Origin of the sequence: Enterococcus sp. 2STP, assembly GCF_032465635.1 — a bacterium.
In the GTDB taxonomy this organism is placed as follows: Bacteria; Bacillota; Bacilli; order Lactobacillales; family Enterococcaceae; genus Enterococcus_B; species Enterococcus_B lactis.
Genome location: NZ_JAWDJH010000026.1, coordinates 1 through 46,451, shown reverse-complemented (window position 1 = coordinate 46,451; position 46,451 = coordinate 1). Strand labels below are relative to the sequence as shown.

Annotated in this window: 45 protein-coding genes and 1 riboswitch; of the genes, 36 read left to right on the top strand and 9 right to left on the bottom strand. The window is 38.8% G+C overall.

Features of this window, described 5'->3' with window-relative positions; translation table 11 throughout:
* Positions 1-226, top strand: a 226-nt coding sequence (locus RWU19_RS12300; RefSeq protein ID WP_316032197.1) for a hypothetical protein, incomplete at its 5' end; no start/stop codon positions are given.
* A gap of 413 nt (positions 227-639) precedes the next feature.
* Here the strand turns inward: RWU19_RS12300 and RWU19_RS12295 are convergent.
* The gene (locus RWU19_RS12295; RefSeq protein WP_123837690.1) at positions 640-1,389 is read right to left on the bottom strand and encodes a MurR/RpiR family transcriptional regulator; all 750 of its coding nucleotides are present in this window, start codon (positions 1,387-1,389) and stop codon (positions 640-642) included.
* A 142-nt stretch (positions 1,390-1,531) separates the two neighbouring features.
* Between RWU19_RS12295 and pfkB the strand changes: the two genes are divergently transcribed.
* The 12 genes from pfkB to RWU19_RS12235 all read left to right on the top strand — a co-directional run bounded on the left by pfkB (position 1,532) and on the right by RWU19_RS12235 (position 12,431).
* On the top strand, positions 1,532-2,482 hold the full coding sequence (gene pfkB / locus RWU19_RS12290) for a 1-phosphofructokinase (RefSeq protein ID WP_123837691.1): 951 nt from the start codon (positions 1,532-1,534) through the stop codon (positions 2,480-2,482).
* Positions 2,464-3,927 carry a PTS fructose transporter subunit IIC gene (locus RWU19_RS12285; RefSeq protein ID WP_123837692.1) on the top strand — a complete coding sequence of 488 codons (1,464 nt, stop codon included), beginning with the start codon at positions 2,464-2,466 and terminating at the stop codon, positions 3,925-3,927. Before pfkB ends, RWU19_RS12285 begins: the two co-directional genes overlap by 19 nt.
* Positions 3,924-4,382, top strand: coding sequence for a fructose PTS transporter subunit IIA (locus RWU19_RS12280; protein ID WP_010732187.1), 459 nt, complete (start codon positions 3,924-3,926; stop codon positions 4,380-4,382). The genes RWU19_RS12285 and RWU19_RS12280 overlap by 4 nt, the downstream gene beginning before the upstream one ends.
* Entirely contained in the window at positions 4,379-5,353 is a 975-nt protein-coding gene (gene lacD / locus RWU19_RS12275; protein ID WP_123837693.1) for a tagatose-bisphosphate aldolase, read from the top strand. The genes RWU19_RS12280 and lacD (RWU19_RS12275) overlap by 4 nt, the downstream gene beginning before the upstream one ends.
* 441 nt (positions 5,354-5,794) lie before the next feature.
* A complete protein-coding gene (locus tag RWU19_RS12270) occupies positions 5,795-6,523 on the top strand; it encodes a GntR family transcriptional regulator (protein WP_002311311.1) in 729 nt (242 codons plus the stop codon).
* Positions 6,524-6,540: 17 nt separating this feature from the next.
* Complete coding sequence (locus RWU19_RS12265; RefSeq protein ID WP_123837694.1) at positions 6,541-7,737, top strand: SIS domain-containing protein; 1,197 nt, start codon at positions 6,541-6,543, stop codon at positions 7,735-7,737.
* The gene (lacD, locus tag RWU19_RS12260; RefSeq protein ID WP_123837695.1) at positions 7,730-8,725 is read left to right on the top strand and encodes a tagatose-bisphosphate aldolase; all 996 of its coding nucleotides are present in this window, start codon (positions 7,730-7,732) and stop codon (positions 8,723-8,725) included. The genes RWU19_RS12265 and lacD (RWU19_RS12260) overlap by 8 nt, the downstream gene beginning before the upstream one ends.
* Positions 8,722-9,663 (top strand): hexose kinase, encoded by a 942-nt coding sequence (locus tag RWU19_RS12255; RefSeq protein WP_123837696.1) that lies wholly within the window; start codon positions 8,722-8,724, stop codon positions 9,661-9,663. Before lacD (RWU19_RS12260) ends, RWU19_RS12255 begins: the two co-directional genes overlap by 4 nt.
* 174 nt (positions 9,664-9,837) lie before the next feature.
* The gene (locus RWU19_RS12250) at positions 9,838-10,317 is read left to right on the top strand and encodes a PTS system mannose/fructose/N-acetylgalactosamine-transporter subunit IIB (protein WP_123837697.1); all 480 of its coding nucleotides are present in this window, start codon (positions 9,838-9,840) and stop codon (positions 10,315-10,317) included.
* Positions 10,318-10,329: 12 nt separating this feature from the next.
* Positions 10,330-11,220 carry a PTS mannose/fructose/sorbose/N-acetylgalactosamine transporter subunit IIC gene (locus RWU19_RS12245; RefSeq protein ID WP_002311317.1) on the top strand — a complete coding sequence of 297 codons (891 nt, stop codon included), beginning with the start codon at positions 10,330-10,332 and terminating at the stop codon, positions 11,218-11,220.
* Positions 11,207-12,016, top strand: coding sequence for a PTS system mannose/fructose/sorbose family transporter subunit IID (locus RWU19_RS12240; RefSeq protein ID WP_002311319.1), 810 nt, complete (start codon positions 11,207-11,209; stop codon positions 12,014-12,016). Before RWU19_RS12245 ends, RWU19_RS12240 begins: the two co-directional genes overlap by 14 nt.
* 13 nt (positions 12,017-12,029) lie before the next feature.
* Positions 12,030-12,431 carry a PTS sugar transporter subunit IIA gene (locus tag RWU19_RS12235; protein WP_002311321.1) on the top strand — a complete coding sequence of 134 codons (402 nt, stop codon included), beginning with the start codon at positions 12,030-12,032 and terminating at the stop codon, positions 12,429-12,431.
* A gap of 45 nt (positions 12,432-12,476) precedes the next feature.
* Here RWU19_RS12235 and yidC read toward each other — a convergent pair whose 3' ends face one another.
* Together yidC and RWU19_RS12225 are read right to left on the bottom strand one after the other, a co-directional pair.
* The gene (yidC, locus tag RWU19_RS12230) at positions 12,477-13,427 is read right to left on the bottom strand and encodes a membrane protein insertase YidC (protein WP_002291748.1); all 951 of its coding nucleotides are present in this window, start codon (positions 13,425-13,427) and stop codon (positions 12,477-12,479) included.
* A gap of 678 nt (positions 13,428-14,105) precedes the next feature.
* Positions 14,106-14,381 (bottom strand): acylphosphatase, encoded by a 276-nt coding sequence (locus RWU19_RS12225; RefSeq protein ID WP_123837698.1) that lies wholly within the window; start codon positions 14,379-14,381, stop codon positions 14,106-14,108.
* Between the two features lie 107 nt (positions 14,382-14,488).
* On the opposite strand from RWU19_RS12225, the gene RWU19_RS12220 reads away from it, so the two are divergent.
* From RWU19_RS12220 to RWU19_RS12205, 4 genes are all read left to right on the top strand, one after another.
* Positions 14,489-15,253 carry a TrmH family RNA methyltransferase gene (locus RWU19_RS12220; RefSeq protein WP_098041488.1) on the top strand — a complete coding sequence of 255 codons (765 nt, stop codon included), beginning with the start codon at positions 14,489-14,491 and terminating at the stop codon, positions 15,251-15,253.
* Between the two features lie 122 nt (positions 15,254-15,375).
* Positions 15,376-15,879 carry an HD domain-containing protein gene (locus RWU19_RS12215; protein ID WP_002291751.1) on the top strand — a complete coding sequence of 168 codons (504 nt, stop codon included), beginning with the start codon at positions 15,376-15,378 and terminating at the stop codon, positions 15,877-15,879.
* A gap of 278 nt (positions 15,880-16,157) precedes the next feature.
* Complete coding sequence (locus RWU19_RS12210) at positions 16,158-16,805, top strand: FusB/FusC family EF-G-binding protein (protein WP_002313538.1); 648 nt, start codon at positions 16,158-16,160, stop codon at positions 16,803-16,805.
* A gap of 41 nt (positions 16,806-16,846) precedes the next feature.
* Positions 16,847-16,913: riboswitch (Fluoride riboswitch) on the top strand.
* A 55-nt stretch (positions 16,914-16,968) separates the two neighbouring features.
* Positions 16,969-18,237: a voltage-gated chloride channel family protein gene (locus RWU19_RS12205; RefSeq protein ID WP_123837699.1), complete on the top strand. Its 1,269-nt coding sequence runs from the start codon at positions 16,969-16,971 to the stop codon at positions 18,235-18,237.
* A 24-nt stretch (positions 18,238-18,261) separates the two neighbouring features.
* Here RWU19_RS12205 and RWU19_RS12200 read toward each other — a convergent pair whose 3' ends face one another.
* From RWU19_RS12200 to RWU19_RS12190, 3 genes are all read right to left on the bottom strand, one after another.
* Positions 18,262-19,461, bottom strand: coding sequence for a YdcF family protein (locus RWU19_RS12200; protein WP_002291754.1), 1,200 nt, complete (start codon positions 19,459-19,461; stop codon positions 18,262-18,264).
* 119 nt (positions 19,462-19,580) lie between these two features.
* Positions 19,581-20,888: a serine hydrolase gene (locus tag RWU19_RS12195; protein ID WP_087063990.1), complete on the bottom strand. Its 1,308-nt coding sequence runs from the start codon at positions 20,886-20,888 to the stop codon at positions 19,581-19,583.
* A gap of 117 nt (positions 20,889-21,005) precedes the next feature.
* Positions 21,006-21,128 (bottom strand): hypothetical protein, encoded by a 123-nt coding sequence (locus RWU19_RS12190; protein WP_260241626.1) that lies wholly within the window; start codon positions 21,126-21,128, stop codon positions 21,006-21,008.
* 232 nt (positions 21,129-21,360) lie between these two features.
* Between RWU19_RS12190 and RWU19_RS12185 the strand changes: the two genes are divergently transcribed.
* The 19 genes from RWU19_RS12185 to copB all read left to right on the top strand — a co-directional run bounded on the left by RWU19_RS12185 (position 21,361) and on the right by copB (position 41,988).
* A complete protein-coding gene (locus RWU19_RS12185; protein WP_002294874.1) occupies positions 21,361-22,479 on the top strand; it encodes a hypothetical protein in 1,119 nt (372 codons plus the stop codon).
* 291 nt (positions 22,480-22,770) lie between these two features.
* On the top strand, positions 22,771-23,091 hold the full coding sequence (locus RWU19_RS12180; RefSeq protein WP_002291761.1) for a hypothetical protein: 321 nt from the start codon (positions 22,771-22,773) through the stop codon (positions 23,089-23,091).
* A 2-nt stretch (positions 23,092-23,093) separates the two neighbouring features.
* Entirely contained in the window at positions 23,094-23,258 is a 165-nt protein-coding gene (locus tag RWU19_RS12175) for a hypothetical protein (protein WP_002291763.1), read from the top strand.
* A gap of 285 nt (positions 23,259-23,543) precedes the next feature.
* Positions 23,544-23,744 carry a cold-shock protein gene (locus RWU19_RS12170; RefSeq protein WP_002294871.1) on the top strand — a complete coding sequence of 67 codons (201 nt, stop codon included), beginning with the start codon at positions 23,544-23,546 and terminating at the stop codon, positions 23,742-23,744.
* Between the two features lie 146 nt (positions 23,745-23,890).
* The gene (locus RWU19_RS12165; protein WP_316002580.1) at positions 23,891-26,680 is read left to right on the top strand and encodes a helicase C-terminal domain-containing protein; all 2,790 of its coding nucleotides are present in this window, start codon (positions 23,891-23,893) and stop codon (positions 26,678-26,680) included.
* 46 nt (positions 26,681-26,726) lie between these two features.
* A complete protein-coding gene (locus RWU19_RS12160; RefSeq protein ID WP_002348809.1) occupies positions 26,727-27,254 on the top strand; it encodes a DUF5590 domain-containing protein in 528 nt (175 codons plus the stop codon).
* Positions 27,255-27,274: 20 nt separating this feature from the next.
* Positions 27,275-28,465, top strand: coding sequence for a pyridoxal phosphate-dependent aminotransferase (locus RWU19_RS12155; protein WP_123837701.1), 1,191 nt, complete (start codon positions 27,275-27,277; stop codon positions 28,463-28,465).
* Positions 28,466-28,504: 39 nt separating this feature from the next.
* Positions 28,505-29,803 carry an asparagine--tRNA ligase gene (asnS, locus tag RWU19_RS12150; RefSeq protein WP_002291771.1) on the top strand — a complete coding sequence of 433 codons (1,299 nt, stop codon included), beginning with the start codon at positions 28,505-28,507 and terminating at the stop codon, positions 29,801-29,803.
* A 404-nt stretch (positions 29,804-30,207) separates the two neighbouring features.
* Positions 30,208-30,594 (top strand): iron-sulfur cluster biosynthesis family protein, encoded by a 387-nt coding sequence (locus RWU19_RS12145; RefSeq protein ID WP_123837702.1) that lies wholly within the window; start codon positions 30,208-30,210, stop codon positions 30,592-30,594.
* 168 nt (positions 30,595-30,762) lie between these two features.
* Positions 30,763-31,437: an SGNH/GDSL hydrolase family protein gene (locus RWU19_RS12140; RefSeq protein WP_123837703.1), complete on the top strand. Its 675-nt coding sequence runs from the start codon at positions 30,763-30,765 to the stop codon at positions 31,435-31,437.
* Positions 31,434-31,775 carry a hypothetical protein gene (locus tag RWU19_RS12135; RefSeq protein WP_002316395.1) on the top strand — a complete coding sequence of 114 codons (342 nt, stop codon included), beginning with the start codon at positions 31,434-31,436 and terminating at the stop codon, positions 31,773-31,775. Before RWU19_RS12140 ends, RWU19_RS12135 begins: the two co-directional genes overlap by 4 nt.
* Positions 31,776-31,804: 29 nt before the next feature.
* Positions 31,805-32,164 (top strand): YccF domain-containing protein, encoded by a 360-nt coding sequence (locus RWU19_RS12130; RefSeq protein WP_002291778.1) that lies wholly within the window; start codon positions 31,805-31,807, stop codon positions 32,162-32,164.
* A gap of 203 nt (positions 32,165-32,367) precedes the next feature.
* Complete coding sequence (locus RWU19_RS12125; RefSeq protein ID WP_123837704.1) at positions 32,368-34,449, top strand: heavy metal translocating P-type ATPase; 2,082 nt, start codon at positions 32,368-32,370, stop codon at positions 34,447-34,449.
* Between the two features lie 310 nt (positions 34,450-34,759).
* Positions 34,760-36,226: an APC family permease gene (locus RWU19_RS12120; protein ID WP_002291780.1), complete on the top strand. Its 1,467-nt coding sequence runs from the start codon at positions 34,760-34,762 to the stop codon at positions 36,224-36,226.
* 109 nt (positions 36,227-36,335) lie between these two features.
* Positions 36,336-36,875: a topology modulation protein gene (locus RWU19_RS12115; RefSeq protein WP_123837706.1), complete on the top strand. Its 540-nt coding sequence runs from the start codon at positions 36,336-36,338 to the stop codon at positions 36,873-36,875.
* 73 nt (positions 36,876-36,948) lie between these two features.
* Entirely contained in the window at positions 36,949-37,389 is a 441-nt protein-coding gene (locus RWU19_RS12110) for a CopY/TcrY family copper transport repressor (RefSeq protein WP_002291784.1), read from the top strand.
* A 12-nt stretch (positions 37,390-37,401) separates the two neighbouring features.
* On the top strand, positions 37,402-37,611 hold the full coding sequence (gene copZ / locus RWU19_RS12105; protein WP_002291786.1) for a copper chaperone CopZ: 210 nt from the start codon (positions 37,402-37,404) through the stop codon (positions 37,609-37,611).
* Positions 37,611-39,797 carry a heavy metal translocating P-type ATPase gene (locus tag RWU19_RS12100; protein WP_010732212.1) on the top strand — a complete coding sequence of 729 codons (2,187 nt, stop codon included), beginning with the start codon at positions 37,611-37,613 and terminating at the stop codon, positions 39,795-39,797. The genes copZ and RWU19_RS12100 overlap by 1 nt, the downstream gene beginning before the upstream one ends.
* Positions 39,798-39,816: 19 nt before the next feature.
* Entirely contained in the window at positions 39,817-41,988 is a 2,172-nt protein-coding gene (copB, locus tag RWU19_RS12095) for a copper/silver-translocating P-type ATPase CopB (RefSeq protein WP_123837707.1), read from the top strand.
* Positions 41,989-42,100: 112 nt separating this feature from the next.
* Here copB and RWU19_RS12090 read toward each other — a convergent pair whose 3' ends face one another.
* Genes RWU19_RS12090 through RWU19_RS12080 form a run of 3 tightly spaced genes read right to left on the bottom strand, consistent with a single transcriptional unit; the run spans position 42,101 to position 46,283 of the window.
* Positions 42,101-44,272, bottom strand: coding sequence for a DUF4129 domain-containing transglutaminase family protein (locus RWU19_RS12090; RefSeq protein ID WP_123837708.1), 2,172 nt, complete (start codon positions 44,270-44,272; stop codon positions 42,101-42,103).
* Positions 44,262-45,335 (bottom strand): DUF58 domain-containing protein, encoded by a 1,074-nt coding sequence (locus RWU19_RS12085; protein ID WP_185022581.1) that lies wholly within the window; start codon positions 45,333-45,335, stop codon positions 44,262-44,264. Before RWU19_RS12085 ends, RWU19_RS12090 begins: the two co-directional genes overlap by 11 nt.
* A gap of 3 nt (positions 45,336-45,338) precedes the next feature.
* Positions 45,339-46,283 carry a MoxR family ATPase gene (locus RWU19_RS12080; RefSeq protein ID WP_316002581.1) on the bottom strand — a complete coding sequence of 315 codons (945 nt, stop codon included), beginning with the start codon at positions 46,281-46,283 and terminating at the stop codon, positions 45,339-45,341.
* Positions 46,284-46,451: the final 168 nt, after the last annotated feature.

The following is a 46,451-nucleotide window of genomic DNA, read 5'->3' as shown; positions in this document are numbered from 1 at the left end:
GGAATATCATGGTGGTAGTTTAATTGATTATAATTCAAATAATTTTTTATCAAAAGTTGTTTATACAGAAAAACAACTAATAAATGAATGTGTAAAGTTAGCAAAAGTTAATTTTGTTTTGGATGAGAAATATGAAAAAAATGCCAAAAAATATATAACTTATTTTGATGACAAAAATTGTTATAGATTATATAAAGAAATACTTTCTTTGTTGAATAAAGAATAAAATCTAAGTTTGCAACTAGCAATTTTTAATTTGTTATATAAAAAATTAAAAAAGTACCTTATTTAATATTCATGAATTTCCAAGCTTTTTTATCAAGTAGAATGAAAAGAGTATGCTGATTGTTAAAATAGCTTACTTTGTTTCTCAAAAATATTAAAAATATGTATATAGAAAATTATTTTTTATCTTTCTATCAGAACAACCCAAATCTGGAACAGAATGCGTAAGCTTCTGTTCCAGATTTTTTATTATCCCATTTGTTTATTTATTTTGTAGTATTTTTAGACATACTAAAGTACACGATAACTTTTATCTAAATTGGAAATTGAGACTAATAAATTATAGTACCGAAACACATAAAGCATTTTTAACTGTTTTTTTAGCAATGGTTATCAACCGCAAATCAAATCCCCTCAATTCTCCCCCATACGCAATACATAGGCATCGAGCAGAATTCTCGCGATAATCTGGAGAGGCAAGCGTGAACGTACTTCATAATCAGGGAAATACGAACCTTCTGATTTGAAACCTATGAGATTTATCTCGCAATAATCTTTGAGTGTAGAAGAATGATTGGCTGTAACTAAAATCGAACCAATCTCTGCATCATAGCAATTCTTTGCGGCGGTGACGAGTTCTTTTGTCTCGCCGTTCAAAGAAACAAAAATAACGCTGTCTTTCTTAGTTAGTTTCCGACTGATGCTTTTGATAAGCTCTGGATCAGTATGCATTTGACAATTTTTTCCTGTTAATTGAAGTTTTACCAGCATTTCTTGACCAATCATTTCTGAAAATCCTCGTGCAAAGACAAAAACCCGGTTAGCAAATTTGATTCTTTGTATTGCATCTTCAATGTTCCCGATTTCCAACATATTGATCGTACGTACCACTTCTTGTTCATTTTTTAGAATGGCTCGACGGATACCTTTGTCTACTTTATCTAAGAAAGAAAAATTGATGTTCTTGTTTTCTCCTTCTTTTAGATGGTGCTTAAACGAAGTAAATCCTTCATAGCCTTTCTTCTTCATTGTTCGCACAATGGTGGCTGTTGAGACATTTGCTTGTTCACTTAGTTTCACGATGGAGTAGTTAGGGATCTCTAGGATGTGGTGTTCGATAAAGTTCCAGAGGTACTGTTCTGTTTCACTTAATTTGTGATCCATATTCTTTCCTTCTTTCACTAAAAGTTAGTTAAAAAATAGCACGATGTGTTTATAAATGTAAAGGTTTTCTTTGTGTTGGAACGATTAAGAAAACATTTTCTCTTTCGCGTATTTCATAATAGAGTCAAGGAGGTCATTGGTTATGTCTATCTACACATGCACGATGAATTTGGCAATTGATCTATTTATTGAAACAGAGGAGATGCATCCTTTTATGGTAAACCGTACAAAGGAGGATGACATTCAGGCAAACGGAAAAGGGGTAAATGTGTCACTAGTATTAAAGATGCTAGATTTCCCAAGTACGGCATTAGGTTTTTCTGCTGGTTTCACAGGAAAATATATAGAAGACTATTTACAGAAGAAACAAATCCAAACAGAGTTTATTGAAGTGCCTGGTATGACGCGTATCAATGTATTTACACAAGTCAATCAAACGAGAGAAGAATACAAATTAGTGAATCAAGGACCTGAAATACCGCAGGCAGCTGTCCATAATTTTTTAAATCAAATAAGAGCATTACAAGCAGAGGATTATCTTTGTGTTTCTGGGAGTTTACCAAGAGGAATGTCTCCGAAGGTTTTAGTGGAAATCAGTCGGATTTGTCAGGAAAAGGAGATTCATTTGATTATTGATAGTAGTGATCAAGAGGTCATGGATTGTTTGCCCTATCGACCATTTTTGCTGAAACCGAATGAGGAAGAACTTTCTTCTTGGTTCGGACGAAAAATGGTTACAGATGAAGATTACTTTGTTTATGGACAACGACTGGTAGAGTCAGGTGCAGAAAATGTTTTGTTATCCCTTGGTGAGAAAGGAGCGATTCTTTTTACGAAAGACAGGGTGATTCGAGGAAACTCGCCAAAAGGAAAAGTCGTCAATACAGCATGTGCAGGTGATGCCATGTTAGGCACTTTTTTAGCAGGATACATGAATCGACGACCGCTTGATGAAACGTTACGTAAAAGCATAGCAGCAGGCAGCTCTACTGCTTTTCGTAAAGGACTGACTGATTTTTTGGATGTGGAGGAATTAAGTAAACAAATCAAAATCAAGGAAGAGAGGTTCGAAAGATGGGAAAATATCAACTAATTGCAGCAACTGGTTGTCCGACAGGAATTGCACACACCTACATGGCGCAAGAGGCATTAGAACAAGCAGCTAGGAAAAAAGGCATCACGATCAAAGTGGAGACCCATGGACAAATTGGGATCGAGAATGAATTAACGGCTGAAGAAATCAAACAGGCAGATGCTGTTATTATTGCTGCAGACAAAGATGTCCATTCAGAAAGATTTGCGGGAAAACGAGTCATTGATGTTTCTGTCAGTACAGGAATCAAAGATGCACAACGGCTGATTGACGAGGCATTGGCAGGAAAAGGGACCATCTTAGCAGATAATGAAGCTGTTGATACTTTAGAATCAGAAACGATAAGTGGTGCTAATTTGGGTCGCAGCATCTATAAAAATTTGATGAATGGTGTCTCTCATATGTTGCCTTTCGTGGTAGCTGGCGGAGTATTGATTGCTATTTCATTTGCCGTTTGGGGAATCTATTCTTTTGATCCAGACCATGCACAATACAATGCTACAGCGGCGATGTTAAAAACGGTTGGCGATGCAGCAATGGGGATGATGGTTCCAGTTTTAGCAGCTTATATTGCAGAAGGAATCGCGAAACGTCCAGGGTTAGTCGTTGGATTTGTTGGTGGAATCGTGGCCATGAATGGCGGTACTGGATTTTTAGGAGGTATTTTAGCTGGCTTCTTAGCAGGTTATTTTGTCTTATTTTTGCAAAAGCTACTGACAATTTTACCTAAACAACTAGATGGCTTGAAGGCAATCTTCTTATATCCAGTTATTGGTGTAGCGTTTATTGGCATCGTAATGTCTTTGTTGGCGGGTCCAATGAAGGCTATAAATGAAGGAATGATGAGCTTTTTAGCTGGATTTGAACATTCGAATCCACTTGTTCTTGGCGTGATTGTTGGTTGCATGTGTGCGTTTGATATGGGAGGACCGATTAATAAGGCGGCATATGTAACAGGTACAGCTCTTTTGGCACAAGGAAACACCACTTTTATGGCTGGCGTGTCAGCAGCTTGCATTGCACCACCGTTGATTACTGGTTTTGCAACTTTATTGTTTGGTAAATATTTTGATACCAATGATCGTAATGCAGGTTTGGTTAATTTTATTTTAGGATCAACTCATATTACGGAGGGAGCTATTCCGTTTGCTGCGAAAGACCCGATCCGAGTATTACCAACGATGATGTTAGGCTCATCAATTGCTGCTGTCTTGACCTATCTGTTTGGTGTCCAAGTACCAGCCCCACATGGCGGTTTTTTAGTGTTACCTGTAGTGACGGGAAAAATCCAATGGGTTACAGCGATTCTTATTGGTTCGATCGTTGGTGGAGTGATACTAGGTTTGATCCAAAAGAAAAGAGTAACTGATAAAGACAAGAAGATGGATAATAAAACAGCAAATCGTACAGTTATCGAAGAAGGAAGAGCAGGAGGCTTATCATGACAATCATTCATGAAGAGAACATTTTTTTACAACAGCCATTAGATAGTCAAGAAGAAGCATTTAAGTTTTTAGCAAAGCAAACATTCTGTTTAGGAATCGCTCATGACGAAAAAGAAGTATATCAAAAACTTCTAGAAAGAGAAAAAGAAGGTACTACAGGAATAATGTCAGGTTTTGCTATCCCTCATGCGAAGTCTCAAACAATCAACGAACCTAGTTTGATTATCATCACACTGAACAAAGGAATTGAATGGAACAGTTTAGATAGACAGTCAGTTGATTTTATTTTTGCGTTATTTATCCCAGATTCAGAAGCAGGAACGACTCATTTGAAATTATTATCTCTCGTTGCACGATCATTGATGCGAAAAGAGGTTACAGAACAGTTGAGAGCAGCAAAATCAAAAACAGAAATAGCCGCAATATTAACTAAAGAAATAGGTGAAGATATATGAAGAAAATGAGTATAGAAAAACAGGAACGTTTGAAGCGATTGACGGATGAAGCTGGAATTATTAGCGCGTTAGCTATCGACCAGCGTGGTGCTTTGAAGAAAATGATCAACCAATATAAAGAAGCTACATCAGAAGATATCATCCAATTTAAACAGATGGTTTCTCAGTACCTGACTCCGTATGCTTCCGCTATTTTACTCGATCCAGAATATGGTCTGCCTGCAGCAGCGCTTCGAGAGAAAGAATGTGGCTTGTTGCTAGCTTATGAAAAAACTGGCTATGATGCGAAAATGCCAGGCCGACTACCAGATTTACTGAATAGTTGGTCAGTGAAAAGGTTAAAAGAAGTGGGTGCGGATGCTTGTAAATTTTTATTGTACTATGACGTTGATGAATCAGTAGAGATTAATGTGCAAAAACAAATAGTTATAGAACGGATTGGTTCAGAATGCGAAGCAGAAGGTATACCTTTCTTTTTAGAGATCCTTTCTTATGATGCAACTATTAGCGATCCGTCTTCTCTTGCCTATGCAAAAGTAAAACCGCATAAAGTTATTGAAGCCATGCGAGAATTTTCAAAAGAACGTTATCAAGTGGATGTATTGAAAGTAGAAGTGCCAGTGAATATGAGATTTGTGGAAGGATATGGGCAAGAGACTTGTTATAGTCAAGCAGAGGCATCCACGTATTTCTATGAACAATCGAAAGTGACTGAACAACCGTTTATTTTTTTAAGTGCGGGAGTCAGCGCTGCACTATTTCAAGATACATTGCGTTTTGCAAAACAATCAGGTTCGACATTCAATGGTGTCTTATGTGGACGAGCAACATGGGCGAAGGGAGTAGCACCTTTTGTTACCGAAGGCGAAGAAAAAGCGAGTAGTTGGATGTTAGAAGAAGGAAAACAAAATATTAAAGAATTAAGTACACTATTAGAAGAAACAGCGACATCTATTTATGTTAAGAAGTAAGAAAAAGGATTGTCTGAGTGACAGATTCGAAAAAATAATTAGTTATTTAAAAAAATGTTTGTCAAATTTTATAGAAAAAAAGTATAAAACTGCAAAAGTTATCTAAAACTATTAATAACGTTTGTCATTAATAAGCTATTTTAGGTTGTTGTAAATGATATTGGAAGTAATAAAACGATAGTTGTAGGAATATCATAGGGATTAATGTGGATTACGCTGCTCGATAAGTTAGTCCATTTTGACGGATCGCTTATATGGTTCGTCTTTTTTTCTGTTCTTTTATTGGTAACTGGTATTTTTAAGGTATCTTTGTCTATTCAAACTATAAAACTTTAAATCGTTGTTATAATAGCCTTTTTGGTCTAAAAAACCTTTGACAAATGATTAATAATTCACTATTCTTGTGTTGTGGTTATAACCAGTAAAGAAGAGGTAATTTTTATGGAGAGCTCAAATAAAGGAAAATCATTGTATTATCAACTAGTTGATTTATTGAAGGATCGTATCGAAACACAGATGACTCCGCATGATAAGCTGTTATCTGAAAGAGAACTTTGTCAACACTATGGGGTGAGTCGTACCACCGTACGTCTGGCTTTACAGGAATTAGAAAATCAAGGTTATATTTACCGAAGACATGGAAAAGGTACCTATGTCTCTGATTTGTCTGATAAGTCATCGAACTTAGCTGGAGCATATAGCTTTACAGAAGAAATGCGCGAAATAGGGCGCGTCCCTAAGACGGTCATTTTAGAATTTAGACAAATGGAAGCTAATAAGAGAATTGCTAAGAATTTGAACATCCATTTAGGTGAAACTGTATTTAAACTTAAAAGATTGCGTTTGGCAGATGAAGAGCCATTGATGGTTGAGCGTTCTTATCTACCGGCGAAACTATTTATGGGACTTGATTTGCCGTTACTTGAAAGTAAACCGTTGTATGATGTGTTTTCACAGGATTATGAACAACAAGTTCAATTAGCTGATGAAGAGTTTTATGCAAGTATCGTGCAAAAAAAAGATGCTGTTGTGCTACGAATCGCTGATGGCGCTCCCGTCTTACATCTGACGAGGATAACCTATAACGTGAAAAATGAGATTATCGAATATACAGATAGTGTAGCAAGAGCGGACCAGTTTCATTATAAAATTCGGCATATCCGAAAATGATTGAGAGGGAGAACAACATGTTTGAGCTATCGAAGAACAAATTAAAACAAATAGGTGCAGCAATCACGACACAAGAAATAAAACAACAACCAGATCTCTGGAAAGAAACAATCGATAGATTGATGCAAAGCCAAGAAAATTTAGCTCTATTTTTTGATCAAATAAAAAAAGAAGCAAACGGAAGAAGAATACGTGTTATTTTTACGGGTGCAGGAACGTCTCAATATATTGGGGATACGCTCTTACCCTATCTAAATGAACATGGAGACAATCATTTTTTTATCTTCCACAGTTTTGGCACGACAGATATCGTAGCTTCACCAAAAGAATTTTTGTTTCCAAATGAACCGACTTTATTAGTTTCATTTGCTCGCAGTGGCAACAGTCCAGAAAGTGTAGCGGCTGTGCAAATTGCAAATGAACAAGTTGAAACATTGTTTCATTTGACGATTACTTGTGCTGAAGAGGGGATGTTGGCAAAAAACGCACAGGATGATAAACAGAATTATCTGTTATTGATGCCAGAGAGAGCAAACGATGCAGGTTTTGCTATGACAGGAAGTTTTACGTGTATGTTATTGAGTGCTTTATGGATCTTTGATCAAACAGCAATGGAGAAAAAAGAAAGATATCTTGAACAATTAGTTAAAATCGGTCAAGATCTTCTTTCAAGAGATCAAGAAATTCAAAAGTTATTACCTGATTTTTTTGAACGGATCGCTTATCTGGGTTCAGGAAGTTTGGCAGGTGCGACAAGAGAAGCACAATTAAAAATTTTAGAATTAACAGCAGGTAAAGTTGCTACAATTTTTGATTCTTCGATGGGGTTCCGTCATGGACCAAAGTCTTTTTTAAATAGCGAGACACTCGTTGTAGGTTTTGTGAGCAATCAACCATATACGCGAAATTATGACTTAGATATTTTAGAGGAAATAAAAGAAGATCGGGTCACTGCCAATGTCATTGCGATTGCGCAACCGGGTACTATTGATTTCTCAGGTATGACTGTGCTATTGGAAGACTCGGTGAGTAAATTGCCCGATGCCTATCTTGCATTAGCGATGATTATGACTGCACAAATCATTGCACTCTATACTTCAATCAAAGTAGCTAATAAACCAGATACCCCATCTCCAACAGGCACGGTCAATCGAGTAGTCAAGGGCGTCATCATTCATAAATATGAAAACGAAGGGGAAATGACAGATGAATGAAGAAAAAAATAGGGCAATGGAGAGACTATCAACAAAAGATGGAATTATTAGTGCATTAGCGATCGATCAGCGTGGTGCTCTAAAAAAAATGATCAAATCGTTGGGAAAAGAGCCAAGTGAAGACCAAATCAGTGAATTCAAAGAACTAATATCAGCTGAGCTGACACCCTATGCTTCTGCTATTTTATTGGATCCGGAATATGGATTGCCAGCAGCAAAAGTCAGAGCAAAAGAGACGGGGTTATTATTAGCTTATGAGAAAACCGGCTATGACGCAACTACGCCTGGTCGTCTACCTGATCTATTAGCGGATTGGTCTTCTCTCAGATTGAAAGAACAGCAAGCGGATGCAGTAAAATTCTTACTTTACTACGATGTTGATGAAGCACCCGAAATCAATCATTTGAAGCATGTGTTCATCGAACGTTTAGGTAGTGAGTGTGAAGGAGAAAATCGTCCCTTCTATTTGGAATTAGTTTCTTATGACGCACAAATAAGCGATAGTTCTTCTCCAGAGTATGCGAAAGTCAAGCCCCACAAAGTTATTGAGATGATGAAAGAATTTTCTGATCCAAAATATAAAGTTGATGTATTGAAAGTAGAAGTACCTGTCAATATGAATTATGTGAAGGGCTATTCCACAGGTGAATTTATTCACAGCAAAGAAGAGGCTGCCGCCTTCTTTAAGGAGCAAAGTGAAGCGACTCCATTACCTTTCATTTTTTTGAGCGGGGGTGTTTCAACAGAATTATTTCAACAAACACTGATTTTTGCTCATGAATCGGGTTCCACATTCAATGGTGTATTGTGTGGACGTGCGACATGGAAAGATGGGGTCAAAGCATATGTCGAAAATGGCAAAGACGGAGCTATTCATTGGTTAAGAACAAATGGGAGAGAAAACATCGAGACTTTAAATAAAGTAATAAATGAAACCGCTACCCCTTGGTTCAATAAAACAAAAAGCAAAAAGGTGAAGATGAAATGATTACGACAGTTACCTTGAATCCTTCCATCGATATCGCGTATACAATTGAAGAATTAAACCTCGACAAAGTCAATCGAGTTGAAACAGTCAATAAAACAGCGGGAGGAAAAGGAGTGAATGTGGCGAGGGTTCTAAATTTATTAGGAGAAGAGGTGATAGCTACTGGTTTAATAGGTGGCCAGCACGGTGAATATCTAAAGAACCAGCTAGATCAGTTAGGGATCATGCATCAGTTTGTTCCAATTAAAGGAGAGACAAGGGATTCTATTGCTATCCTGCATGGTTCGAGACAAACAGAGCTTTTGGAACGAGGCCCTTTCATAACAAAGAAAGAACAACAGGCATTTACCGAGCATTTCGAGCAGCTCCTCGAAATATCAGATATTATGACGATCTCAGGTAGTTTACCCCAAGGATGCCCTCTTGATTACTATAAGCAATTGGTTGCTTTAGCTGATAAAAAAGGGAAAGACATATTACTAGATACTTCTGGTAAATTTTTGCTTGAAGTATTGGAAGGTAAGGAGAAGCCACTACTTATCAAGCCCAATCTGGAAGAATTAGGAGAACTGATTGGCCAACGTATCTGTTCTTCGATTCAATTAGAAAAAATTCAGTCCTTATTAGCTCATCCAATATTTGAAGGAGTGCCATGGGTTGTTGTTTCTTTAGGAGAGAGAGGTGCTGTGGCAAAAGTTGCTCAGTGTTTTTACGAAGTCATTATTCCTAAAATATCAGTTGTTAATCCTGTTGGTTCAGGCGACGCGACCCTTGCAGGATTGGCCAATGCGTTATCAAAAAGGCAATCAATCGAAGAGATTCTCGCATTTTCTATGGCTTGCGGCATGGCAAACGCGCAACAAGAGAAAACTGGCTGGATCGACCCTATGAAAGTTACGATGTTGATGAAACACATTCAAGTTAAGAAAATCAAATGAACTTAAATATAAAAGAAAGCGTTTTCTTTAGCTGAGAGAGAATTTATTCTTGGCTTAAAAATGAAATATAAGAAAGAAAAATGGAAACGTTATCTTTAGAACAGAAGGGATATTTGATGATGTCACAGATTTAATTAAACAACCAATAGAAAAAATAGATGAGGAGAATGCATGATGGCAATTATTGGTGTAAGAATTGATGGACGTTTGATACATGGACAAGTAGCAAATCTTTGGACAACGAAGCTGAATATTAGTCGAATCATGGTCGTGGATGATGAGGTAGCCACAAACACAATTGAAAAAAGTGGATTGAAGTTAGCGACTCCAGCAGGGGTAAAATTAAGCATTTTGCCAATCGAAAAAGCAGCAGCAAATATTTTAGCTGGCAAATATGACTCTCAACGAGTATTGATCGTAGCAAAAAAGCCAGATCGAATTTTATCTTTAGTAGAAAAAGGAGTTCCTATCAAAGAAGTAAATGTGGGGAATATGTCACAAACGAATGAAACACGGTCCATTACAAAATCAATCAATGTGGTAGATGCAGATATCGAAGTATTTAAAAAATTAGATCAGCTTGGTATACATTTAATTGCTCAAATGGTACCAAACGATAAAGCAGAAGACTTTATGAATCTTTTAATCAAATAGGAGGAATGATCCATGGATATTCAATGGTGGCAGATCTTATTATTAACATTATATGCAGGTTATCAAATTTTAGATGAATTACAGATCTATTCTTCAATGAGTGCGCCAGTGTTTGCAGGGTTATATGCAGGTTTAGTAATGGGTGATTTAAACGCAGGTTTGATTATTGGTGGCAGCATGCAGTTGACAGTTTTAGGAGTGGGGACGTTTGGAGGTGCATCAAAAATAGATGCCAACTCTGGGACGATTTTAGCAACTGCCTTCTCGATTTCTCTTGGAATGAATCCAGAACAAGCGATTGCTGCTATTGCAGTGCCTGTAGCAAGCTTAATGATCCAATTGGATATTTTAGCTAGATTCGCTAACACATACTTTGCCCATCGTATTGACCGTCACGTAGAAGACATGAATTATCAAGCAATCGAACGCAATTTCTTAATGGGAGCTTTACCTTGGTCGCTCTCTCGTATGATACCTGTATTTTTAGCTTTAGCATTTGGTGGTGGATTAGTTGAAAATGTTGTTTCTGTTTTAAACGGGAATCTAAAATGGCTAGGCGATGGACTTTCAGTAGCAGGAGCTGTTTTACCAGCTGTTGGGTTTGCCATTCTTCTGCGCTATTTACCAGTAAAAAAACATCTATCTTATCTTATTTTAGGATTTACGATCACGGCATTATTAGCAACGTTATTCTCTAATGTTCAATTATTAGGAACAAGTGTGGCAAGCGTTGTTAAAGATCTTCCGGCAACTTTCAATTCGCTGCCGATGCTTGCTGTAGCATTGATTGGTCTAGCACTAGCAATGATCAGTTATAAGAATGATCAAAACAAAGACCATCAACCATTAGCTAGTGAGCCATCACATTCTGTTGAGGGGGAAATCGAAGATGACGAAATCTAATTACAAATTAACAAAAGAAGATTTTAAGCAAATCAATCGAAGAAGTTTGTTCACTTTTCAATTAGGTTGGAACTATGAGAGAATGCAGGGTTCTGGCTATTTATATACTATCTTGCCACAACTAAGAAAAATATATGGAGACAATACACCAGAATTAAAAGAGATGATGAAAACACATACGCAATTTTTTAATACTTCTAATTTTTTTAATACAATCATTACTGGGATTGATCTTGCAATGGAAGAAAAAGAGGGAATTGCTTCAAAGGAAACCGTATCGGGGCTGAAAGCTGGATTGATGGGTTCCTTTGCAGCGATTGGAGATTCCGTATTTGCTGCTTTGATTCCAACGATTTTTGGGGCTTTGGCGGCGAATATGGCAACTGATGGAAATCCGATAGGTGTGTTTATATGGATTTTTGCTCAGATCGTTGTCATGGTTTTTCGTTGGAAGCAACTTGAATTTGCATACAAAGAAGGAATTTCCTTAGTTACTACTATGCAATCTCGCTTAACTGCATTAACGGACGCAGCCACTTTATTAGGGGTATTCATGGTAGGGGCATTAGTTGCGACAATGATCAATGTTAAATTTTCATGGGCACCAACGATTGGCGATGTGACATTGAATATGCAAAACTATATCGATATGATCTTACCTAAAATTTTACCTGCTGGGATCGTCGGTGGTGTTTATTGGTTATTAGGAAAGAAAAACATGACTCCTACTCGAGCGATTTTTATCGTATTAATTGTGTGTGTTGCTTTATCTGCATTGGGTGTGATTTCGAAATAAGGGAGAGCGAAAAATGAGTAGACAATTGGTATTGATTAGTCACGGAAAATTTTGTGAGGAATTGAAAAAAAGTACAGAAATGATCATGGGGCCTCAAGAGGATATCTACACGTTACCTTTATTACCAGAAGATGGCACTGAAACATACAAACAAAAGTTTCTCACTGTCACAGATTCGTTAAATGATTTTGTGGTACTATGCGATCTTTTAGGCGGTACACCTGCAAATATCATTTCTAAACTAATAATGGAAGGACAACAGATTACTCTTTATGCTGGGATGAATCTTCCGATGGTCATTGAATTTATCAACTCACAAATGATTGGTTCAGAGCCCGAGTTTGTTCGTGCAGGATGTGAAAGCATTGTCTCTGTCAACGAATTAATTAATGGAATAGCAGAAGAGGAAGAGTAACAAAAAAGATGAGGGCTTAGCTCTCATCTTTTTTGTCCTATGTTTTTATTTCCGCTTCTGCTGCTTTCCTGCGTTGCGGCCTTTGTTGTTTGTACTGTTTTTGGGTTGCTTGATTTGTTTGGTTGCTTGTTTGCTGTCAGCTGGTTTAGCTGATTCTGTCACATCTTTTCTTGGAGTGACGACTTGTTTTGGCGGGTTTTGTTTCAACTCTTCTGCCACTTGTGCTTTCAATCGTGGTTTCATCATAACGTTTGTGATGAATGTTTGCAGACAGCTGAACACACCACCGACTACCCAGTAAAGTGTAACACCGGCTGGCGCACTGATCGACATGAAGACGATCATAGCAGGAGAGACGATCAGCATCGTACGCATCGTCTTTTTCTGTTCTTCAGGAATACCGATCGTTGAGATATATCCTTGAAGCAGATAAGCGACCCCTGCAATGGCAACAAGTACCATACTTGGTGAGCCTAGATCGATGCCGTAGAAAGATGATTCCCGAATACCTTCTGTGTAACGTGCCGTAAAGTACAAGGCAGAGAAGATCGGCATTTGGATCAATAGAGGCAGACAGCCGATTCCGCCGGTCATACTCAGTCCGTTTTCGCGGTATACTTGCTGCATTTCTGCTTGTGCTGCCATTTGTTCTTCACGTGTTGTTGCAGCTTTCAATTTTTGTTGGGCTGCTTCAACTTGTGGTTTTAACGCTTGCATTTTTTCAGATTGGATCATTGTTTTTTTCGATTGACTAATACCTAGTGGCAAGATGATGATACGGACGATCACAGTCATTGCAATAACTGCCCAGCCATAAGACCAATTGAAATTCTCAACTAGATATGTAATCGCTTGGCCCATAGGATGGACGAGTACTCGATAAACGATTCCCGAAGTGTCAGGGTTTCCGTTTGAATCCATCCGCACACAGCCAGATAAAAAGAGCAGGATACTGACAAGTCCGGATCCCAATAACCAGTTTTTCCATTTATTCATAGAATACTTCCTCTTCTATAATTTTTACACAAACTTAACTATACTAAAAAAGCGCATGGAATTCAATCAACTTCATAGAAAATTCATATAAATATTCGTTCTTTTACGTAGCGAAAAATTTTGAAAAAAAGACAAAAAATCAAGAAAGAAATACTAGGAAAAAGTAGAATGATTCCAAGTGTTTCTTTCTTATTCTAATAAACTAAAAACTTTTTTTATTCTGCCCGAAAAGCGGAGACAAATGAACTCACTGCAAGTGATAGATCAGCTTTTTCACTGCTGTCCTTAATACTCGAGGCAAAGCGCCTCAAAAACAACCTTATCGACGGTGTTCAAAAGTCAGTTTCTCGGTATTAAGTCAAATTTTATGCAAAAATGTGGAAAGCCATTTTCACAAAATTCTCCTTACTACTCAAAACTAAGCGACTTTTTCACAACCTTATGGACGGTGTTTTATCAGCTGCCTCTCGGTATTAAGTCATTACATTTCAAAATATGAGAAGCTATTTTGAAAATGTTTCTCCTTAATACTCGAGGCAAAGCGCCTCAAAAACAACCTTATCGACGGTGTTCAAAAGCTTGCATCTACGGCATTAAGTCCAGCCTGTTGAAAAATATGGAGAGCTATTTTTCACAACCTGTCCTTAATGCTTGATGCAGACCAGCTTTTTCACAACCTTATCCCACCACATCAAATTTCTTTCGTTCCTCAATCATCGGGTCTTCTTGGACATCCACATACTGCACTCGTCCACTTGGGCTCGGAGATTTCTTGACTTCTTCAATAAATTTCTGGACGATGTCGTCATTGCCGATTGCTTCGATCGTGACTGAGCCGTCGTCTTCGTTTTTTACCGTTCCGGTCACGCCTAACTGATCAGCAACCATCTTGGTCATGTAGCGAAATCCTACGCCTTGGACGCGTCCTTGGACGTTCATTTTAACTTTGCGCATGTTCGTCACCTTTCTTTCCTATTTTATAAATTAATGATACCGATTTTTTTAGGATGAAACAAGCTCAAGCACCTATTCCATGATATAATCATGGGGAGGTGAGGAATGTGAAAGAGATCCAATCAGCAAAAAATCCAAGAATCAAAGAATTAAAAAAACTACATAAAAAGAAATATCGGGAAGAAAAGGAAGAATATCTTTTGGAAGGGTTCCATCTGATTGAAGAGGCTGCGTCGTCTGATGCAGAAATAAAAGAACTTTTTGTGACACAGCGAGGCAGGAAAGAATGGGGAGACTGGCTGGCCGCAAACAAAGAGATTTCTACTTTTCTAGTTTCGGATGAGGTCATGGATGCTGTATCGGATCTACCTACACCACAAGGAATCTTAGCAGTGATGGCGTTAACGGCTGAAGGCGCGCCAGATTTTTCAGGAGGTTGGCTGTTATTAGATAATGTACAAGATCCTGGAAATGTAGGGACGATGATCCGTACGGCAGATGCATTTGATATGGCTGGTGTTTTATTAGGTAAAGGAACGGCAGATATTTATAGTACAAAGGTGCTGCGGAGCATGCAGGGAAGCAATTATCATTTGCCTGTGTTGCAAAAAGATTTGACAGAAGTGATCCCTTTAATGAAAGACAAAGGGTTCACAGTGTATGGCACAGAATTAAATGAAGAAGCACACGCATTAGACAAAGTAGAAAAATCAGATAACTTCGCAATAATCATGGGAAATGAAGGTCAGGGGGTAAGTCAGGAAATCTTGTCTCTGACTGACCAGAACGTATATATCCCGATGAAAGGAAATGCGGAATCGTTGAATGTTGGGGTTGCGGCAGGAATTGTTCTTTATCATTTTTCTTTATGATTAAGGAACTATTAAGCTTTGGCTATTTTATCCAAGGCGACTAGAATAATCCGAACACTGGTGGTATACTTAGATCAATTTCAGAAGAAAATGAAATTCAAAAAGGTGGCAGATCGATAATTATGACAGAAAAATGGCGTGAAGACGAAGAATATATGTCTTATGTAGAAGATCTTTTAGAAACAGAAGCAGTGAAAAAATTAGCAAATTACACACAGCATGTTCATTCCACTCGTTTGGAGCATTCCATCAGTGTTTCTTACTATAGTTATCTGCTCGCAAAAAAATGGGGTGGCAATGCTAAAGCAACAGCACGTGCTGGACTTTTGCATGATCTGTTCTACTATGATTGGCGTACGACGAAATTCGATGAAGGTACACATGCGTATATCCATCCAAGAATTGCTGTAAAGAATGCAGAAAAGATCACCGAATTGTCGGATCTTGAGCGAGATATCATTTTGAAGCACATGTGGGGCGCAACGATTGCACCGCCTAAGTACAAAGAAGGATATATCGTAACATTCGTAGACAAATACTGCGCAGTCAAAGAAGCCGCTCAGCCTATGTCAGCAAGTATGCGTAAGAGATGGCAACGTTACTTTGGAAAAGAATCCTCGATTTAAAAAGTTAAACCAATAATAATAGACTATATTCCGAGAAAATCTAGCCGATTTTCTCGGTTTTTTCTGTTTGCAGTTGACTATCTGGTCAAGATACGGTTTACTTTTATTTATCGAATGAATCATGTACATAGAAGAATGAACATTAAAGGGGGTGATGATAAGATGCAAAACGTATCTTATTTAAAAGAGTCCGGGATCTTCAGGTAACACATACTTTGCAGAAGATCACTTTTTTCTACAAAGTATGCACTTTGGTTAGAAGAAAGGACTTTAAAATCATGGAACAAACAATGAAACCATATCAATATTTTTTTATAAAAAGAGAAGTTGATCAGTTATTAAATGCGTACTCATCTGTCAATGACCCAAAAACGGTACAAACGGTTCAGGCTCTAGCAGCTGAAAAGATTCGCGATGTATTAGGTTACGAACCACCAGAAATCGATACGTTTTTAACGACAGTTTTAGATGTAAAACTGACAAAAACGCAAGCAGAACGAGCATTGGAGGAGCTGAAGCAAATCGTCCAGCCGTTTATGCAGCCGAGCAAACCACAAATCGATAAATTATTCCGAAAAGTGAAAAAACTCAAACAACCAGCTTGGAATGAAATCGACTTGCAAGCACATACGTACATCGGTTGGAATGATCCAGGGACGCAAAAAAAATTCATGGTCTATTACGAAGATGGAAAATTAAAAGGGATCAGCGGTACTTTATCACCAACGATTAATAAGGGAATCTGTGCAATCTGTCAGAAAACATCGAATGTCTCGCTCTTTCTTTCTACAACGAAAGCCGGTTCTGATGGCACGTATACGAAAAAGGGGAATTATATTTGTCATGATAGTGATCAATGTAATCAACAGTTAACGAAATTGGCTCCTTTCTATGAATTTGCTGAGCGTGTAAAGAAAGAACGATAATTTTATTGTTTTTTACAGAAAAATATGCTATCTTTTAATGGAAGTGAATAGGTGATGGTGTTCGCCTTTAAATGCTAACGAAAGATAGCTAATGACGCCTACTAAAGTCTGGGGACAGCCCCTTTCTTTAGTAGGCGTTTTTTTATTTGAGGAGGAATTTTTTATGGAAAAACAATTACCGAGTCCAGTGCGTATTTTGATGTACATGCTGAAGTGGTTGGTGATTACAGCGATTCTGGGAGTATTCATGGGGAGTTTGTCTGCTTTTTTCTTAAATAGCTTGACATTTGTGACAGATATCCGACTAGCACATCCTTGGCTACTTTATCTATTGCCAATCAGCGGCGCGCTTTTTGCTTATCTTTATGCGTATCATGGCGGCCTTTCTAGTCGTGGGAATAACTTAGTGATCGATCAAGGGAATGGAGGAGAAGAAAAGATCCCTTTGCGGCTCATTCCATTGACCTTGTTTGGAACCATCACTACCCATTTATTTGGGGGATCTGTTGGTCGTGAAGGAACAGCAGTCCAAATGGGGGGAGCGTTAGCAGATAATACAGCACGTTTGTTCCGATTGGATAAATCAGAACGGGAGATTTTGATTATCAGCGGGATCAGTGCCGGTTTCAGTTCTGTATTTGGCACACCTTTAGCCGGAACATTGTTTGGATTAGAAGTGTTGGCAATCGGGAAAGTCCGAACAGAAGCAATCTTCCCTAGCTTCTTTGCTGCACTTTTTGCAAATTTCATGACGGAAAGCTATGATGTTTCTCATCTACATTACCAAATGGGTATGATTCCTGAATGGAATATGTTGCTGTTCTTCAAAGTTTTTGTTGCTGGGATTGCTTTTGGTGGGATTGGTTGGGTATTCAGCCGTTCGATCGTCTTTTTAAAAGCACGGTATGCGCAATGGATTCCTCATCCTGTTTGGCGAAATACGATAGGTGGAGCAGTAGTTGTAGCCGCAGCGTTGATTTTGCAAACACAACGTTACCTTGGGTTGAGTCTTCCGTTACTGCAGGAATCATTTAATGGACAGGCACATGCTTATGATTTTATTGGGAAATTATTCTTCACAGTCTTGTCTTTAGGTGCGGGGTACCAAGGGGGAGAAGTGACACCACTGTTTGAGATTGGTGCAACGCTTGGCGCAGCGCTAGCCCCTTTGCTCCATGTTTCTGTTCCTTTTCTTGCTGGATTGGGTTTTATCGGGGTATTTTCTGGTGCGACAAATACACCGATTGCCTGTTTTGTGATGGGAATCGAATTATTTGGTTCACAAGCTGCTGTTTACTTCTTTATGATCTGCTTGATCAGCTTTATGTGTTCAGGAAACAGCGGTATTTATTCTGCACAGCAAGTAGCCGTCAAAAAAGGAATATTATTCTTGCCAATCGTCAAGAGAATAAAAGAAAAAAACAAGGTGTGACATATATTTGTCACACCTTGTTTTTTAGAAAAGTAAAGTGATCAGTGATAAGAATGCGGAACCTGCGAAAAGCAATCCGCAAATGATCATATGTCTTTTTTTGTTCATCATCAAGATGGCGATGTATTCTCTTAAAAACGCGTTAGGCAAGTAATAGAAAGCTGTTTTTGCCCCAATACCATTTGCCTTCAGTTTCGCTTGTCGTGCATAGAGACCAGCTCTGAAAATGTGGTAATTGTTGGAACTGAAGATCGCGCGATAGGGACCTTTCATTTGCTGATCCATGATTTCCTTTGAATAGCGCATATTCTCCAAAGTGGTTGTCGAATTGGTTTCGACAAGAATATCTCTTTCAGGAATTCCTTGTTCCATGGCATATTGTTTCATCGCAATTGCTTCTGGTACTTTTTCATCTGCTCCCTGTCCACCCGACATTAATAAGATAGGCGGATTTAATGTCGCACGGCTTTGTGCCCAATAAAAAGCAATCGCCTTATTGATTCGCTTGGCAAGAAGAGGAGAAACTGTTTCTCCATTGATCAACCCAGCGCCTAACACAACGATGAAGTCTTGATTGTATCGAGGGCGGTTGAACTGATACAAGAATGAGACAGTCAAAAAGTTGTAGAATACGATAAATAGATAGATCAAGATCAATGGAATGCAGAAAAACAAAGCATTTATCCATTGCGGCAAATATTTTAACAAGAAAAAGTCAAAAACAAGAAACAATGTAAGAAAAATGGCTAGTATCAACGTTAAAAGATTAGCTAATGAATGCGACTCTCTACGTAAAACTGTGACACCGTTCCAAAAAAGAAAAACGATCAATCCATAAATGCCGAATAGAAAGACAAGCAGTAACGGGATCGTGATCAAGGCAATCAGTCCGCCAAGAAAAATATTTTGTGTTTCGTATAGCAAGACAAACAAGTAGATACCAAAACTAATGAGGAAAACATTGAATAAAAGACCATTCAGCAGCCTTCGCTTTTCTGAAAAATAGGAAAAGGCAAAGATACTGAAAAACACTAAGGGAATCAAAAAATAAAAGGTCGAATAAAAAATTTCCAACACGACAAAATAAGTCAAGATTACCGCAAATGTCCACGTACTGCTGTAAAAGAACAAGGAAGGATCCTTTTTCTGTTTTCGCCAATAAACGATGGAGAATACCCCAATAAGATAGAGAACCAAAAAAATCAGATCTCTGGTTAGATTCATAAATTCAACTCCTTTTTCTTATACAGTATAACGAAAATAGATGAAAAAAGCTGTTATTTAAACTAGAAAAAGCAAAAAAACATCTTCCATACGGAAAGATGTTTTTTCTTTTTGTTCAATTAAAACAAGTTGCCGAAAAATTCTGCGACACGTCGCCAGCCAATAACGAAAATATTTGCTTTTTCTACGGTTTTATCCGTGATGATTTCTGTGGATGGCGCGTTGTTGTCTTCTAGATAACCTAATTTATCCTCTGCCAAGGTGATCGTTGCGGTACCGATTTTTGTCCCTTTATCCATAGGTGCTTGGATCTCATTGTCAGTGACTTGCTTTTTGTCAAGAGTTGGAGTGATTGTTAATTTTCCAGTATCCATATCGTTTCGTACCCATACTTTTACAGGACTTTTAAGCACAACGGGCACTGTTGATTCTTTTCCGTCTTTTACATCAATGGTTTTTAGACTAGGGATACTTGCATTGGCTTTTCCAAGCTCTTTTTCTGACCAATTGTCGTAGCAATAGTCCATCAAGCGGGCTGTTTCATTGAAACGGGCACTTGGGTTTTCCGCATGGCCGTCTGCATTCAATACGACAGTGATGATCCGTTGATCGTTTTTAGTGATCGTACCGACGAAACAGGCACCTGCAAGCTCAGTCGTACCAGTTTTTAATCCGTCCACGCCTTCTTTATAATTCACGAATCCTGGGAGCATCCAGTTCCAGTTGACCATTTCCACTGGTGATTGCGTGTTTTCGCCAAACATTTGTGTCGTAGTGCTAGATACGTCCAGTATTTCTGGAAAATCCAAGATCAAATGACGGGCCACGATGGCCACATCTTGAGCAGACATTTGATTTTCGTCGTTTTCTCCAGTACCTTCTGGTCGGTTTTCGCCAAGATAAGAGTTATTCAGTCCTGATGCATTAACGATCGTTGCATCTTTGATTCCCCAATCTTTCAATTGTTCTTTCATTCGTTCAGTGAATTTTGCTTCGCTGCCAGCAATTTTTTCTGCCAAGGCAACCATTGAAGCGTTGGCTGACTGGATGATTGCAGAGTCGAATAATTCTTTAACAGTGTAGGTATTTTCTTTATGCAAAGGAACATTTGATAAATCTGGGGTGACACTTAAATTTTCTGCATAATCTGAAATCGAAACTTTATCATCCCATGATAGTTTCCCTTCTTTTACTTGATCAAGGACGATGTAAAGACCGATGATTTTTGTGATTGAAGCGATCCCCATGGTTTTTTCTCCATCTTGATCATAAAGAATCTTACCGCTTTGCGCATCTACAGCAAAGGCTGCTTTTGCATTTACTTTGAAAGTATCTTCAGCTTGCACAGCAACAGCTGGTAGAAAAGAAGCAAGGCAAAGAATGAGACTAGCCAATAATAGGACTAGACGTGTTTTTTTTATGGACATATCCGATCTCCTTGTATTTAATTTGTTTCGCTACAAATTAAAATTTTATCAGAGAGGGAAGAGAGTTTCAATGTTTCTGAAAAAAACTTTAGGATAAGAACGCGCGTTATGAAAAGGTTAGCGGTCATTTTTCCGTACTTTTACAGGGACAGGCTGTTTTTCCGCCTCTAATAAGCGGGAAGCGCTGAAAGCAAATAAGCTGATGATACTTAATAAACTAAAAATCATAATCAAATGCATAAGGTCCACCTCTTTTGGTCTTTTTCTTAGTCTAGCAGCCTTTCATGAAGAATAGTTGAAGACTGTGCCTAAATAATTGAGGAAATTATGAAGATAACTTAAAAAAATTGCAAAATACCCAACTAAAGAAACCGTTTTATTTTTTTAGATACGTTTTATTGTATGGAAAAATAGTGTTGTGGTAGACTTTAGATAGACACAAAGGAATGATTTTTTTAGGAGGGGTACGTTTATGGCAAAAAAGGATAAAGAACTATTGTCACAATTGACTTCAGAAGGCGCTAAAGGACCGTTCGTCACGATCATGCTGAATACGCATGTCGCACATCAAGATGTGGAAAAAGATCAAATCAAATTCAAAAATTTTGCAAAAGAAGCAAAGAAACGTTTTGAAAAAAAATATTCCGAGCATGACTGGTCCCCGTTCCAAGAAAAAATTGAAAATTTGTTAGGAGATCCTTCGTTTTGGCGTAGTGCAACTACGAGTGTAGCGGTCATTATAACTGCTGATCAAACCTATATCCATCGTTTGAGTATCCCGGTAGACGATCAATATTATGTAAGTGATCTTCCTTATTTACTGGCCATTATCAAAAATGGACAGTTCAACTATTCCTATTATCTGTTGGGATTGAACCGCGACTCCATGAAATTGTATGAAGTCAGCAACAAACAAGTAAAAGAAGTGTCTCTACCAGAAGGGGCACCGGTCGATGTCGTTACTGCATTGGGATCTGAACTGACAGGTGGCGGTTTGAACTTCTCTTCTAATGGAGGGGGCGGTGCCCGAGATGGCGTGACTTTCCATGGCGTGAATCCAAAAGATGAAGAAGTAGAAATCGATTGGGTCAACTATTACCAAGCAGTTGATACGTACTTGAAGGATTCTTTCGAAAATCCTGAACAATGGCCGATTTATTTATTCGCTCTACCAGAAAATCAGACGATGTTCAAAAAAATCGCCAAAAATCCTTACTATTGTGCAGACGTTGCGATTTCTGCTTCTCCAGCACAACTATCCTTTAGAGATATCGAAGAAGGAGCGAAGAAGCTGTCAAGTGAACTAGCAGCTCAAGAATCAAAAGAGTACAATAAACTTTTAGATAAGAAATTCATCGATCAGTTAGTTGATATCGTTCCAGCTGCGAAAGAAGGAAAAGTATCCCATTTGTTTATCGCTACGTCAAACTTAGCTGATGGTTTCGGAGAAGATCCTGAAACAGAATATGATCGGCGTCAAGTGCTGAATGCTTTGGCAGACGATGTGATCATTAATGGTGGGAAAGTGTTTATTTTGGATCAAAAAGATGCGCCAGATGAAAAGAGTCTGACAGCGATTCTTCGTTATTAAAAGAGGTTGTGAAATCAGTGTTTTGACCTGAGTATTAGAGAGGAAAAGCTGTTCTGCATCAAGAAATAAGAAGAGATTTACGAAAATTATTTCTCAAATTTTTGTGAAATTTCGGCTTATTTCCGAAGAAGTTACTTCTGGAACATCGTTTATCAAGAGGTCGTGACATCGTCACGACCTCTTTTTTGACGATTATGATACAAAAAACACCATTTATGAATGAAATGCAAATAACGGTCGTTCTTGAGATATGATTTTAATTGGGAAAAACTTATCGATAAGGAGGTCTTTATGAAAAAAAGACTGTTATGGTGTTTGCTGTCTCTATCCCTAAGTTTAACAAGTCAACCAGTTTTTGCAGAAGAAACACAGCGTTCTCTAAGCACAGGCGCACGTATGTACAAAAATATTTATGCGCAGACATCAGCGTTTGATTCTGCGTTCCCTGAAACAGAAGAACGGGCTTTGCAGCCAAGATTTGGTTATTTTTGGTATTGTCCGTCATGTGATTACGAAAGCTGCTGGCATTTTTTCCATTCAACAGCTGCAGCTTTTGCTGTTACCCATGCTCAGAAATATGATGGGCATCATCCTGTCATTTATGAGGTATAGGTATGAACAAAAAAGAAAAATTAATCTCGTTGATCGTATTGGTTTGCCTTGTTCTTCTGGTCACTGTCATAGGCTATCAGAAATACCATGAGAACATCAGACCTACTAAAGAGTCTTCCCCATCCTCAACCGTTGAAACAGAAACAATAAATAGTCAGACAGAATAATTTTTTTAGTTTAAAGAGGTGCAAAGGATCGAAAGAGGGGTATCTGAACAATAGAACGTTTGTCATTAAGAAAGTTCGGTTTTTCACTTGATGTAATCGCTGAGAAAACATTTTTTTATAAAAAAATATCGAAAAACTCTAGCGTTTTTGTAAACGGTATGATATACTGTAGAAGTAGTTTTTGTTCGGTAATCTGTGGTAGCTTGTTTCAAATAAACATCTTCCAGATATACACCATTCAAGTAATTGCAAAATATGTGTTGAAACACAAGGAGGATTTTTATTATGGAAACAGGTACAGTAAAATGGTTTAACTCAGAAAAAGGATTTGGATTCATCACTGCAGAAAACGGAAACGATGTATTCGTTCATTTCTCAGCTATCCAAGGCGACGGATTCAAAACTTTAGAAGAAGGCCAAACAGTAACTTTCGACGTTGAAGAAGGTCAACGCGGACCTCAAGCAACAAACGTTACTAAAGCTTAATTTACCTATACTAAAAATAAAAGTCCAGACATTTACGTGTCTGGGCTTTTTTGTCTTTTTTTCCTTAAAAAGCGATGAGAGTATTTTTCTGCACTTTGTAGTATAATTTCAAAAGAACATTAGAGGCAGGAGAAGAGGAAGTTATTTTGAAACCAAGAACTTATGCAGTCGTTGATATCGAGACGACTGGGACGAATCCAAAAGAAGATCGGATCATCCAATTTGGCTGCGTCATGATTGAAGCTGGTCGGATCACTTCACGTTTTTCGATCGATATTCATCCAGGGCGGAAGATTTCAAAACAAATCCAGCATTTAACAGGGATCACGAATCAACGCGTCCAAAAAGCGCCTTATTTTGAAGATGTCGCCCAAACGATTTACAATCTTTTGGCAGACACCATATTTGTCGCGCATAATATTTATTTTGATTATAATTTTTTGAACCATGAACTCATGCGATGCGGACTTCCTAGTTTGAAGATACCGGGCATCGATACCGTAGAACTTGCACAAATTTTCTTGCCGACGGAACCAAGTTTTCGCTTAGCTGATTTGTCAGAAAGCCTTGGCTTTATTCATGAGAATCCTCATCAGGCGGATAGTGATGCCGAAGTGACAGGTCAGCTTCTTTTACTGATCGAAGAACGAATGAGGAAATTGCCGATCATCACATTAGAGCAGATTGCACGATTAAGTAGCCATACAGGAATGGATACGAGTCGTTTCATTTACCACGTGCTTGAAGAAATGAAAGAAAACCCGGAGCCCCTTGATCTCTCATTAGAAATCATCGATGGGCTAGCTTTGCAGAAAAAAGAAGTGGAGCTATTCACATCCGTCCATTATGGCGAGCGGACATATCCAAGAAAAAAACAAGCAAAAGAAAAAATGTTTGGTAAAACACTGATGTATCGAAAAGAACAGAACAGGCTGATGAATGCTGTCTACGACCATTTCACAAAAGATGAATCAAAAGATTTGATGATCGAAGCAGCTACAGGAATGGGCAAAACGATTGGTTATCTGTTGCCTTTGAGTTATTTGGCTACACCTGAAAAACCAGCTGTCATCAGCACCGTTTCGCTTGTTTTGCAGCAGCAGATCATGGAAAAAGACATTCCATTACTGAATCAATTGCTAGATCAGCCGATACAACCTGTGATTATCAAAAGCTATCGCCACTATATTGATTTACAGCGTTTTAAAGGTACACTTGTGGAACCGCCGGGACAAAAACAATATGCTTTGTACCAAATGGCTGTCTTAGTTTGGCTAACACAAACGAAGACCGGTGATTTGGATGAATTACATTTAACCAATCTGAACCATGCATTCTTTGCAGATGTCGCGCACAGAGGCACTGGGTTTTTAGCAAGGAATCAGTCGTTTTACAAACAAGACTTTGTGCGTTTCTTGCAAAAGAAAATCAAACAAAGCAATTTTTTGATAGTCAACCATGCATTTTTAGTACAAGAAACACAGCGAAAAGAACCATTGCTTCCAGCTAGTCCTTATTTGTTGATTGATGAAGTGCATCATTTGCCGGAAATTGCTGAAAAAGTAAATGACAAACGACTAAGTATTAACTACTTCCATAAACAAATCCAACAACTGGAAGAGCCGAATCAGTTATTTGACCGCATACAAAGTTATTTGCCGAAGGAACATGAAGCCTTGCGCTGGTTGTCGATTTATCGAGAAGAACTCTCTGCACTATGCGAAGCGCAGATTTGTGTGGCAGAGGGATTAATGAACTTAGTAAGCAGCAAGCAGCCTAACGGACAATATCCAGAAGAAGTCATGATGACAAAAGAAATGTTGGATCAGCTGCCACTGGAATCTGGAACAGCAATGGATCATCTGCAACTTTTTTATCAAGAGATCCAACAACTACAATCACAGATGCGCTTGACTTTTGAGATTATCCAAGAAAGTTGGACCAACCAGATGCGGATCGATTTAGCAAGTTTATATAGCTTATTTGATCAATTAGACAAGCAATACTTGCTGATGGACCAATGGCTAGAAGACTGGCGAGATCATTTGATCCATTGGTTCGTTCCCGGGAATACAGCACAGCAGATGATTTTTCATCTCCATGATTTTCAAGCAGCTATGTTGCCGTCAACTGTGTGGTATCCTCGATATGACCATATTCTTTATATTGGAGGAACACTGAAGATCGGACCTAATCGACAGTATCTCTCTAAACGACTTGGCATTGAAGCAGCACCTCTTAAAGTGATTGCTTCTCCTTATGATTACGAGAAACAGGCAAGAATCTATGTGCCGAAAGAAGCACCTGCAGTCCATCAAGTCAGCAATCAAGCATATATCGATTATTTAGAAGTAGCACTCACAGGATTGATTGAACAAGAAGATCGGCCGATCCTTGTTTTATTCACTTCTCATGATGTTTTACAAAAGATATATCAGAAAATGCATTTGTCTATGCTAGAAAAAGGACGTGAAATTCTTGCTCAAGGATTTGGCGGAAGTCGGGAAAAACTTTTGAAACGCTTCATTTTGTCAGAAAAAAGCGTCTTATTTGGTGCTGACAGCTTTTGGGAAGGTGTAGATTTACCTGGAGATGCTTTGCAGATTGTTGTAGTCACACGTTTACCCTTCGACAACCCGTTACGTCCGATGGTCAAAGCTAGGAATGCTTATCTGGAATCAGAGAGGATCAATCCTTTTTATCAGGAATCCGTGCCTAAAGCAGCTTTGAAGTTACGCCAAGCATTAGGTCGTTTGATAAGGACGGAGACAGATCGTGGCGTATTACTTATTTTGGATCGGAGATTAGTCACTGCAAAATATGGTGCACGAATCATCCATGCATTACCGAAAAAAGTACCGATAAAAGAGCTAGCTATGGATGAAATCTATCAGGATATCCATGAATTCTTAAAGAAAAATGAAGAAGGAAGTTAAAGGTGCCGTCTTTTTTCATCATTAAAATCTGCTATAATGAAAAGGAATGAAGATAAAGGAGCGACGACCCTTGAAGAAAAAACAGACAAAGGAAAAAACGATTAATCGCGTATTGCTTGGCTTGATCGTATTTTTATTAGCGGTCATCGTGATCAGCTCGATTTTTTACTTGCGTTCCAGTCGTCCGGCGGTCCAGGCGAAAAAAGAAGCAGTAGAAATCGCAAAGAAATATGCAAATCTCGAGGAAGCCGATCATTTTTACTGGTTTACTCGAAAGAAAACGTACTTTTCATTGACGGGTACGAATGATAAAGGAAAAGAAATCGCCGTTATCATTCCTAAATCTGGTGAAAAAGTAAAAGTATTGGATCAAACGAAGGGATTGACTGAAAACGAAGCGAAACAAACAATTGCTGCAGCTCATCCTGAAATCCAAATCGAAAAAGCAGCTTTAGGAATGTACGATGATCAGCCTGTATGGGAAGTAGTAGGAAAAGAAACAAATGGAAAATTGAATTATTACCTGATTGGTTTTGAATCAGGAGATGAAGTCAAGACAATCAAGGGAATTTAATAGGTAAAGGAATGAATGGGATGGAGTTATCAAAAAGAACGAAACGATTAGAACCATCTGTTACTTTGGCAGCTGCGGCAAAAGCCAAGGCGTTAAAAGCAAAAGGAAGAGATGTGCTGAGTTTGACTGTGGGAGAACCGGATTTTGCGACACCAGAAAACATCCAAGAAGCAGCAATCGAAGCAATCCGCAACGGAAAAGCTAGCTATTATACACCAACAGCAGGAATCCCAGAACTTCGGCAGGCGATCGTTGATTATCTGAAGAAAAATGATGGACTTGTCTATGAATCTTCACAAACGGTCGTAACAGATGGCGCGAAATTTGCTTTGTATACACTTTTTCAAACAATCCTGGACCCGCAAGATGAAGTCATCATTCCTGTGCCTTATTGGGTCAGTTACGGCGAGCAAGTGAAACTGGCAGAAGGCCTGCCTGTCTTTGTGAAAGGGAAAGAATCTAATAACTGGAAAGTTACTGTTGAACAGTTAGAACAAGCACGTTCAGGAAAAACAAAAGCCGTGATCATCAATTCGCCATCGAATCCGACTGGAATGATTTATAGCAAGAATGAACTGAAGGCAATTGGTGAATGGGCAGTAAAAAATGATATTTTGATAGTTGCTGATGATATTTATGGTCGTTTAGTTTATAATGGCAATGAGTTTACTCCAATTGCAACGATTTCAGAAGCAATCAAAAATCAGACCATCATCATCAATGGCGTGTCTAAGACCTATGCGATGACAGGCTGGCGCATCGGTTATGCGGTTGGGAATCCTGAAATTATTAATGGGATGATCGCTGTTGCTTCCCAATCAACTAGCAATCCGACAGCAGTCAGTCAATATGCAGCTGTTGAAGCATTGAAAGGCGAGCAAGATACAGTGGAAGAAATGCGGAATGCCTTTGAAGAACGCCTGAATACGTTATATCCGCTTGTGGCAGAACTGCCAGGTGTTTCTCTTGAAAAGCCGCAAGGAGCTTTTTATCTTTTTCCTAATGTAAAAGAAACGCTACGCATGTGTAAGTATGAGAATGTCACAAAATGGGTAGAAGATCTTTTAGAAGAAACAGGGGTAGCACTTGTGACTGGCGAAGGCTTTGGGGCACCAGAAAATGTCCGCATGAGTTATGCGACTGATCGTGCTACGTTAGAAGAAGCGGTACGCAGAATCAAGCAATTTATTGAGAGTAAAAGTCAAAATTAATCCTGAAGAAATTCAAGGAATATAAAAGGAGAGTCATACGTGGAACAAATTCAAATCATCGATTCGAAAAACCATGTGGGAGAAACAGTAACAATCGGCGCTTGGGTCGCAAATAAACGATCAAGCGGAAAAATCGCATTTTTACAATTAAGGGACGGAACAGCCTTTTTCCAAGGGGTGGTTGTAAAAAGCGAAGTGCCAGAAGAGGTTTTCCAAACAGCTAAAAATCTGCACCAAGAAACATCTGTGCTAGTAACTGGAGAAATCCGTGAAGACAGCCGTTCAAAATTCGGTTATGAAATCGGGATTACAAATGTGGAAGTAGTAAGCGAGAGCCACGATTATCCGATCACACCAAAAGAACACGGAACAGATTTCTTGATGGATCATCGTCATTTATGGCTACGTTCTTCAAGACAACATGCGATCATGCAAATCAGAAATGAAATCATTCGTGCAACGTATGAATTCTTTAATCAACATCATTTTGTCAAAATCGATCCGCCAATCTTGACTGGTTCAGCACCAGAAGGCACTACGGATTTATTTGAAACAAACTACTTTGATCAAAAAGCCTATTTATCTCAAAGTGGCCAATTATATATGGAAGCTGCTGCTATGGCTTTCGGAAAAGTCTTTTCATTCGGTCCGACTTTCCGTGCTGAAAAATCAAAGACACGCCGTCACTTGATTGAATTCTGGATGATCGAACCAGAAATGGCCTTCACTCACCAAGAAGAAAGTTTAGAAGTACAGGAGCAATATGTAGCCTTCTTAGTACAAAATGTTTTAGATCATTGCGAATACGCATTGGATGTACTAGGACGAGACAAAGAAGTCTTAAAAACTTATACAAAATTGCCATTCCCTCGTATTACTTACGATGATGCAATCGAATTACTGAAGAAAAATGGATTTGATGACATCGAATGGGGCGAAGATTTTGGTTCACCTCATGAAACGTTCATTGCAAATTCATTCGAACAACCTGTCTTTATTCTAAACTATCCAAAAGCCATCAAGCCATTCTACATGAAACCACATCCAACAAGAGAAGACGTGGTGATCTGTGCAGATATGATCGCACCAGAAGGCTACGGTGAAATCATTGGCGGAAGCGAACGGGCAACGGACTATGATTTCTTGTTAGAACAAATCCGTAATCACGGTTTGGATGAAAAAGAATATTCATGGTACCTTGATTTACGTAAATACGGTTCTGTTCCGCACTCTGGCTTTGGTCTAGGTCTTGAACGAACAGTCACTTGGATTGCTGGTATCGACCATGTGCGTGAAGCTATTCCATTCCCACGTTTGTTGAACCGAATTTATCCATAAGAAGTGATGAAAAAGCTGTTTAGTTTCGAGTATTAAGAAAAATTTTGTGAAAATGGCTTTCCACATTTTTGCATAAATTTGGCTTAATACCGAGAAACTGGCTTTTGAACACCGTTTAAGGAAGAGGTTGTGAAATCAGTGCCTTGACCTGAGTATTAGAGAAACAAAACGGAAAAATAGCTTCTCATATTTTACCGTTTTTTGAGCTAATATCGAGGGTCAGCTGATTGAACACCGTTTATTCTAAAAAAGAACTGCGAACTCTCGCAGTTCTTTTTTTAAAATATGGCATAAAGGAAGTTTCCAGCAGACAAGAGAAGAGAGCAAAAGAAATTGCTATTTTCTTCACAAGGTTCTATAATGAAATCGCAATCAATCAAACATATACAAAGAAGGCGATTCAAATGGAAATTCGATTTGATGATGCTTCTGCTGCTGAAATAAAGCAGCATCTAGCACCTGGAAACAAACTAATATTAACATTCGAAGATGGAGTAGGTCCGTATTCTCAGCATGCAATGATCCACATGCAAGTTCAATTCACCCTTGGAATCATCGGATCAGATATGTCGACAGAAAGTTATGACCAATCTATCCCAAGCAATCTAGGAGAGATATTAGTAAAGGGATATTCGTTGGCAGACTTAGATGAGCATATGAATATACGTTTTGATGCTTCTCATCATATTTTGAGTTTGACGGGCGACAGTGGGCTGATTGACGGAAACTTAGGTCTGATCGATTTCACTGAATCAAACAACGAAGGAATCAAGAAAAATCCGGCACGTTAAGAAAAAAGCATAAAAAACTAGGCACTTGCTGAGTATTCATCCAATCGTTTGAGGAAACTAGGCGGGTGTCTTTTTTTATACATCTATTTTCTCTTTCGTCTTGGTAGAGCTTATGGGATAATATAAAGAAGAAAATCGTCGTTTTATTCAAAAAGGAGTTTTTGACAAATGAAAACACGCGTGTTATTTATTGGTGACAGCATTACAGACGCAGGAAGAGACCGTTCAGAAGCAACGGATCTAGGTAAAGGGTATCCGCTTTTGATTGCCGGGAAACTAATCTCACAATATCCAACGATGGAATTTGAATGTATAAACCGTGGGATAGGAGGAGACAAAATTGCAGATCTGCAAGCACGCTGGCAAGAAGATTGTTTAGCTCTGCAACCTGATTATGTATCGATTTTGATTGGAATCAATGATACGTGGCATAATACTGGAGATCAAGCTATATTCGGCACTGAGAAATCTGTGCAGCAATTTGAATCCGTTTATCGAGAGTTACTAAATGAACTTCAAGCAGCTGGAATCTGCAATATCGTATTAATGGAGCCTTTTGTACTTCCTGTGACAAATGATCGTTATGGGTGGCGCAAAGACTTAGACCCTAAGATCCAAATCGTTCGTAAACTCGCAAAAGAATATGGCACATTGCTGATTCCTTTAGATGGAATATTCAATGCTTTAGGAATCGCTTATGGTTTTTCGAAATATACAAAAGAAGATGGCGTGCATCCAACGATTGGCGGACACGAGATTATTGCACAAAGTTGGATAGATGCGATTTCCGCAGTTGATTTTTTTAGTGGAAATAAAAATGAACGAAAGAAAAGGGAGAAATGATGGAAATACGAAGGGCAGTAAAAGAAGATCTCCCTCAAATCAATCAGCTGATTACTGATCATCCAGAATCATTCGTAAAAGTAAAAACGGCAGCTGAACTACATGATAGGAATAAACTATTGATCGTTGCTGTAACAAAAGAAAACCGGATCATCGGTTTTGCGCAAGCAGATGAACAGCAATCAGAAGAACGGGTGGATCAGCGACCAGCAGGAAAACTAATCCAACACACATTAGTAACAAAAGAAAAAACGGAAGAAATCCAAAAAAGATTTGCGGAATACTTGATGCTGGAAGCTAAAAAACGAAAAATCAAATCGTTTTTTGTCCAGTTCTAATTAAAAACAGTAATAAAAGGAGAAATACAATGAGTTGTTTAGGAAATGTCATCTGGTTCATATTTGGCGGACTAATTGGGGGTCTTAGCTGGTTAGCAGCAGGGGTACTTTGGTGTATCACGATCATTGGTATCCCTATCGGTATGCAGTGTTTTAAAATCGCCTCCCTTTCTTTTGCGCCTTTTGGCAAAGAAGTAATTTACCACCAGTCCGGCATGTCATTGATTGTCAACATCATCTGGCTGATCGTTTCAGGTCTCCCAATTGCTCTTGGACATGTCGTCAGCGGCATCCTTCTATGTATCACGATTATAGGGATACCATTTGCAAAGCAATCTTTCAAACTTGCTCGATTGGCGTTGATGCCATTTGGTGCAGAGATTATATAAGTCAGGATGTTCTAAAAGAGTGTCCTAAACATGTTATATGAACGAGAGAACTGGATGAAACACAACTATCACGTGTTTGATCTGGTTCTTTTTATGTTTTGAAAACTCATTTTTTCTTTCGGATACCTTGACATATGAATAACCATTCATTTATAATCAGTTATGAAGAGATATTCATATGTTAAAGCGAGGAGGTCATTAAAATGAAAAGTTACAGATTAGAAGGTTTAGACTGTGCGAACTGTGCGATGAAAATCGAAAAAGGAGTCCAGCAAATCGATGGAGTCAAGGAAGCAACGGTAAATTTCACTTCTGGAAAACTAACGATTGACGTAGAGGAAGACCGATTAGCTACGGTTGAACAGGAAACAAAAAAAGTAGTGAAAGAATTAGAACCAGATGTCAAGGTAACAGAAATAGACAAGGAAAAAGTATCTGAACATGGAAATGAAAAAGAGAGAAACACGCTGATCCGGATTTTATTTTCACTTGCAGGTATCGCTGTCTTGCTATTATTTGATTTTAATGAACCAATTCGTTTGATAGGGTATTTATTGATTTATCTGCTGATAGGATATGATGTAGTGAAAAAAGCGGTGATGAATATCGTCAAAGGACAAATCTTTGATGAAAATTTCCTCATGTCTGTTGCTACAATCGGCGCTATGTTGATCGGTGAATATCCAGAAGCCGTAGCAGTGATGCTATTTTATCAAATCGGCGAATATTTCCAAGGATTGGCAGTCAATCATTCAAGAAAATCGATTCGTGAATTGATGGCTATCCGTCCAGAAACAGCGCACATACAGACAGCAGAAGGATTGATGACCGTGAATCCTGAAGACGTGCGGATTGGTCAGTATGTACTTGTTAAGCCTGGTGAACGTGTACCGTTAGATGGAACGATCATCGAAGGAGAATCATTAGTCGATACATCCGCACTTACAGGTGAATCCGTTCCTAAATCTGTATATGTTGGCGAAACAGTATTAAGTGGATTTATCAATAAAAATAAACCATTTTTAGTTCAAGTAGAAAAATCCTATGAAAATTCTACCATCAGTAAATTATTAGAATTAGTAGAAAATGCCAGCAGCAAAAAAGCACCAGCTGAAAATTTCATTACCAAATTCGCGCGATATTATACACCAGTCGTTGTAGGGTTGGCCGTCTTATTGGCTGTTTTACCTCCAATAGTTTCTGGAGCGGCGTTTTCTGAATGGATCTATCGGGCGTTGACATTTTTAGTGATCTCATGTCCATGTGCATTAGTGATTTCCGTACCACTTAGTTTCTTTGGTGGGATCGGCGGAGCAAGTAAAATTGGTGTATTAATAAAAGGCTCAAATTATTTGGAATTGCTTGCACAAACTGAGACAGTGGTATTCGATAAAACTGGCACATTAACGAAAGGCGACTTTTCGATCCAGACGATCGATCCAACAGGAATTGATCCAAAGAAATTTATGCAATATGTTGCAAGTGCAGAACAGTTTTCTACACATCCGATTGCGCAATCCGTTTTAGAAGGCTACGAAGGTCCGCTTTTACCGGCAACAAATATCCAAGAATTTGCAGGTGAAGGGATCTTAGCTGAAGTTGACAGCAAACAAATAATAGTAGGTAATCACAAATTGATGGAAAGGTTTGAGATCTCTTTTCCTTCAAGTCAAGAAATCGGTACATTGCTTTATATAGCAATCGACCAAAGTTATAGTGGTTATCTTGTCATTGCGGATACCTTGAAAGAAGATGCCGTAGACGCATTGGTTCAACTAAAACAGGCTGGTGTCAAGCACACAGTCATGTTGACAGGTGATTCGAAAAAAATCGCTGATCATATCGGGAAGCAAGTTGGCGTGGACAAGATATACAGTGAACTACTCCCAGAAGATAAAGTACAGCGGTTAGAGGAAATCTTACAAAGAAGCAATAAAAAGACCGCCTTTGTCGGAGATGGAATCAACGATGCACCAGTGCTAGCAAGAGCAGATGTAGGGATTGCAATGGGTGGGTTAGGAAGCGATGCTGCAATTGAAGCAGCAGATGTAGTCATCATGAACGATCAACCATCGAAGATTGCAGATGCGATCCAGTTAGCAAAGAAAACATTGAAGATCGTCAAGCAGAACATTGTTTTTGCTATTGGGATAAAAATATTGGTACTTGCCTTAGGTGCTTTTGGTTTTGCAACAATGGGAGATGCAGTATTTGCAGATGTCGGGGTAACAGTCCTAGCTGTTTTGAATGCCATGCGAAGCTTACATGTAAAAAATAAATATTGACCAGTAGAGAGGACGAATGAACGTCCTCTTTTTTTATACCTTTTTCTTAATAAAAGAATACAAAGAAAATGGCTAAGATTATAAAATAACTGATGTTTTTAATTTTGCAGAAAATTCAAAATTGCTTTAAATACAATAAAATCAATGAAATCAAAGAAAACAACTCCTTTTTTTGATGGAAAAAATATGAAAAAATGATGTGTATTAAATAAAAGAATACACACATAAAATAACGCTGTCTTGTAAGTTTGTTAAAAATTGAATATGATTACATTTGGTTAACAAATTTTTATTATAAAGGAGAGAACGAATGAACAATAAACAATTACGCTGGTTCACTGTTGCGTTAATTGCATTCAACATGGTTTGGGGCATGGGGAATGTAGTTAATAACTATGCCCAGCAAGGAGTATCAGTTGTCACCTCTTGGCTATTGATTCTAGCCATTTATTTCATTCCATACGCATTGATCGTTGGACAATTAGGATCAGCCTTCAAGGATAGTAAAGGAGGCGTCAGTTCATGGGTCGAAAATACGACATCCAATAAACGGCTGGCATATTATGCTGCTTGGACTTACTGGGTCGTGCATATTCCTTATTTGGCACAAAAACCTCAAGCCATCCTGATTGCAGGGGGTTGGGCGGTCCAAGGAAACGGAAATATCGTAAATACGATGTCAGTCCAAATGGTAGCAGTTATTTCACTTATTATATTTCTTGCCTTTTTATATTTATCAACAAAAGGACTTTCTACGTTGAAAGTGATCGGCGGATTAGCCGGAACAGCGATGTTCGTTATGTCGATCCTATTTATTCTTTTAGCAGTAACGGCACCGTTCATCAACCCAACGATGGAATTTGCCACACCGCATATGAATCAAGTGAAAACATATATTCCAACCTTTGACTTCAGTTATTTCACAACCGTCTCTATGTTAGTGTTTGCAGTTGGAGGAGCGGAAAAAATATCCCCTTATGTCAACTCTACAAGAAACCCTGCAAAAGAATTTCCTAAAGGGATGATTTTCTTAGCAGCAATGGTAGGGATTTGTGCTGTATTAGGTTCAGTCGCAATGGGCATGCTGTTTGCTAGCGATAATATCCCTAAAGACTTGATGGCAAATGGGGCATACAGTGCTTTTCAAATTTTAGGTAATTACTATGGTATCGGTAACTCATTGATGATTATTTACGCATTGACAAATATGATCGGGCAAATCTCCGCATTAGCCTTTTCAATCGATGCACCGTTAAAAATCTTGTTAGCAGATGCAGATCCAGAATTCGTACCAAACTGGCTACGTAAACGTAGTCATAAAGGTACATTAGTAAACGGCTATCTTTTGACAGGTATCCTAGTAGGAATCATTATTTTGCTGCCAATCTTCGGTATCAAAGATATGAATGAATTAGTTAAATGGTTGACGAACTTGAACTCAGTTGTTATGCCAATGCGTTACCTATGGGTATTCTTGGCGTATATGATGTTGAATAAAGCTTATAAGAAATTCAATTCTGAATATAAATTTGTCAAAAATCCAAAAATCGGGTTTATCTTCGGTGCTTGGTGCTTTGCCTTCACTGCGTTCGCCTGTATCTTAGGAATGGTGCCAAAAGTAGATTATACTGCGGATCCTAAAGCATGGTGGTTCCAGCTATTCACGAATATCATCACACCAATCGTCTTGATCTTATTAGGCATGATCTTGCCGGCCATCGCTCGTCGAGACAAAAATAAAGAAATCACTGAGCCAGAAACTGTGGTTCAGCCTTAAAATAAAATTACTTCTTGCAAGAGTTGGCGTGTAGAGCCAACTCTTGTTTTTTTGTGGCGTTATAAATGGTATGATCGAACCAAATTCCAAAGAGAAGTGAGGGAGGAACATGAAGATCATCGTGATTGGACAAAGTGGGTCGGGAAAATCGACCCTCGCAAGGAAGATCAAAGAAATCACGGGCTTTCCGCTACTGCCGCTAGACCTTTTATGGCATACAACAGATTACAGTATTCAGGCAAAAAAGTGGTTTTTGCAAGAACAGCAATCGTTTATGGTATCTAATCCGTCATGGATCGTTGAAGGAAATTATACTTCTACGTTAGAAGTGAGAATCAAAGAAGCAGATAAAATCATTTGGCTTAAAGTGCCGCGTTATGTCGCCATCTACCGAGTAGTTTGGCGTTCTCTAAAAAGAAAGATAAACAAAAAATCACGGCCAGATATGCCTGAAGCATTTACAGAGAAACTAAATAGGGAATACGTAGAATTTTTATCTTTTATCTGGCATTTTGAAGAAAACAATGAACCGAAAATACAACAGCTGATCCAAGAAAACCATGCACGAAACAAACTGATCATCCTTAAAACAAGAGGGGAAAAACAAGAATTTTTAACTAAATTGAAAATAGAGAGCAAAAATAATTGACAGTTTTTGTTTACAAGTGTAATCTGTATTCATAAGTTATTGATTACATTTGTAAACGAAAGGTGTGAAATAAATGGAGAAAGTCAAAACGCCGGTAAAAATCAGCGATTCAGAATGGGAGATCATGCGAGTTATTTGGACACTTGGACAGACGACTGCTCAAGAAATCACGCAGATCTTAGCTGATTCAATGGATTGGAAACCAGCAACGATCAAAACTTTGTTGGGACGTTTGGTAAAAAAAGAAGTGATCTGGACAGAACAAGAAGGAAAAAAATTCATTTATCATCCAGCTGTCTCAGAGATGGAAACAGTTCGTAGTGCGACGGAAAATCTTTTTTCCCATATCTGTGCAAAAAGGATTGGAGAGACGATTGCGGATCTAGTAGAAGAAGCTACTTTGACTCAAGAAGATATCAATGAAATCTTGAAACAATTAGAACAAAAGCAACCAGTCGAAACAATCGAATGTAACTGTATCCCAGGTCAATGTGAATGTAAACAACATCAATAGGAGGAAGAAAAAATGAAACAACAATTTTCAATCGAAGGTATGAGCTGCAATCATTGTGTTGCAAGAGTCGAAGAAGCGGTAAGCGCACTTGACGGCGTACAGAAAGTAAAAGTGAACTTGAAAAAAGCAAACGGTACAGTCAAGTTTGATGAAACAAAAGTCCAATCCGAAAAGATCTGTCAAGCAATCAATGGATTGGGATATAAAGCAGAGGTGATTTGATGGCAGCAGCAGAAACCAAAATGGACACATTCGTCATTACAGGTATGACTTGTGCAAATTGTTCTGCTAGGATCGAAAAAGAGCTGAACGGACAACCTGGTGTTGTCAATGCCACAGTCAACTTGGCCACTGAAAAAGCAAGTGTCAAATATGAAGGGACGACCACTGAAAAATTAATCCAAAGCGTAGAGAATATCGGCTATGGTGCGATTTTGTACGATGAAGCCCATAAACAAAAAATTGCGGAAGAAAAGCAAGCATATTTGAAAAAAATGCTATTCGATCTTGTATTGAGTACGATTTTGACTTTGCCATTGATGCTGTCAATGATTGCCATGATGTTGGGGAGCCATGCGGCAATTGTTCACTTTTTTCATCTGCCAATCGTTCAGTTAGTTCTGTCTACACCTGTCCAATTTTATGTTGGTGCTCGTTTTTATAAAGGGGCGTATCATGCAATCAAGACGAAAGCACCAAATATGGATGTACTGGTAGCAATCGGAACATCAGCTGCTTTTGCATTGAGCATTTACAACGGATTTTTCCGTGGACATCCCCAAGATCTTTATTTTGAAAGCAGCAGTATGATCATCACGTTGATTTTGCTCGGCAAATATTTGGAACATACAGCAAAAACGAAAACAGGTAATGCAATCAAACAATTGATGTCTCTTCAAACAAAAACAGCTCAAGTAATAAGAAACGGTAAAGAAGAAACGTTAGCGATTGAAGAAGTCGTCGTTGGCGATCAGCTAGTCATCCGTCCTGGTGAGCAGATCCCAGCAGATGGTCGAATCATTTCAGGAAGTAGTGCGATCGATGAAAGTATGCTTACTGGCGAAAGTCTTCCTGTAGAAAAGAATCCAGATGACACACTCTTTGGCGGAACAATCAATACGAATGGTCTGCTTCATATGGCAGTCACACAAGTTGGTAAGCAGACAGTTTTAGCTCAAATCATCCAAATGGTGGAAGACGCTCAAGGAAGCAAAGCACCAATTCAAAAAATCGCGGATCGAATCTCAGGGATTTTTGTTCCGATCGTTTTAGTCATTGCATTCATCACGCTAGTGGCGACAGGATTGATCACGGGTGATTGGCAACTTGCATTGATCCATAGCGTCTCTGTATTAGTCATTGCGTGTCCATGTGCATTAGGTTTAGCGACTCCAACAGCTATCATGGTAGGAACGGGTGTTGGCGCACGAAACGGAATCTTAATTAAAGGCGGAGAAGCATTAGAAGCAGCTGCTCACTTAGACAGCATTGTTTTGGATAAAACTGGAACGATTACAGAAGGAAAGCCCAAAGTTACAGATCTAGTCGGTTCTAAAGAAGTCCTATCTATTTTTTATACTTTAGAACAAGCTTCTGAACATCCACTAGGTAAAGCAATCGTGGAATACGGAAAACTGCAAGAAGCAGCAACATACGATATGATCGATTTTACAGCTCATCCAGGTGCTGGAATCAGCGGTACGATTAACGGAGTACGCTATTTTGCGGGTACACGTAAACGATTAATTGAATTGAACCTATCATTTGATGAATACCAAGAACACGCGTTAGAATTAGAACAGCAGGGAAAAACAGTCATGTTTTTAGCTGATGAAAAGCAAGTGATCGGGCTGATTGCCGTGGCAGATCAAATCAAACAAGAAGCCAAACAAGCAATCAAGCAGTTACAGGATAAAGGATTAGATGTCTTTATGCTGACAGGAGACAACAAACTGGCAGCCGAAACGATCGGTAAACAAGTGGGTATTGATCCAATGCACATCTTTGCCGAAGTACTTCCAGAGGATAAAGCAGCCTATGTGGAAAAACTGCAGAAAGATGGCAAAAAAGTCGGTATGGCAGGCGATGGAATCAATGATGCGCCAGCTCTCGCATTAGCTGATGTTGGTATGGCAATGGGAAGTGGAACGGACATCGCGATGGAAACAGCAGATGTAACGCTGATGAATAGTAGTTTGGCGTCCATTGCTCAAACAATCGAGTTGTCTAGAATGACATTGAGAAAAATCAAACAAAATCTTTTCTGGGCTTTTGTCTATAATACGATTGGCATTCCTTTTGCTGCATTAGGCTTTTTGAATCCAATCATTGCAGGAGGAGCGATGGCGTTTAGTTCCGTCAGTGTATTGTTGAACTCCCTGAGCTTAAATCGGCACATGAAAAAGTAAGAGAAGGGATGGAGTAAAAATGAACGGGAACGATATGGAGAAAAAACAGGAGCATAAAAAAGAAGCAGGAAACAAAGAAAGTGCTCATTCAAACGAAAAACAGATGGAGATGAAGCATGACCATAGCCAGATGGACCATTCAATGCATATGGGACATAACCATGGAGATATAGCGGACAGCAAAGAAATGAACCATTCGATGCACATGGATCACGAACATGGCGGTATGGATCATTCCATGCACATGGGGAATTTCAAACAAAAATTTTGGCTATCGCTTATCCTAGCTATCCCAATCATTCTTTTTTCACCGATGATGGGAATGGAATTTCCCTTCCAAATAACATTTCCTGGTTCGGATTGGCTCGTACTGATCTTAGCAACTATACTGTTTATCTATGGCGGACAGCCATTTTTAAGCGGAGCAAAAATGGAATTGAAACAAAAAAGTCCTGCTATGATGACGCTGATCGCGATGGGGATTACAGTTGCATATATTTATAGTGTCTATTCGTTTATCGCGAATCTGATCAATCCTCATACGCACGTCATGGATTTCTTCTGGGAATTAGCTACATTGATCGTCATTATGTTGCTAGGTCACTGGATCGAAATGAACGCTGTTTCGAATGCCAGCAATGCTTTACAAAAACTAGCAGAATTACTGCCAGAATCAGTGAAACGCTTGACGAAAGAAGGAAAAGAAGAGACAGTCTCACTAAAAGAAGTAAAGGAAGGCGATCATTTGATCGTCCGTTCCGGTGACAAAATGCCAACAGATGGTGTTATCTTGAAAGGTGAAACAATCGTTGATGAATCAGCTGTGACTGGCGAATCAAAAGGAATCAAAAAACGAGCCAATGACAAAGTGATCGGCGGTTCTATCAATGGGGATGGAACGATCGAAATCGAAGTAACTGGAACTGGTGAAAATGGGTATCTAGCGAAGGTTATGGAAATGGTGCGAAAAGCACAAGGAGAAAAATCTAAGCTAGAGTCATTATCAGACAAAGTGGCAAAATGGCTGTTTTATGTTGCCTTAACTGTCGGTATCTTGGCATTTATCGCATGGTTGTTCTTGACAGATCTTCCTAATGCATTGGAACGCATGGTGACTGTCTTTATCATCGCCTGTCCTCATGCTCTAGGTTTAGCTATCCCATTAGTTGTTGCTCGTTCCACATCGATCGCCGCTAAAAACGGATTGCTATTGAAAAACCGCAATGCACTGGAGCAAGCCAATGATCTAGATGTGATCATGTTGGACAAAACCGGGACACTGACAGAAGGAAAATTTACGGTAACGGGTGTCGAAGTTCTTGATGATGCGTTCAATAAAAATGAAATCCTTCAATATTTAGGAGCATTGGAAGCGAATGCCAATCATCCATTGGCTGTTGGCATTATGAATTATTTGAAAGAACATGAAATCAAGCCTTATCAAGCCGAAAATCTAAAAAATCTTTCAGGAGTTGGGCTAGAGGCAACAGTCAAAAACCAACAAGTGAAAATAGTTAATGAAAAAGAAGTTGAGCGTCTCGGATTAAACGTAGAACAAGCATTATTGAAACCTTACCAAGAACAAGGAAATACCATCAGCTTCCTGATTTTAGAAAATCATCTAGCTGCAATCGTTGCTTTAGGTGACGTAGTAAAAACAGAAGCAAAAGAGTTTATCCGAACATTGAAGGAAAGGAAAATCACTCCAGTCATGCTTACTGGCGACAATAAAAATGCTGCTCAAGCAGTAGCAGATTATTTAGGAATCGAAGAATATTACGGCGGTTTATTACCAGATGATAAAGAAGCTGTTGTCCAGAAATATCTTGACCAAGGGAAAAAAGTAATCATGGTGGGTGATGGGATCAATGATGCGCCAAGTTTAGCCCGTGCTTCTATTGGGATGGCAATAGGTGCAGGAACAGATATCGCGATCGATTCTGCGGATGTCGTCTTGACAAACAGCGATCCAAAAGATATTTTGCATTTCCTTGATTTAGCTAAGCAAACGCGAAAGAAAATGATCCAGAACCTCTGGTGGGGAGCAGGGTACAATATTCTCGCAATCCCACTAGCAGCCGGAATACTTGCACCAATTGGTATCCTATTAAGTCCAGCAGTTGGTGCTGTCTTGATGTCGTTAAGTACGGTAGTCGTAGCGCTGAATGCTTTGACATTGAAAATCAAATAATAATGAAAAAAGGTTGTGACAAAAAACGTGTCACAACCTTTTTTTACGAATAATCGATGCTCAATCAGCTGGTTCTCGGCATTCCAGAAGTAGATTCTCCAGGAATTTTATCTTATTTTTTGAAGCTGCTCCCTTTTGTCATAACCTTTTTGTATACCGTTTTTCTTATTATATGCGTTAGTTCTAAATAGGTTTTTTTATCAAATTTTACCGGATCTGCTTGTCGCCCATATATTTCTGCTTCATATTGAGCAGTTAATCGAATGAAACGTTGATCTAGATTGAATGTTTGTTCTATTCGTTGGCTGTATGCCTGCAAAGATTCTGCGGGGGTGCGCGGTACCAGTGTTTCCAAATGGTGGAGAAGTTTTTGATACGCAACCGCATTAGTAGAAGCAAAAAAATGAAGATAGATAAGATAACTTGTCCAGCGCAGAGATTTTCTAAATAACAATAGAAAGAACAACAAGACGGATAAACACACCCCAAGGCTGAATAAGACGATTTTATAAGACGGTGTGAGTGTCGTGTTATCTGACGAAATAGTCGCAGGTCTCTCACTGGTAATAGTTTCTGCTATATTTTCGCTTTCTTTTGGTTGTTCTTCAGCAGATTGGACGGTTTCTGTTGTTTCAGCGGCTGGTTGTGAAACAGTTGGATTGGCAAATGAAGGGGTTGGTTCAAATGGAAGCCAGCCAAACCCAGGAAAGTACACCTCTGGCCAAGAATGAGCATGACTATTGAGAATGCTGTATTCCTCATTTCCTTGCTCATCTGTACCTGTTCTAATCCCATCCGTAAAACCTTTTGTCCACCGAGCAGGGATGCCTAGTGTGCGAAGAAGGACGACCATAGAAGTTGAAAAGTTGTCACAATAGCCGACTTTTGAATCGAAGAGGAAATAATCTACATAATCGCGTTCTTTAGGCGTATGTCCGGTATCCGTTTTGGAATAGCGAAAATTCCCGCTTGTTTTCAAATACTGTTCGACAGCTTCGACTTTACGAATTAAAGTTGCTTCATTTTTGGTCAATTCGATCGCCAAGTCCTCAATGCGTTGAGGCAACCCTTTCGGCAACTGAAGATTTGTCTGTTGATTTTCTAAATCATCGGCCGCTAACTGACTGCTTTTTAATTCTTCTCTCGTAAAAGCTAATCTTTCTGTTTGTAAGGACGCCAATCGCGTCGATTCATTCGGGACAGGGATGAATCGTTGGCTTTCAGGCAAATAGTAAAGCGTTTGTCCACTGGCTAATGAAAAATCAGTCAAGGTAGTATTTCCATAAGGATAAGGTAAGAAAGCTTGGTTTTTTAGCGTCAATGTAATGTTTTCTTTTTCTTCCATAACTGTTTGGTAGCTTGTGATATCAACAGGAAATTCTTGGATTGGTTGGATGGGTGCATCCGGATCTTCTACCCATCCAGAACCGGTATAATGATTCTTATTTTCTATCTTCCAATAGCCGTTTACTTTCTGGTTCGCTGTAAAAACAACTTCACCATTATCATACAATGGACCACCAAGTTGTTCATCATTTTCACTGAAACCCGTTCTGGCACTTCCGGTTAATTGGTACTCATGGAGTGTGTCATAAAGCCCTTCATCATTAAGATATTCTCGGATCGGTTCACTCGTTTCCTCAAGAGATTGGTGTACTTTTGGGAGATATAAAGGCAAGATGGCGCTGAAAGTGAACAAACAAATAAGCAGGATCGTAGTAAACGACTGGAATCGAGCGTTTCCCGGCAACAATCGGATGGCGAAAAATTGCCTTGCTGCCAAATATACGCATAAAACAGCTACTACCGCAATCATTTCGTACAATAGTTCTTTTTCCCGAAAAACGGTAAGCATCATGAAGTAACCCATCAACGCAAGAAAGGGTGCATACCAATAATCGTAATCCACGGTCAAAGTAATAAATAAATAGATCAACAACAATATGAGAAAAAAAGCTGTCTTTTCTGGTAAATAATGAAGTTTACCTTGGGATAGATGGAAGAATTCCTCTGTAACTGACGAAAAAAACTGTACGACCCATAATAAAGAAAATATCTTTGAAGGAAAATAGGCAAACAAACAGCCAATCATTACTGGCAAAGAAAGTAGCAATCGTACCCATTTTTTAGAAATACAGCAGACAATAAGACATAGGATACCAATAGTTAGGATAAGAGGGGAGCTGTTTTGCAATTGATTAGCTGCTACAAATATCGGAGCACCTACACTTAGTATCATAAAGGAGTAAACGCCGCGCAGCCAATTTTCCCATTTAATCGTCAATCCATTCACCTCCTGGCAATGAACATACCTTGTCTTTTTCTTGGATCATGATTTGTTTTTCTGCGAAATAAACAAGATAGACCGTTCGATCTTTCGACAATGTTTCGACAGCTTCTGAGACTTCAGGAGAATGCGCAGGAATAAAGAGGACGATTTGTTTTTTTGCATGTTTTTTCAAGTGTGCCAAAAAAGTTTTCTCATCTCCAGCGTTCAAAGAAGCAAAATAGGTATATCCAGGATCTTTGCCATGAAAGGTACGGTCGCCTAATATCAGAAGTTCCGGCTGCTTTTCTTTTCTCAGATGCCATAAAGAAAAATACAAATCTAGCAGATGGTCAAATTTCAAGCTAGGTGAACCCCAAAAGCAAAGAAGCGGAGAATATTCTTCTTCTTGATACTCGTATTCGCGGTATAACCATTCTTGACTATGAGCAGACAATTTCCAATCGATTCGGTTAAAAGAATCGCCGGGGCGATAAGAGCGATGTTCTCGAAAATCAAGACCTTTTTGATACGCGTTCAGCTGTTGTTTTTTTTCCAGAACTCTCTGCAATGTTTCTGCTTGAGTCTTATGAAAAGCAGGAAGAACAGTCACAGGAAAAGAAAGCTCTCTTCTTGTCCTTTTTCTAAAAAGTCCTAGACTATCATAGGCTGTAAAAATGACGGTTAATGCTTCATGGAACCCTCTCTCTTTTGGTTGCCAAAGTACTTGGACTTCTTGCGGTTTATTTGTAAGGATCAATATTTCTTGTTTTTTTTCTGCAAAGATCTCTGGAAAGACGATCTGTAAACGAGGGAGAGGGAAAGAAAAAGCTCTCTTTTTGGCTATAGAAAAACTAACCTGTATACTTTTTTTACGATAAACGACTGGCTGGACTATGCAAGTAACAGAGAGTTTCTTTAGAAAGGTGCTTAGTGAAAACACACTCCATGATACATAAAGAGTAAAAAAGGCCAATAAGAACCACCCTAAAGAATTGTTGAATACAAGAGCAAAAAAGACAATGACGAAATATATCAGAAATAACACAAAATTAATGAAATAATCTTTGGCTTTTTCCATTATCTACCTCACGGGAATTGGGATTTGTGCAACAAGGGCATGGATCATTTGTGTCTTTTCGTCTTCCTTCAATGAACGATCGTAAAAAATCAGGCGATGGGAAAAAACGAAAGGAACTAACTCCTGCAAATCTTCGGGCGTGACGTAATTTCTCCCATGGATCAACGCATAGGCTTTTGCTGCCTGAATAAAGGCAAGGCTTCCTCGTGGACTGATACCAAGCTGGATAGCAGAGTGGATTCTTGTTGCGGATACTAACTGCAAGGCATAAGATGCCACTTCTGGACTGACAAAGACATTCGCCACACTTGTTTTTATTTCTTCTATTTCATGACTGTTCAAGACAACCTTCAAATTATCCAACACTTTTTCAAATTTATCCAAAAGTAGCAGAAGTTCGTCGTCAAAAGAAGGATAACCAATTTGTAGTCGGAATAAAAAACGATCGAGCTGTGCTTCCGGCAAAGGGTATGTTCCTTCATACTCGATTGGATTTTGTGTAGCTAAGACAAAAAAATGATTGTCTAGGGGGTATGTATTGTTGTCAATTGTTGCATGATTCTCTGCCATTGCTTCTAAAAGTGCTGACTGAGTACGGGGAGTCGTACGATTGATTTCATCTGCTAACAAGATCGTTGTAAAGATTGGCCCCGGACGAAATTCAAACTCTTTTGATTGTGAGTTATAGACGGAAAAGCCCAAAATATCACTAGGAAGAAGATCGGGTGTGCATTGGACTCTGCTAAAGGTTCCTTGCACAGCCTTTGCTAGTGCTTTGACTAGTAATGTTTTACCTACACCGGGAATATCTTCGAACAAGACATGACCACCTGCTAGCAGGGCAACAATCATCAATTGGATAGTGGAACGTTTACCGATGACCGCTTTTTCTAATTCTTGTATCAACTGATCGATTTTTTGTTTGGATTCTTCGATTTTAGCTTCCATTTTCACATCACCTTCTCATGAAATCACTATTTATTTTAATTGTAATGGAAGGGGATACATCCTACAAGCAAAGTGATTTTATTATGTTTTTTTAAAGTACATTCGTTTTAAAATGAGAATACAATTAAATTAAGTAAAATAAAAAATAATGAGAGAAATTTGCGTAAT

Excerpts from the sequence above, each read along its gene's own strand:
- RWU19_RS12295 (WP_123837690.1), bottom strand. The coding sequence starts at position 1,389 with ATGGATCACAAATTAAGTGAAACAGAACAGTACCTCTGGAACTTTATC.
- pfkB (WP_123837691.1), top strand. The coding sequence starts at position 1,532 with ATGTCTATCTACACATGCACGATGAATTTGGCAATTGATCTATTTATT.
- RWU19_RS12285 (WP_123837692.1), top strand. The coding sequence starts at position 2,464 with ATGGGAAAATATCAACTAATTGCAGCAACTGGTTGTCCGACAGGAATT.
- RWU19_RS12280 (WP_010732187.1), top strand. The coding sequence starts at position 3,924 with ATGACAATCATTCATGAAGAGAACATTTTTTTACAACAGCCATTAGAT.
- lacD (WP_123837693.1), top strand. The coding sequence starts at position 4,379 with ATGAAGAAAATGAGTATAGAAAAACAGGAACGTTTGAAGCGATTGACG.
- RWU19_RS12270 (WP_002311311.1), top strand. The coding sequence starts at position 5,795 with ATGGAGAGCTCAAATAAAGGAAAATCATTGTATTATCAACTAGTTGAT.
- RWU19_RS12265 (WP_123837694.1), top strand. The coding sequence starts at position 6,541 with ATGTTTGAGCTATCGAAGAACAAATTAAAACAAATAGGTGCAGCAATC.
- lacD (WP_123837695.1), top strand. The coding sequence starts at position 7,730 with ATGAATGAAGAAAAAAATAGGGCAATGGAGAGACTATCAACAAAAGAT.
- RWU19_RS12255 (WP_123837696.1), top strand. The coding sequence starts at position 8,722 with ATGATTACGACAGTTACCTTGAATCCTTCCATCGATATCGCGTATACA.
- RWU19_RS12250 (WP_123837697.1), top strand. The coding sequence starts at position 9,838 with ATGGCAATTATTGGTGTAAGAATTGATGGACGTTTGATACATGGACAA.
- RWU19_RS12245 (WP_002311317.1), top strand. The coding sequence starts at position 10,330 with ATGGATATTCAATGGTGGCAGATCTTATTATTAACATTATATGCAGGT.
- RWU19_RS12240 (WP_002311319.1), top strand. The coding sequence starts at position 11,207 with ATGACGAAATCTAATTACAAATTAACAAAAGAAGATTTTAAGCAAATC.
- RWU19_RS12235 (WP_002311321.1), top strand. The coding sequence starts at position 12,030 with ATGAGTAGACAATTGGTATTGATTAGTCACGGAAAATTTTGTGAGGAA.
- yidC (WP_002291748.1), bottom strand. The coding sequence starts at position 13,427 with ATGAATAAATGGAAAAACTGGTTATTGGGATCCGGACTTGTCAGTATC.
- RWU19_RS12225 (WP_123837698.1), bottom strand. The coding sequence starts at position 14,381 with ATGCGCAAAGTTAAAATGAACGTCCAAGGACGCGTCCAAGGCGTAGGA.
- RWU19_RS12215 (WP_002291751.1), top strand. The coding sequence starts at position 15,376 with ATGACAGAAAAATGGCGTGAAGACGAAGAATATATGTCTTATGTAGAA.
- RWU19_RS12210 (WP_002313538.1), top strand. The coding sequence starts at position 16,158 with ATGGAACAAACAATGAAACCATATCAATATTTTTTTATAAAAAGAGAA.
- RWU19_RS12205 (WP_123837699.1), top strand. The coding sequence starts at position 16,969 with ATGGAAAAACAATTACCGAGTCCAGTGCGTATTTTGATGTACATGCTG.
- RWU19_RS12200 (WP_002291754.1), bottom strand. The coding sequence starts at position 19,461 with ATGAATCTAACCAGAGATCTGATTTTTTTGGTTCTCTATCTTATTGGG.
- RWU19_RS12195 (WP_087063990.1), bottom strand. The coding sequence starts at position 20,888 with ATGTCCATAAAAAAAACACGTCTAGTCCTATTATTGGCTAGTCTCATT.
- RWU19_RS12190 (WP_260241626.1), bottom strand. The coding sequence starts at position 21,128 with ATGCATTTGATTATGATTTTTAGTTTATTAAGTATCATCAGCTTATTT.
- RWU19_RS12185 (WP_002294874.1), top strand. The coding sequence starts at position 21,361 with ATGGCAAAAAAGGATAAAGAACTATTGTCACAATTGACTTCAGAAGGC.
- RWU19_RS12180 (WP_002291761.1), top strand. The coding sequence starts at position 22,771 with ATGAAAAAAAGACTGTTATGGTGTTTGCTGTCTCTATCCCTAAGTTTA.
- RWU19_RS12175 (WP_002291763.1), top strand. The coding sequence starts at position 23,094 with ATGAACAAAAAAGAAAAATTAATCTCGTTGATCGTATTGGTTTGCCTT.
- RWU19_RS12170 (WP_002294871.1), top strand. The coding sequence starts at position 23,544 with ATGGAAACAGGTACAGTAAAATGGTTTAACTCAGAAAAAGGATTTGGA.
- RWU19_RS12160 (WP_002348809.1), top strand. The coding sequence starts at position 26,727 with ATGAAGATAAAGGAGCGACGACCCTTGAAGAAAAAACAGACAAAGGAA.
- RWU19_RS12155 (WP_123837701.1), top strand. The coding sequence starts at position 27,275 with ATGGAGTTATCAAAAAGAACGAAACGATTAGAACCATCTGTTACTTTG.
- RWU19_RS12145 (WP_123837702.1), top strand. The coding sequence starts at position 30,208 with ATGGAAATTCGATTTGATGATGCTTCTGCTGCTGAAATAAAGCAGCAT.
- RWU19_RS12140 (WP_123837703.1), top strand. The coding sequence starts at position 30,763 with ATGAAAACACGCGTGTTATTTATTGGTGACAGCATTACAGACGCAGGA.
- RWU19_RS12135 (WP_002316395.1), top strand. The coding sequence starts at position 31,434 with ATGATGGAAATACGAAGGGCAGTAAAAGAAGATCTCCCTCAAATCAAT.
- RWU19_RS12130 (WP_002291778.1), top strand. The coding sequence starts at position 31,805 with ATGAGTTGTTTAGGAAATGTCATCTGGTTCATATTTGGCGGACTAATT.
- RWU19_RS12125 (WP_123837704.1), top strand. The coding sequence starts at position 32,368 with ATGAAAAGTTACAGATTAGAAGGTTTAGACTGTGCGAACTGTGCGATG.
- RWU19_RS12120 (WP_002291780.1), top strand. The coding sequence starts at position 34,760 with ATGAACAATAAACAATTACGCTGGTTCACTGTTGCGTTAATTGCATTC.
- RWU19_RS12115 (WP_123837706.1), top strand. The coding sequence starts at position 36,336 with ATGAAGATCATCGTGATTGGACAAAGTGGGTCGGGAAAATCGACCCTC.
- RWU19_RS12110 (WP_002291784.1), top strand. The coding sequence starts at position 36,949 with ATGGAGAAAGTCAAAACGCCGGTAAAAATCAGCGATTCAGAATGGGAG.
- copZ (WP_002291786.1), top strand. The coding sequence starts at position 37,402 with ATGAAACAACAATTTTCAATCGAAGGTATGAGCTGCAATCATTGTGTT.
- RWU19_RS12100 (WP_010732212.1), top strand. The coding sequence starts at position 37,611 with ATGGCAGCAGCAGAAACCAAAATGGACACATTCGTCATTACAGGTATG.
- copB (WP_123837707.1), top strand. The coding sequence starts at position 39,817 with ATGAACGGGAACGATATGGAGAAAAAACAGGAGCATAAAAAAGAAGCA.
- RWU19_RS12085 (WP_185022581.1), bottom strand. The coding sequence starts at position 45,335 with ATGGAAAAAGCCAAAGATTATTTCATTAATTTTGTGTTATTTCTGATA.
- RWU19_RS12080 (WP_316002581.1), bottom strand. The coding sequence starts at position 46,283 with ATGGAAGCTAAAATCGAAGAATCCAAACAAAAAATCGATCAGTTGATA.